Origin of the sequence: Dyella choica, assembly GCF_003977665.1 — a bacterium.
Taxonomy (GTDB): domain Bacteria; phylum Pseudomonadota; class Gammaproteobacteria; order Xanthomonadales; family Rhodanobacteraceae; genus Dyella_B; species Dyella_B choica.
Genome location: NZ_RYYV01000006.1, coordinates 284527 through 329007, shown reverse-complemented (window position 1 = coordinate 329007; position 44481 = coordinate 284527). Strand labels below are relative to the sequence as shown.

47 protein-coding genes (1 of these 47 only partly in view) are annotated in these 44481 nt (G+C 63.9%); 4 read left to right on the top strand and 43 right to left on the bottom strand.

Annotated features, from left to right (window positions below; genetic code table 11):
- Window positions 1-176: 176 nt before the first annotated feature.
- Window positions 177-539 carry a hypothetical protein gene (locus tag EKH80_RS10775; RefSeq protein ID WP_126684743.1) on the top strand — a complete coding sequence of 121 codons (363 nt, stop codon included), beginning with the start codon at window positions 177-179 and terminating at the stop codon, window positions 537-539.
- Window positions 540-638: 99 nt separating this feature from the next.
- On the opposite strand, the gene EKH80_RS10770 is transcribed toward EKH80_RS10775, so the two are convergent.
- The 12 genes from EKH80_RS10770 to EKH80_RS23825 form a co-directional block, all read right to left on the bottom strand.
- Window positions 639-1136 carry a hypothetical protein gene (locus tag EKH80_RS10770; protein WP_126684742.1) on the bottom strand — a complete coding sequence of 166 codons (498 nt, stop codon included), beginning with the start codon at window positions 1134-1136 and terminating at the stop codon, window positions 639-641.
- On the bottom strand, window positions 1124-1651 hold the full coding sequence (locus EKH80_RS10765) for a hypothetical protein (protein WP_126684741.1): 528 nt from the start codon (window positions 1649-1651) through the stop codon (window positions 1124-1126). Before EKH80_RS10765 ends, EKH80_RS10770 begins: the two co-directional genes overlap by 13 nt.
- 257 nt (window positions 1652-1908) lie before the next feature.
- On the bottom strand, window positions 1909-2214 hold the full coding sequence (locus tag EKH80_RS10760) for an STAS domain-containing protein (RefSeq protein ID WP_126684740.1): 306 nt from the start codon (window positions 2212-2214) through the stop codon (window positions 1909-1911).
- A gap of 9 nt (window positions 2215-2223) precedes the next feature.
- Window positions 2224-3408 (bottom strand): methyl-accepting chemotaxis protein, encoded by a 1185-nt coding sequence (locus EKH80_RS10755; RefSeq protein ID WP_126684739.1) that lies wholly within the window; start codon window positions 3406-3408, stop codon window positions 2224-2226.
- 16 nt (window positions 3409-3424) lie between these two features.
- Window positions 3425-4522 (bottom strand): protein-glutamate methylesterase/protein-glutamine glutaminase, encoded by a 1098-nt coding sequence (locus EKH80_RS10750; protein ID WP_126684738.1) that lies wholly within the window; start codon window positions 4520-4522, stop codon window positions 3425-3427.
- Window positions 4523-4561: 39 nt separating this feature from the next.
- Window positions 4562-5218, bottom strand: coding sequence for a chemoreceptor glutamine deamidase CheD (gene cheD, locus EKH80_RS10745; RefSeq protein WP_126684737.1), 657 nt, complete (start codon window positions 5216-5218; stop codon window positions 4562-4564).
- Window positions 5215-6093, bottom strand: a complete 879-nt coding sequence (locus EKH80_RS10740) for a CheR family methyltransferase (protein WP_126684736.1) — start codon at window positions 6091-6093, stop codon at window positions 5215-5217. Before EKH80_RS10740 ends, cheD begins: the two co-directional genes overlap by 4 nt.
- 157 nt (window positions 6094-6250) lie before the next feature.
- Window positions 6251-7975 (bottom strand): methyl-accepting chemotaxis protein, encoded by a 1725-nt coding sequence (locus EKH80_RS10735; protein WP_126684735.1) that lies wholly within the window; start codon window positions 7973-7975, stop codon window positions 6251-6253.
- 12 nt (window positions 7976-7987) lie between these two features.
- Window positions 7988-8473 carry a chemotaxis protein CheW gene (locus tag EKH80_RS10730; protein WP_196240369.1) on the bottom strand — a complete coding sequence of 162 codons (486 nt, stop codon included), beginning with the start codon at window positions 8471-8473 and terminating at the stop codon, window positions 7988-7990.
- Between the two features lie 268 nt (window positions 8474-8741).
- Window positions 8742-10730, bottom strand: a complete 1989-nt coding sequence (locus EKH80_RS10725) for a chemotaxis protein CheA (protein ID WP_126684733.1) — start codon at window positions 10728-10730, stop codon at window positions 8742-8744.
- Window positions 10731-10952: 222 nt separating this feature from the next.
- Window positions 10953-11315 (bottom strand): response regulator, encoded by a 363-nt coding sequence (locus EKH80_RS10720; protein ID WP_126684732.1) that lies wholly within the window; start codon window positions 11313-11315, stop codon window positions 10953-10955.
- 14 nt (window positions 11316-11329) lie between these two features.
- Window positions 11330-11632, bottom strand: a complete 303-nt coding sequence (locus EKH80_RS23825) for an STAS domain-containing protein (RefSeq protein WP_158628811.1) — start codon at window positions 11630-11632, stop codon at window positions 11330-11332.
- Window positions 11633-11886: 254 nt separating this feature from the next.
- Here EKH80_RS23825 and fliK point away from each other — a divergent pair, with 254 nt between their 5' ends.
- Window positions 11887-13017, top strand: coding sequence for a flagellar hook-length control protein FliK (gene fliK, locus EKH80_RS10710; RefSeq protein WP_126684730.1), 1131 nt, complete (start codon window positions 11887-11889; stop codon window positions 13015-13017).
- Window positions 13014-13286, top strand: a complete 273-nt coding sequence (locus EKH80_RS10705) for a flagellar biosynthesis protein (protein ID WP_126684729.1) — start codon at window positions 13014-13016, stop codon at window positions 13284-13286. Before fliK ends, EKH80_RS10705 begins: the two co-directional genes overlap by 4 nt.
- Before the next feature lie 67 nt (window positions 13287-13353).
- Here EKH80_RS10705 and EKH80_RS10700 read toward each other — a convergent pair whose 3' ends face one another.
- From EKH80_RS10700 to EKH80_RS10550, 31 genes are all read right to left on the bottom strand, one after another.
- Window positions 13354-13830, bottom strand: coding sequence for a chemotaxis protein CheW (locus EKH80_RS10700; RefSeq protein WP_126684728.1), 477 nt, complete (start codon window positions 13828-13830; stop codon window positions 13354-13356).
- Window positions 13831-13833: 3 nt separating this feature from the next.
- Complete coding sequence (gene motD / locus EKH80_RS10695; RefSeq protein WP_126684727.1) at window positions 13834-14928, bottom strand: flagellar motor protein MotD; 1095 nt, start codon at window positions 14926-14928, stop codon at window positions 13834-13836.
- Window positions 14925-15665, bottom strand: coding sequence for a flagellar motor protein (locus tag EKH80_RS10690; protein WP_126684726.1), 741 nt, complete (start codon window positions 15663-15665; stop codon window positions 14925-14927). The genes motD and EKH80_RS10690 overlap by 4 nt, the downstream gene beginning before the upstream one ends.
- Before the next feature lies 1 nt (window position 15666).
- On the bottom strand, window positions 15667-17613 hold the full coding sequence (locus EKH80_RS10685; protein WP_126684772.1) for a chemotaxis protein CheA: 1947 nt from the start codon (window positions 17611-17613) through the stop codon (window positions 15667-15669).
- Between the two features lie 5 nt (window positions 17614-17618).
- Complete coding sequence (locus EKH80_RS10680) at window positions 17619-18260, bottom strand: protein phosphatase CheZ (protein WP_126684725.1); 642 nt, start codon at window positions 18258-18260, stop codon at window positions 17619-17621.
- Entirely contained in the window at window positions 18257-18664 is a 408-nt protein-coding gene (gene cheY, locus EKH80_RS10675; protein WP_126684724.1) for a chemotaxis response regulator CheY, read from the bottom strand. The genes EKH80_RS10680 and cheY overlap by 4 nt, the downstream gene beginning before the upstream one ends.
- A 49-nt stretch (window positions 18665-18713) precedes the next feature.
- Window positions 18714-19448: an RNA polymerase sigma factor FliA gene (locus EKH80_RS10670; RefSeq protein ID WP_126684723.1), complete on the bottom strand. Its 735-nt coding sequence runs from the start codon at window positions 19446-19448 to the stop codon at window positions 18714-18716.
- Window position 19449: 1 nt separating this feature from the next.
- Window positions 19450-20391, bottom strand: coding sequence for a MinD/ParA family ATP-binding protein (locus tag EKH80_RS10665; RefSeq protein ID WP_230473611.1), 942 nt, complete (start codon window positions 20389-20391; stop codon window positions 19450-19452).
- On the bottom strand, window positions 20388-21734 hold the full coding sequence (gene flhF, locus EKH80_RS10660) for a flagellar biosynthesis GTPase FlhF (protein ID WP_126684722.1): 1347 nt from the start codon (window positions 21732-21734) through the stop codon (window positions 20388-20390). The genes EKH80_RS10665 and flhF overlap by 4 nt, the downstream gene beginning before the upstream one ends.
- Before the next feature lie 214 nt (window positions 21735-21948).
- Window positions 21949-24039: a flagellar biosynthesis protein FlhA gene (gene flhA / locus EKH80_RS10655; protein WP_126684721.1), complete on the bottom strand. Its 2091-nt coding sequence runs from the start codon at window positions 24037-24039 to the stop codon at window positions 21949-21951.
- A gap of 12 nt (window positions 24040-24051) precedes the next feature.
- Window positions 24052-25191 carry a flagellar biosynthesis protein FlhB gene (flhB, locus tag EKH80_RS10650; protein WP_126684720.1) on the bottom strand — a complete coding sequence of 380 codons (1140 nt, stop codon included), beginning with the start codon at window positions 25189-25191 and terminating at the stop codon, window positions 24052-24054.
- Window positions 25192-25194: 3 nt separating this feature from the next.
- Complete coding sequence (fliR, locus tag EKH80_RS10645) at window positions 25195-25962, bottom strand: flagellar biosynthetic protein FliR (RefSeq protein ID WP_230473607.1); 768 nt, start codon at window positions 25960-25962, stop codon at window positions 25195-25197.
- Entirely contained in the window at window positions 25959-26228 is a 270-nt protein-coding gene (fliQ, locus tag EKH80_RS10640; protein WP_126684719.1) for a flagellar biosynthesis protein FliQ, read from the bottom strand. The genes fliR and fliQ overlap by 4 nt, the downstream gene beginning before the upstream one ends.
- Window positions 26225-26929, bottom strand: coding sequence for a flagellar type III secretion system pore protein FliP (fliP, locus tag EKH80_RS10635; RefSeq protein WP_126684718.1), 705 nt, complete (start codon window positions 26927-26929; stop codon window positions 26225-26227). Before fliP ends, fliQ begins: the two co-directional genes overlap by 4 nt.
- Before the next feature lie 254 nt (window positions 26930-27183).
- Window positions 27184-27570 carry a flagellar biosynthetic protein FliO gene (gene fliO / locus EKH80_RS10630; RefSeq protein WP_126684717.1) on the bottom strand — a complete coding sequence of 129 codons (387 nt, stop codon included), beginning with the start codon at window positions 27568-27570 and terminating at the stop codon, window positions 27184-27186.
- The gene (fliN, locus tag EKH80_RS10625) at window positions 27567-27926 is read right to left on the bottom strand and encodes a flagellar motor switch protein FliN (RefSeq protein WP_230473605.1); all 360 of its coding nucleotides are present in this window, start codon (window positions 27924-27926) and stop codon (window positions 27567-27569) included. The genes fliO and fliN overlap by 4 nt, the downstream gene beginning before the upstream one ends.
- Window positions 27923-28939 (bottom strand): flagellar motor switch protein FliM, encoded by a 1017-nt coding sequence (gene fliM / locus EKH80_RS10620; RefSeq protein WP_126684716.1) that lies wholly within the window; start codon window positions 28937-28939, stop codon window positions 27923-27925. Before fliM ends, fliN begins: the two co-directional genes overlap by 4 nt.
- Window positions 28940-28952: 13 nt before the next feature.
- Window positions 28953-29441: a flagellar basal body-associated FliL family protein gene (locus tag EKH80_RS10615; protein ID WP_230473604.1), complete on the bottom strand. Its 489-nt coding sequence runs from the start codon at window positions 29439-29441 to the stop codon at window positions 28953-28955.
- Between the two features lie 325 nt (window positions 29442-29766).
- On the bottom strand, window positions 29767-31011 hold the full coding sequence (locus EKH80_RS10610) for a flagellar hook-length control protein FliK (RefSeq protein WP_126684715.1): 1245 nt from the start codon (window positions 31009-31011) through the stop codon (window positions 29767-29769).
- Window positions 31012-31072: 61 nt separating this feature from the next.
- Window positions 31073-31510, bottom strand: a complete 438-nt coding sequence (gene fliJ / locus EKH80_RS10605) for a flagellar export protein FliJ (protein ID WP_126684714.1) — start codon at window positions 31508-31510, stop codon at window positions 31073-31075.
- Window positions 31507-32868, bottom strand: coding sequence for a flagellar protein export ATPase FliI (fliI, locus tag EKH80_RS10600; protein ID WP_126684713.1), 1362 nt, complete (start codon window positions 32866-32868; stop codon window positions 31507-31509). The genes fliJ and fliI overlap by 4 nt, the downstream gene beginning before the upstream one ends.
- Complete coding sequence (locus EKH80_RS10595) at window positions 32865-33500, bottom strand: FliH/SctL family protein (RefSeq protein WP_126684712.1); 636 nt, start codon at window positions 33498-33500, stop codon at window positions 32865-32867. Before EKH80_RS10595 ends, fliI begins: the two co-directional genes overlap by 4 nt.
- Window positions 33500-34513 carry a flagellar motor switch protein FliG gene (fliG, locus tag EKH80_RS10590; protein WP_126684711.1) on the bottom strand — a complete coding sequence of 338 codons (1014 nt, stop codon included), beginning with the start codon at window positions 34511-34513 and terminating at the stop codon, window positions 33500-33502. The genes EKH80_RS10595 and fliG overlap by 1 nt, the downstream gene beginning before the upstream one ends.
- Window positions 34503-36176: a flagellar basal-body MS-ring/collar protein FliF gene (gene fliF / locus EKH80_RS10585; RefSeq protein ID WP_126684710.1), complete on the bottom strand. Its 1674-nt coding sequence runs from the start codon at window positions 36174-36176 to the stop codon at window positions 34503-34505. The genes fliG and fliF overlap by 11 nt, the downstream gene beginning before the upstream one ends.
- Window positions 36177-36334: 158 nt before the next feature.
- A complete protein-coding gene (gene fliE, locus EKH80_RS10580) occupies window positions 36335-36667 on the bottom strand; it encodes a flagellar hook-basal body complex protein FliE (RefSeq protein ID WP_126684709.1) in 333 nt (110 codons plus the stop codon).
- 36 nt (window positions 36668-36703) lie between these two features.
- Complete coding sequence (locus EKH80_RS10575) at window positions 36704-38164, bottom strand: sigma-54 dependent transcriptional regulator (RefSeq protein ID WP_126684708.1); 1461 nt, start codon at window positions 38162-38164, stop codon at window positions 36704-36706.
- Window positions 38165-38528: 364 nt separating this feature from the next.
- Window positions 38529-39116, bottom strand: coding sequence for a PilZ domain-containing protein (locus EKH80_RS10570; RefSeq protein ID WP_158628810.1), 588 nt, complete (start codon window positions 39114-39116; stop codon window positions 38529-38531).
- Window positions 39117-39207: 91 nt separating this feature from the next.
- Window positions 39208-39513, bottom strand: a complete 306-nt coding sequence (locus tag EKH80_RS10565; protein WP_126684706.1) for a hypothetical protein — start codon at window positions 39511-39513, stop codon at window positions 39208-39210.
- Window positions 39510-39944 carry a flagellar export chaperone FliS gene (gene fliS, locus EKH80_RS10560; RefSeq protein ID WP_196240368.1) on the bottom strand — a complete coding sequence of 145 codons (435 nt, stop codon included), beginning with the start codon at window positions 39942-39944 and terminating at the stop codon, window positions 39510-39512. Before fliS ends, EKH80_RS10565 begins: the two co-directional genes overlap by 4 nt.
- Before the next feature lie 2 nt (window positions 39945-39946).
- Window positions 39947-41410, bottom strand: a complete 1464-nt coding sequence (fliD, locus tag EKH80_RS10555) for a flagellar filament capping protein FliD (RefSeq protein WP_126684704.1) — start codon at window positions 41408-41410, stop codon at window positions 39947-39949.
- Window positions 41411-41588: 178 nt separating this feature from the next.
- Window positions 41589-42821: a flagellin N-terminal helical domain-containing protein gene (locus tag EKH80_RS10550; protein WP_126684703.1), complete on the bottom strand. Its 1233-nt coding sequence runs from the start codon at window positions 42819-42821 to the stop codon at window positions 41589-41591.
- A 557-nt stretch (window positions 42822-43378) separates the two neighbouring features.
- Here EKH80_RS10550 and EKH80_RS10545 point away from each other — a divergent pair.
- On the top strand, window positions 43379-44481 hold the beginning of the coding sequence (locus tag EKH80_RS10545) for a glycosyltransferase family 92 protein (protein WP_126684702.1). It continues 3886 nt past the right edge of the window; the window shows 1103 of its 4989 coding nt (coding positions 1-1103); the start codon lies at window positions 43379-43381; its stop codon lies beyond the right edge, outside the window.

Sequence of the window (44481 nt, the reverse complement as noted above, 5' to 3'; positions counted from 1 at the left end):
CCATGATCGCGCCGCGCTCTTCGGCGCTCAGGTGGCTGTAGTGCTTGCCCAAGACCGTTCCTTACGGGGGTGTTGCACTTGAGTTTAGAGACCGCCCCTCTAAAGTTTCGTCCCGCTCAGGCCGATAGTTGTCACAAGCCCGTGTTCCTGGCGATCCGACTGCTGAGGACTGACACATGAGAACCGTACTTGCCGCGACCCTGCTGCTGGTCGCTCCCATCGCCGCCCATGCCGCTTGTGCAGCCACTGATTTCACTATCCAGGACGTCAAAGTCGCCGCGGTCGGCAGCGGTATCGCCACTCGTCTGAGCGTGAAGGGCAAGCTGGTCAACAATTGCGCCGCGCCCGCCGCCGCGCAAGTCCGTCTCGACGCGAAGGACGGCTCCGGCAACGTGCTCGCCTCCAAAGTGGGCTGGCCCGCCGGCACCACTAACATCAGCCCCGGCCAGTCGGTGGACTTCGACATGGGCCGCCTGCTGCATTACCAGTCGGACATGCAGAGCTACTCGCTCAGCGTGATTGATGTAAAGGCCTGGTAAGACGCTTCAAGCATTTCCCAATGCGTGTGAGCCTGCCGGCGGTGCTAGCCCACATCGCCGGTTTTTTTGTGCGAAAGAGGCCCATCCGTAGCCTGCGTGCTACTTCGGCGGCTTCGTGGACTTGAGCACCCAGAAGCGCACCTTGCCGAACTTCGGCCCGGCCCACGCATCCCACACCGTCTTGTCGCCATCACTCTTGGCGCCCGGCCAGCTACCCAATGAACGCGACATGGCGCGCGCATACAGGCCGTGTGAGCGCATGACCTGCGTCTTGCCGTCCGATCCCGAATACGCGTACCCACCGGATTCTTTTACATCCCCCGGGTACACCACGAGCACATGCCCGTTGGGCGGATCCTCGCGGCCGCCCACTACCAGCGCTCCCGCCTTGGCCAGGGCGGCCATGCCGCGGCTGTCATTGGCATCGATCATTTCCCAGTCGGAGCTGCGCGCAAGAAACTTCACCAAGTCGTTGGCGACCATATAGGGCTGATCCGGTACGTAGGCCTGGATCACGTGCCAGACGAAATTGCTGCACGACTGCAGCGAATCGGGCATGTTGTAAGCGGCGTCCAGTGCTGTCTTCAAATCGGGCATGTCATGTCGTCCTTGGTGTATTCGTCAGTCGCGTTCTGCGCGATGTAGGCGTGCTGCGACGGCACCCAGCGCAGGAGGGGCAGATCGTAATCACCGCCGGCGGCGGGATTGCTGACATGCACGCGGATTTCGTTCGGCATGCCGTCCAGCAGCGGCCCATAGCTCAATTGAAGGCTGCGTGGCTCATCGAAGGGAAACAATTCCGGCAAGCGCGCCAGGCAATGGCCGTCGGCAGTCACCAGCAACGGGCGAGGAAAATCCGGCCACGCCGTTTCGCCAGGGTGATCATCCAGATAGGGCTGTGCAAATACGGTCAGCAACCAGAGCTTAGCCGGCGCTTTCCCCGAAGCCGCTATCGGACACGCCCTGACGTAGGGTTTGTAGGCGCCCCAGGCTGCAGCCAGCGGCCCGTCGTAACCGGCCTTGGCTGGCGGCGCGCATTGCGCTGGGGACAAGGTATGAAATGACGACGACGCCGGGCTGGGCAAGGCCTGGGCGCAACCCAGCAAAGCCATGCCGCCTAGGGCCAAACATCCTTTTACAAGGCCAGATCTTACAAGCTGCCAGCACATGCCATGGTCCTTCACGCGATGCAGGCCTACAACTTTATCCTATAACCCTCGCCCCGGTGCAAGATCGCGCATGCCTGGACCATCCGCTGATGTGCCCCCGTGTCACTTCGGCCGACACGACCAACGTAGGCTGGGATGACAATCCCAGCATGCCAAGCACGCCGTACAAGCGATGGGTGGGATCCTCTCCCGACCTGCGTTCAATGCAAGGTAAACAGCTTGTCGAATCCAGCTACGCGCAGGGTACCGCGTAGCGCGCAGCTGGCATTGACGATACGGATCTCCGCGCGATCGCCGCCGGCGTGTTCGCGCAGCAACAACAGCATGCCCAGCGCGGAGCTGTCCATGCTTTCCACTTCGCCCAGGTCGATCACATAGCTGCGCGAGGGCTTGCGCTCGCCCAGGCAGGCCTCGTGAAAGCTGCGGTGAACGCTGAAATCGAAGCGGCTGCTGAATTGCAGGGTCAGGCAATCCTGCTCGCTGTCATGTTGAACGTTGAGGTGCATGGCGGCTCCTTAGAATAGTTCGATTTCGCCGGCATCCATGTTGTTCTGCAGGGCCGGGCCACGCGAACGGATGCGAGCTTTTTCGCGCTGCAAGGCCAGACGCTCGCGCACGCGTTCGGAGTGCTGACGCAGCACCTGCGCATCGAACGCCTCGCATGCCAGCGTTTCGATGTCTTGTGTGGTCTCGGCGGCGACGCCCTGCAATTCCACCAGGCGCATGCGCGTCTGGTTGAGCAACTGGCTCAGAATGTCTTCGAACTGCAGCGAGCGGATGGTGGTGGAAACATCGTTGCCGAGTCCGCGGTTGATCTGGACCACCTGGTCGGCCACGGCCGAGGTGCGAGCATCGCTTTCGGTCACGTGAGCCATCATCGCGTCGATGCCGCCCTTGGCCGACAGCGCCACGTTCAAGTCCTGCGAGGCCAGATCGCCGACCAGGCCACGCACTTGCTCCATCGCAATGCGTGCGCGCTCCACATGGCTGCCGATCTGTTCGTTGAATTGGTTGGAATGACTGGCGAGGTTGCGGATTTCCCCGGCCACCACCGCGAAGCCACGGCCCGCTTCGCCCGCGCGCGCCGCCTCGATGGCCGCATTGAGCGCCAGAAGGTTGGTTTCCTCGGCGATGGTATTGACGTTCTTCAACAGGGCGAATACCGCATCCATTTCCTTCGACATGCCGTCGATGCGGTAAACGATGCGCAGGCTTTCGCGCGACAGTTGCACGATCAAGCCGACAAAGTGCTGCAGCAGATCGCCGGTGCGGGCGGCGAAATCCTGCACGGACACACCGCCGTTCTGCACGTCGATGATCTGCTTCAGCAGCGACTGCTGCATGCCGGTCTTCTGCGACAGACCGTCGAAGCCGCCGCCCAGTTCGGACACCGCGTCGCGCAGCAGATCCAGCGCCTGGTGCAATTCACGGGCAGCGTGACCGAGTTCATCGACCAGTGCGCCGCGCACGTCTTCCAGCGCTTCACGCACCGGCGCATGGTCCAGCTCGGGGGCGGCTTCCACCACCACGGCGGCGGCGGACAGGCGGCGGCATTCGAAGATCCACACCGCGCAGACGGCGGTGACCAGCACAGGCGCCATCCATGCCGGATTCCAGATCAGGCACAACAGCAGGGCGGCGAGGCTCGCGCCGATGCCGACGAGGGGGCGTGGAGCAGATGCGGAAAGGATGGCGGACATAAGCGATTCCGATACGTCAGGATGCGGCGCGTCGTGCGCCGGCAATGGGTTGGTGCGCCAGCACCAGCAAGCGTGCGGCGATGTCTTCGAGCGGCAGCTTTTCGTCGGCCGCGCCGAGTTTCCAGGCGGCCCCGGGCATTCCCCACACCACCGAGCTGGCTTCGTCCTGCACCAGCGTGGGCGCGCCGCTTTCACGCATTTCCAGCAGCCCTCGCGCACCGTCGTCGCCCATGCCGGTGAGCAGCACGCCGACGGCGGCCGCGCCTACGCTGGCGGCGGTGGAACGGAACAGCACATCCACGCTGGGCTTGTGTCGATTCACTTGCGGGCCATCATGCAGGCGGCAGACATGCTTGGCCCCGTCCCACATCACCAGCAGGTGTTCGCCGCCGGGCGCGATGTACGCGTGGCCCGGCTGGATCGGCTGGCCATCACGCGCCTCACACACACGCATGGCCGAGCAGTTGTTCATGCGTACAGCGAACGGGCCGCTGAAAGCCGCGGGGATGTGCTGGGTGATCACGATTGGCGGCGCATCCGGCGGCATCGCCTCCAGCAGCACGCGGATCGCTTCAGTACCGCCGGTCGACGCACCCACCGCGATGATGCGCATGCCGCCGCGCGTGCCTGGCGATTGCGAGCGCGGCAGCACTGCATCCGCGGAAAGACGCGGAGGCACGGCGATTTTCTGTACCTGGGTGTAGGCGCGCGGGCGCGTGCGCGCCGCCAGCTTCACCTTGGTGCAGATTTCCTGCGCACTTTCGGCGAAGCAGTTGGCCAGGTCGCTCGACGGCTTGGTGAAGAAATCCACGGCGCCGATTTCCAGCGCACGCAAAGTAACCTCCGCGCCACGCTCGGTCAGCGACGACACCATGACCACCGGCATCGGCCGCAGGCGCATCAGGTTTTCCAGAAAGGTCAACCCGTCCATGCGCGGCATTTCCACATCCAGCGTGAGGACGTCCGGGTTGAGCTGCTTAATCTTGTCGCGCGCGATCAACGGATCGGCGGCCGCGCCGACGACCTCGATGCCGGGATCGGAATCGAGCATCGCCGACAGGAGCTTGCGCACCAGTGCGGAGTCATCGACGACCAGGACACGAACTTTTTCCATTACCGCGTTCCCACTTGAGTGCTTCTACGGAAGGGAGCCTCAGAACAGCTCCACCTCTCCCTTTATCGGATCGTTCGCCAAACGCTTGAGGTAGCGCTGTTCGTTGGCGGCCAGCTCGGCGTCGCGCTGGCTGCGCAGCTGCCTCACGCGAACCCTTCCGCTGGCCGGAAAAAACTGCAGCTGGCGCGGATAGATGTCGCCCACGTCCGCCGCCACGATCGGCAAGCCTTCGGTTTCCAGATAGCGTTTGACGAAGGCGACGTTGCGCTGGCCCACGTCGGTCATCTGCGCCAGCACTCGGCCGCCGCCGAAGATCTTCACCGTGAGCGATTCGCGCCGGCCGCCAGCCTTCAGCAGGGTGTTGATGAGCTGCTCCATGGCGTCGGTGCCATAGCGCGCCGCGCGACCGATCGCGGATGACCAGTCGTTGCGCTCGCCGTTCATCGGCTCGGGCAGCATGAAATGGTTCATGCCGCCGATGCGCCGTTCGGCGTCGCGAATGCAGGCGGATACGCAAGATCCCAGCACAGTGGATATCATTTCCTCCTGCGCGCTCACGTAGTACTCGCCAGGCAGCACCTTCACTGTCATGCAGTTGTGCGAGGGATCCCAGAATCGGCGCATGTGCTCGAAGCCGGGCAGGACCGCCTCGCTGGCGCTAGGCGCAAAAGCGAGGCCTCGGATGGGCGCAGTCATACGGCACGCCTCCGGTAAACGGTACGACCGACCAGATCGAACGCATCGCTGAGGCCATGCATGGATTCGGAATGGCCCAGGAACAGATAGCCACCCGGCTCAAGCAGACCGGCGTAGCGCTCGAACAGGCGCTGCTTGGTCGGCTTGTCGAAATAGATCACCACATTGCGGCAGAAAATCGCATCGAACGGCCCCCGCATCGGCCAGTCGTGCAACAGGTTGAGCGATTGGATCGTCACCAGCTCGCGCAAGCGTGGATGCACACAGGCATAGCCTTCATAGCGGCCCTCGCCGCGCAGGAACCACCGGCGGCGACGCTCGTCGCTGATGCCGCCCATGCGCTCCAGCGCGTAAGTGCCGGCACGCGCGAGCTCCAGCGCTTGCGGCGAAAGATCGGTGGCAAGGATGCGTGCGTCGACCTTGCTACCGGTGCGCTCCAGCGCTTCGGCCAGCACCATCGCCATCGCATAAGGCTCCTCGCCAGTCGCACAGCCGGCCGACCAGATGCGCAACCGGCCGCCGTCCTTCTTCGCTTCCAGCCAGCGAGGCAGCAGCTCGTCGACCAGCAGATCGTAGTGATGCATCTCGCGAAAGAACGAGGTGACATTGGTGCTGATCGCGCTGGCCAGTTCGCCCAGCTCGGCATCCGGGTCCTGGCGCAGCAACTGGCAATAAGCGCCGAAATCCTTCAGGCCCAGTGCGCGCAGGCGACGCAGCAGGCGACCCTGCACGAGCTGGTGCTTTTGTTCGCCAAGTGCGATGCCGCAATGCCGGTACACGAAATCGCGCAGGAACTGGAATTCGGCGTCGCCAAGCGTGGGGCCTCCCGCACTCGACATGGCCGTGGGGAAATCGGGGACTGCTGCCGTTGTCATGATTTAGTGCTCTGCAAATTCATCGCCATCTGCCCTCACGCGTAATGGGAGAGGGTTGGCCGGGCTGGAGCAAATTGGCGGCGAGATACTGCTGTGCGGCAAGCTCGTGCAACCCCACCCCAACCCTCCCCTGCAAGCAGGGGAGGGAGCAAAACCATCAGAATTCCTTCCACACGTCTGCGTCGGCCGTCACCGGCACGCTGCGACGCTGCGGAACTGGCGCTGGAACGGACTGCCTGACGGCCGCGAACACCGCTTCGGTTTCGGCCAGGATTTCCGCCGCCTTCGGCTTGGAGGGAGGCGTTGCAGCCGCTTCCTCGCCGAGGCGGAAGAAGCCCACTTGCCGCGACAACTCGCCGGCCTGCTCGTGCATGGCGCGCGCGGCGGCGGAAGCTTCTTCCACCAACGCGGCGTTTTGCTGCGTCATCTCGTCCATCTGCGACACGGCGTGGTTCACCTGGTCGATGCCGGCCGACTGCTCCTGGCTGGCGGCGGCGATTTCGGCCACGATGTCGGTGACCTTCTTCACGCTATCGACGATGTCCGCCAGCGCCTTGCCGGATTGATCCACTAGCTCGGAACCCGCGCGCACTTTGTCGGCGCTGTCGTTGATCAGCAGCTTGATTTCCTTCGCCGCACCCGCGCTGCGCTGCGCGAGATTGCGTACCTCCGTCGCGACCACCGCGAAGCCGCGCCCCTGTTCACCGGCGCGGGCCGCTTCCACCGCCGCGTTCAAGGCAAGCAGGTTGGTCTGGAAGGCGATTTCGTCGATCAGGCTGACGATGTCGGAAATCTTGCGGCTGGAGGTATTGATCTCGCGCATCGCCGTCACGGCCTGCGCCACCACTTCGCCGCCGCGCTCGGCCTGTTCGCGCGCACCGCGGGCGAGCTGGTTGGCGTGGCTGGCGTTTTCGGCGTTCTGCTTCACGGTGGAGGTCATCTCCTCCATCGACGAAGCGGTTTCTTCCAGGCTCGAAGCCTGTTCCTGCGTGCGCTGGCTGAGATCGTCGTTGCCGCGCGCAATCTGCTGCGCCGCGGTGCTGACCGCGTCGGAGCCATTGCGCACTTCGGCGACGATTTCTACCAGGCGCTGGTCCATCGTACGCAGCGCGCCGAGCAGCTGCGCCAGCTCATCCTTGCCCTTCACCTCGATGGCATGACCCAGGTTGCCGCCGGCGATTTCATGGGCGACTTTCATCGCATGGTTCAACGCCTGCGAGATCGAGCGGATCAGCAGGGTGGAACGCAGCGCCGCGAACAGCAGGCCGGCGAGCAGCGCGACCAGGGTGATCATACGAACGCGCTGATAACTCTTCACCTGATCGGCGAAGATCTGGCCGGCCTCGTCGCTCTGTACCTTTACCAGCTTGGCCAGCGCATCCTGGCGTTGCATCAGCAGCGGACGCACTTCCATTTCCACCAGGTCGGAGGCGCCGTTGTCGCCCTGCTTGATGGCGTCGAGCACGTCCTGCTTGGCCTGGTCGTAGTCCTTGTCGCTGGCATGCCACTCCTTGTTGGCAGCGGCCACCGCCGGGCTCATCTCAAGCTTGGCGAACTTGCCCTTGTACTCGTTCATTTCGGCTTGATAGCGGTCGAACTCCGCGAGCTTCTGCTTCACTTGGTCGGGCTTGCCGACCAGGGCCGCCGCCTCGCTCATGGTGAGGAACGACTTGAGCGAGTCACTGCGAACGAGGTCGAGGTACTGGCTTGGCACCAGCTCGGATTCGTAGATGCGCTGCGTGCCGGCGTTCTGCTGCGACATCGAATACAGCCCGATGGCCGCGCCGGCCAGCAACATGACGCCGAGCAGGCCGACCAGCATGACCAGCCGCGCCCGCACGCTGGAGGATAGGAACTTGAATGTCGGGAAACGCAATTTCATGAGGGTTGTCCTTCAGGCTACGGCTTTGACTTGGCCGGCCGCATCGAGGGCGGCTTCGAGCATCTGTGCATCCTGCGGTTGCAGCAGTTTGTCTGCGTCGAGCAGCAACACCATGCGGTCGCCGACCGAGGTCAGTCCTTTCAGATATTCGGTATCCACGGTGGTGCCCATGTCCGGCACCGGGCGAATCGCGTCGCTTGCCACGTCGAGCACGTCGGATACGGCATCCACCACCACACCGAACTGGCGGCCCGCCACGGTGATGATCACGGTGACCGTGGTGGCGTTGTATTCCTCACGGCTGAGGCCGAAGCGCAGGCGCAGGTCGATCACCGGCACGATCGCGCCGCGCAGGTTCAACACGCCGAGCACGTAGTGCGGCGACTGCGGAATGCGCGTCACGGGAGTCCAGCCGCGGATTTCGCGCACGGCCAGGATGTCGACGCCGTACTCCTCATGCGCGAGGTTCACGGTGAGATATTGCGCTTGGTCGGACATGTTTCGCCTCATGGTGGGAGGCCTCCAGGCAGCGCTCCCGTTCATAGGAGAAATCGGCGGTCTACGGCAAAACTTGAGGGGAACTGGTGGGTTGGGGTGGAACCCCAACGGCCCCCTTGATCGCACGGCTGCTGCATGTCGCGTGATTGCAGCATTGCCTGCGGCGCTTTCGAACGCCGTAGGCGCCCGAAAGCGCCGCAGGCAATGCAGCCATCTACGACATGCAACAACAGTGCGATCAGGGGAATGTTGGGGGCAAGCCCCCAACCTACGCCGCCTTGCGCCGCGACTGCAGGCGAATCAGCCCAGCCACGTCGACGATCAAGGCCACCGAACCGTCGGCCAGAATGGTCGCGCCGGAGATGCCGTCCACGCGCCGGTAATTGGCTTCCAGCGACTTCACCACCGCCTGTTGCTGGCCGACCAGTTCGTCGACGAACAGGCCGATCTGCGTTCCGTCCGCCTCGGCTACGATCACCAGACCCTGATCGATCTGCTGCCTTGCGTCCGCGCAACCGAACTGCTGGTGCAGGCGCACGATCGGCAGGTATTCGCCGCGGAAGCGGAACAATTCGCCACCGCCGGTCACGCTGCGTATCGCATCGGCGCGCAGCTGCACCGATTCCACGATCGACACCAGCGGTACGATGTAGCACTCGCCGCCCACGGCGGCACGCAAGCCATCGATGATCGCCAGCGTCAGCGGCAAGGTGATGGTGAAGCTGGTGCCCTGCCCGGCGCGGCTCTTGATGGCGACGTTGCCGCCCAAGTCCACTACGTTGCGGCGAACCACGTCCATGCCCACGCCGCGCCCGGAAAGATCCGTGGTCACCGCCGCGGTGGAGAAGCCCGGCTGGAAAATCAGCTCGCCGACCGCTTCGTCGCTCAGGCCTTCGCCGCTCTTGATCAAGCCTTTCTGCACCGCCTTGGCGATGATCGCTTCGCGATTAAGGCCAGCGCCGTCATCGGAAATTTCCACCACGATCGAGCCGCCACGATGGAAGGCTTCCAGGCGCAGCGTACCCATTTCCTGCTTGCCGGCGGCGCGGCGTTTCTCCGGCGTCTCCAGGCCGTGGTCGATCGCGTTGCGCACCAGGTGCACCAGCGGATCGCCGATTTTTTCCAGCACCGTCTTGTCCAGTTCGGTGTGCTCGCCGACCAAGTCCAGTTTTACCTGCTTGCCCAGCTTCTGGCTCAGGTCACGCACCAGCCGCGGGAAGCGGTTGAACACCGAGCCGATCGGCAGCATGCGAACGCCCATTACGCTTTCCTGCAGCGCGCGCGTATGGCGGGCCAGTTGCGCCAGGCCATGCTGCAGCATCGCCAGCTGTGAGGGATCGAAGTCCTCGCGGAACTGATCGAGCATCGCCTGCGTGATCACCAGTTCGCCGACCAGGTCGATCAGGCCGTCGATCTTGTCGATCGCCACGCGCACTGAGCCGGCATCGTTGCTGCTGGCCGCCGGACCGCGTGCTGTCCCTGCCGCCCCGCCCGCACCGGCGGCCGGTGCTGCTGCAACAGCCGCGACTGCCGGGGCGGGCGGTGGCACGGCTGCAACGAGCGGCTCGATGCTCAAATCGCATTCGTCTTCAACCCACTCGAACACCGTCTTGATCGCATCCTGGCCGGCCGCGCCGGTCAGTTCGATGCGCCAAGCCAGATGGCATTCGCACGGGTCGAGCGCGTCCAGCGTGGGCACACGATCCAACTGTGCCTCGACGACCAGCTGACCGAGCGCAGCCAGTTCACGCAGCAGACGCAACGGGTCGTTGCCGCCGGCCAGCATGCCGGCGTGGGGACGGAATTGAATGATCCAGCCACGGCCAGCGGCCGGCTTTGCCGCAAGCCTGGTCGCGGCGACCGGCGTCTCATGACCAACCGCCGTGGCAAGCTGCCGCTTCAGATTTTCGCTGTCCGCGTCGGCCAGCGGCTGCCCGCTTTGCGCACGATCGAACATCCCGCGCAAACAGTCCACGGTGCGCAGCATCAGTTCGACGATCGACTTGTCGATCGCACGACGCCCGTCACGCACCTGGTCGAGCAGCGACTCGGCCTCGTGCGTGAGCGCGGCCATGTCCGGAAAGCCGAACGTGGCCGAGCCGCCCTTGATCGAGTGCGCCGCGCGGAAAATGCTGTGCACCAGCTCTGCATCGCCGCCTTCGTCCAGCGCCAGCAGCGCCGCTTCCATCGCATCGAGCCCTTCCAGGCTTTCCTCGAAGAAGACTTGGTGGAATTGGGTGACGCTGATGCTGCTCATAAAGGAATCCCGGAAAAGCCTCGATATGCCGCGCCGTCATTCCGGCGAAGGCCGGAATCCAGTGCAAATATGTCGTGCAAGGCACTCAAATTCGGTTTTGTGTCCTTCGGACGCTCATTGAGACTGGATTGACCAGCTCCGCTGTTGTGAAGCGCCTCGGCCTTCGCCGGAATGACGGTGTGGCAGGTTCTTCCCTGACTAGGGAAGATGCAGCCTCACATCTCAACCAAGCACTCGCTTGACGGTCGCCAGCAACTGCTCCGGATCGAACGGCTTCACCAACCAGCCGGTCGCGCCCGCCGCCTTGCCTTCCATCTTCTTGTCCGTATTGGACTCGGTGGTCAGCATCAGGATGGGTACGCCCTTGTATTCAGCCCGCGTGCGCAGCTGGCGCACCATGCTGATCCCGTCCATCACCGGCATGTTGACGTCGGCCAGCACCAGGTCGAACTTCGAGGATGCCGCTGTATCCAGCGCCATTTGCCCGTTCTCCGCCTCGCTCACGTCATAGCCGGCACTTCGCAGCGTGAATGCCACCATGCCGCGCATCGACGCCGAATCGTCCACCGCAAGAATCTTCGCCATCTTCCACCTCGAGTTCAGGCCGGCCGCCTGGCCGGCAATGCCAATGCTTCTGCCAGACCCAGCTGGCTTGCCGCGTCGTGCAACGGCGCGCTGACCTGCGCCCACTGCACCTGCCGTTCGCGTTTTTTCGCTTCGCGCTGGAACACCACCAGCAGCTGCAGCGCGGCGGTGTCGACGCGGTCCACCGCGCTGCCATCCAACACGATCCGTGACGACTCCAGGGCGCCACGCAACTGTGCATGCATGGCGCCGACCTCCGCGATGCGGCAATCGACGGGCATGCTTACCCGCGCGTCCTGTTTGCTTTTGCCGCCCATGGTGGTCACCTCGCTGGGTTGGTCTGTGCGGGATTTATCGGCGGCAAGCTGGGCAGCTTTAGCGTAGGCTGGGTTGCCAAACCCAGCATGGCCATGCACACAACCTCGCGATGCTGGGATTGTCATCCCAGCCTGCATGCCCCACGAAATAATCCGTGGGAGCCCTAAAGTTCCGCCGGCGCAGGCCGATACCCACTGCAAAGGTTCGCGAACAATGCGCCCGCCCGCGCGCGTCGCTGACCAAGGAGCAGAGCGTGATCATCCAGCCAACCAGCGTTGCCGCACTGACCTGGCTAGGTGCCGCCGCAGGCGCCAGTTCGGAAGGCTGGCGTATTGGCAACGTGTTGTCGGCGCGGCCGCTCGGCATCAACGAGCAGGGCTTGCTGGTGCTGCAGGTCGGCGGACTGGCCGTCGCGGCCGAAGCGCCTGGCACCAGGCTCCCGCCGCAATTCCAGGTGCGCGTGCTCAGCGTGGGCGCGCAGCCTCAGCTGGAAATTCTTGGCGCCGAAACGCACGCCGACACCAGCGTGCATCAGGCGCTGCGCGAGCGGCTGCCGCAGCAGAACGGCTACGCGCCGCTGCTCGCCACCGTGAGCGCGCTGTCGCAATGGTCCATGGCCAAGCAATTGCCGCCTTATTTGCGTTCGGCGCTGGCGCTGCTCGAGCACAGCATGAGCACGCCGCGGGAACTCGCTACGGCGGAAGGACTGCACCAGGCCGTGCAGCGCAGCGGACTGTTTCTCGAAGCCCAGCTCGCGCAAGCGCCCGCCAGCGATGCCACCACGGCGCACGACGACATGAAGGGCGCGCTGTTGCGCCTGGTGGCCATCTTGAAAGGCCAGCCCATGCCGGGCGAAAGCAGCGACGCCGAAGTGGAGCCGCCGCTGCTGTATCGCGGCGTGGTACCACAAGGACGTTTGCCCCTGCCACAGGACCTGGCCGGCACTTCCGATGCCACCGACCTGCTGCCGCGTCTGAACACCGATGTGCAGGCTGCGCTGGCAAGACTGGAGGTGGCGCAGCTGCAAGCCAATCCGAATCACTGGATCGTAGAGATACCGGTACAGGACGCGGATGGTGCCGATGTGCTGCAGCTGTCGCTGAAGCACGAGCCGGAAGCCAACCAGGACTGGACCATGGGCTTTTCGCTGGACCTGCCTACGCTCGGCCCCATCGTCGGCGAATTGCATCTGCGCGGAATGCGGCTGTCGGTGCGATTGTGGGCGCAGCACCGGGCCACGGTGGATCGGCTGGAAGACCAGTTCGAGGACTTGCGCAAGCGTCTGGAAGCCACCGGGATGTTCCTGGATCAATTGAGTTGCCAGTTCGGCCTGCCGCAGGCCGGCAACGGCATGAGCGCGGTGTTCCTGAAGGCAACCGTATGAGCATCCCCACCCTGCCATCGCCACAACGCAAAGTGGTGCTACGCCTGCCGAGTAGCGGCGAAGGGAACCAGGCATCGCCCGCCATTCCGGCGCGTGACGTGGAAAATCTGCTCAGGCATGCGCACGCCCTGGGCCTGCCTTTGCATCATGATCCGCAGATTGCGGCATTGCTGGTCTCTTTACGGATGAGTGCGGATGTACCACCGCTGTTGTATGCGGCAGCAGCGGCGGTACTGGCCAGCCTCTACGAGGCTTCACGCAAATCATAGACTTACGTTGCAAAACCCAGCATTGCCATGCATCCAACCCGCGCGAAGCTGGGATTGTCGTCCCAGCCTACGCCGGGTTCTTCACATCCCGCTCCAGCCGGCACAATTTCGGCACATCCAGCAAGGCCACGAAGCCGCCGTGCCAGCCCATCACCGCCTGCACCGGATCATCCGCCCGACCGGAGCGCAGCGGCGGTGGCTCGATCGCTTCAGGCTTGGGCTGCAACAGATCACCCACCGCATCCACGCGCAATCCCACGCGGTGAGTTTCATGCGTGCACACGACGATACGCGTGGCGGTAGGATCGCTCGGTGCCGTCGTGCTCAAGCCTAACCGCCGGCGCCCGTCCAGCACCGGCACGATATTGCCGCGCAGATGGCAGATGCCGAGCAGATCGCCGGCTGCGCCGGGCACCGGCGTGGGCGTGCTGTCGCGAATGACTTCACTCACCCGGCTCAGCAGCACGGCGTAATGCTGTCCATCCAGTTGAAACGACAGCCAGGGTTCGCGGACGATGGTTTCCAGGCTGGGAACTAGGCTCATGCGTCATCCCTTGGTGTCGGGCGTATTCGCATGCTGCGGCGACGCCTCGGGGGTACTGGTGATCAGCGACGCCACTGGCGTGATGACCGGCGGGGTCGGTAGTGCCGACGGCGGCGTTATGGTAAGCGGCTGGGTGCGCGCGGCTGCCGATGCTTGCGTTGCGATGGCCGGCGCCGGCATAGCTGGGGCGGCCTGCTCCTGCGTCGTATCGCCATCGATATCGGCCGTCTGGCTGACCTGATCGCTGTTGGTATAGAAACGGCGCGGCGCGGCCTTGTCGCTCAAGACCACCACCAGCACGCGGCGGTTCTTGTTGCGGCCGTCCACGCTGTCATTGTCGGCCGAGGGGCGGTACTGCCCCCAACCGACGATGCCCAGCCGTTCCGGGTCTACGCCGTGCTCAGCGAACAGTCGCGCCACGCTCGCCGCGCGCGCGGCCGACAGCTCCCAGTTGGAGGGGTAGACCGCGGTGTTGATCGGCACATCATCGGTATAGCCCTCCACACGCAGCGGATTGGCGAATGGCGCGAGGATGTCGCCGATGCTGGTCAGGACCTGGGTGGCCGAAGACGACAAGGTGGCGACACCGCTCGGAAACAGGATATCGGTGCGAATTTCGATTTCCAGCCAATTCGGCGTGCGGCGCACAGTCACCAGGTTCTTGTCGATCAACGGCTGTAACGCCCGCTCCACTTGGTTGCGGATGCGCTCCAGGTTTTTCTGCTCGTCGCTGAGTTTGGTCTTGTTTTGGTCAGACGGCGTGCCGGGTGTCGTATTCGGCGTGGCGATGTGCTGCGTAAGCACCGGCAGCAGCACCTGCGCCAGCGGTGTGCGGGGAATCGGCGCGGGCTTGGCGGTTGGCACGGGCGTACTCGATGGCGGCTGATTCGGCGTCAGCGGCTGGATCACCGCCCGCGAGCCGTTGAACGCTGCGGAGATCGCTTGCGCCAGCGCTCGGTACTTGGTGGTATTGACGCTGGACATCGCATACAGCACCACGAACAGCGCCAGCAGCAGCGTCAGCAGGTCCGCATACGGGATCACCCAGGCTTCGTGGTTGGGATGGTCTTCATGCTTGTGCTTGCGCCGGCGACTCATACGAGATAGCCCTGCAGCTTGCTTTCGATCTGGCGCGGGTTGTCACCTTCGGCGATCGAGATCAGTCCTTCGATCAGGATTTCGCGTACCTGGGTCTGCTTGGTGATCAGCGCCTTCAGGCGCGCGCCGATCGGCAGCAAGAGCAGGTTGGCCAGGCTGATGCCATAGATGGTGGCGACGAACGCCGCCGCGATGCCGTGACCGAGCTTGGCCGGATCGGTGAGATCGCGCATCACCGCCATCAGGCCCAGCACCGCGCCGATGATGCCCATGGTCGGCGAATAGATCCCGCCCTGCTCAAACACCTTCGCAGCATGCAGGTCCGCCTGTTCGCGTGTTTCCACTTCCAGTTCCAGTACGCTGCGGATTGCCTCGGGTTCGCTGCCGTCGACCAGCAGCTGCAGGCCTTTCTTCACCAGCGGATCGTCTTCCGCATCGATATGCGGCTCCAGGCCCAACAGGCCCTGGCGGCGCGAGATTTCACTCCAGCCGATCACGCGGCTGATCAGGTCGGAGGGATGCAGCACTGGCGGCTTGTACACCATCTTCAGCATGCCGGCCGCGCGCTTGAGCACCTTGCCCTGCGTATGCAGGAGCAAGGCCGAGATGGTGCCGACGAACACGATCACGAACGCCGCCGGATTCCACAGCGCGGAAACGTCGGTGCCCTTGAGGATGGCGCCGACGATCAGCACGACGAAGGCGAGGATGGTGCCGACGATGCTTACGACGTCCATGTCAGGCGGATACCTTCAATGAGGGCAACAGTCGCCCGTCATCCTGCGACAACGCGGCAAGATCCAGCACCAGCGCAAGGCGTCCGTCACCGGTAACCGTGGCACCGGCCACTCCCGGCACACCTTCGAACAGCGGCCCCAGCGGCTTCACCATCACGTCTTCGCGGCCGATCACCTCGTGCACCAGGCAACCCAGGTGCATATGGCCGACATGCAGCACCACCACGTTGCGGCCGCGCGTGCCGGCAACACCGGCCCAGTCGGCAAGATCGCCCAGCACCAAGGCGCGACCGCGATGGGCGGCAACGCGGCGGCCGTCGAGCATGTGATCGTGCTGCGGGTTCAGTTCGAACACTTCGCTGACGTTACCCAGCGGCAGCGCAAACATGCGATCGCCGACCCGCACCATCAGCACGCGCAGAATCGCGAGCGTCAACGGCACCGTGAGCTCCAGCGTACTGCCGGCGCCCAGGCGCGAATGCACCTGCAACGTGCCGCCCAGTTCGGCCACGCGCGTCTTTACCACATCCATCCCGACGCCACGGCCGGAAATGTCGGATAGGGTCGCGGCGGTGCTGAAGCCGGGACGGAAAATCAGCTCGTAGCATTCCGCCTCGGACAGACGCGCAGCCTGGGCCGCGTCGATGATGCCTTTCTCCACGGCCTTGCGGCGCAGCACCTCCGGGTCCATGCCGCGGCCGTCGTCGCTCACCGAAATCACGATGCGTTCGCCGCGCTGGCTGGCCGAGAGTTTTACCTTGCCCTTGCGCGGCTTGCCGGCGAGCTCGCGGCCGGCCGGGTCTTCCAGGCCGTGATCGACCGCGTTGCGCAGCAGGTGGATCAGGGGATCGGCCAGCGCTTCGACCAGGCTGCGATCCAGATCGGTCTCTTCGCCTTCGGTGACCAGCTCGATCTCCTTGCCGAGCTGGCGCGCAAGATCGCGCACGATACGTGGGAATCGCTGGAACAGCCGACCGACCGGCTGCATGCGCATGCCGAGCACCGCGTTCTGCAAGTCGTCGGAAACGCGATCGAGATCGCCGGCCATGGCGGCGAGCATTTCGTTGTCGCTGCGTGAGGCCAGGCTCAGCAGGCGATTGCGCAGCAGCACCAGTTCGCCGGCGCGGTTGACCAGGGTATCCAGGCGCGCGGTGTCAACGCGCACAGTGTTTTCGGCCGCCGACGCCTTCTGAGATGCCGGACGCACGGGCTCCGCGGCAGCAGGGGCCGGAGCCGGCGAAGGAGCGGGCGCCGTGGCAACCGCCGCGGCAACCAGCCCCGGAGCCCCACCTTTGCCGTGTAGATTGTCCAGCAGGGCTTCGAATTCGTCGTCGCTGATGTCCTTCTTTTCCGGCTCGGCGGCTTTCACCGCTCCCGGTGCGCCACCTTGGCCATGCAACGCATCGAGCAGGCTTTCGAATTCGTCGTCGTTGATTTCGCCGGAATCGTGTTTGGTTGCGCCCGGCGCACCGCCCTGCCCGTACAGCGTGTCGAGCAGGGCTTCGAATTCCGCCTCGATGGGATCGGCCGATCGCACCGGCTTGGCCGGCTCAACCATCGGCGCTGCCTTTGCGGGCTGTAGACGCTCGAGCAAGGCCGCAGGCGGCGGCGACATCGTCGCTCCGCTCGCTAGTGCGGCCATCATCACATTGAGCAGGTCCAGCGCTTCGAGCAGCGCATCCATGTGCGCCGAGTTCAGCACCAGGCGGCCGTTGCGTGCGTCGTTGAGCAATTCTTCCGCGCAATGGCACAGCTGCACCATCGGCTCGACGCCAAGGAAGCCGGCGCCGCCCTTTACCGTGTGGAAGACGCGGAACACCGCATTGAGCAGTTCGCGGTCGTGCGGCGCGGCTTCCAGCTCGACCAGCTGTTCACCCAGCCGCTGCACCAATTCCCCGGCTTCGACCAGGAAATCGTCGCGCAGCTCGCTGTCGAGGTTGGCGTCCATCAAGCTCAGAACCCAAATTCGCTAAGCAGACGGTCCACTTCGTCCTGGCTGTGCACCTTCGCCACTTCCACCGGTGCTTCGCGTCCGGCCAGCGCGCCGGTGAGCCGCACCAGTTCCAGCAGCGACGATTCCACGCTCTCGATGAAGCTCACGACCTTCTTCACGCGCTGGCCGGCCAGGTCCTGCCAGGACTGCACCAGCACCATGTCGTTGAGGCCGTCGCAGCAAGCGCTCGCGAACACCTGGGCCTGGCGCGCCAACACCGCGGCCGGGTCGGTCTCGCTGCGGTTGGATTCCAGCACGGCGTTGGCGTTGTTGGACAGCGCCTCGGCCTCCGGACGGATACGGTCGACGAAATCCAGGCTGCGATGCGCGGCCTGCGCGCTCATCTGAAGGACCTCGGCCAGGTAGTTGCGTGCATCGACCATGCTGTCGGGCATGCCGCCGTTGGCCAGGTCGCTGCCGAGGCGGCACACGGCGCCGTGCAGGTCGCGCGCAAGCACGCCGAGCGCACGGAACAGATGCTGCTCGCGCTGGCGCACCATGGCATCCAGCGCCTGCTCGAACGCGGTGCCGTCCTTGCTGTTGAGCAAATCGAGCACTTCCGGCGGAAGGCTGTCGTTTACAGGGGCGGTCACGGCATTCATGCAGAAGCTCCACTGGCGGCCAGGCGCTCGAAGATCTTGTCGAGCTTTTCCTTGAGCGTATTCGCGGTAAAGGGTTTGACGATGTAGCCGTTCACGCCGGCCTGGGCGGCGGCGATGATCTGCTCGCGATTGTTTTCCGCCGTGACCATCAGTACCGGCAGGCTCTTCAGCTTCGGCTCGGCGCGAATGGCCTGCAGCAGCTCGATGCCGGTCATGTTCGGCATGTTCCAGTCAGTGACGACCATGTCGAAGCTGTTGGCCTTGAGCATCGCCATAGCGTTGTGGCCGTCGTCGGCTTCCTGGATGAGCGGGTTGCTGAAACCCAGCTCGACCAGCAGGTTGCGAACGATTCGCCGCATGGTGGAGAAGTCGTCCACCACCAGGATTTTCATGTTCTTGTCCAAGCCAATCTCCTAAAAGCCAAGGAGCGCGCAGTCCACCCGCCCCTGAAAATCATCCGCGCCAATCACCCATCCGCGCCCTGAGCCGCACCAGCGCCTGGCCATGGATCTGGCACACACGCGATTCGGTCACGCCGAGCACCAGGCCGATTTCCTTCAGGTTCATCTCCTGCTCGTAGTACAGGGACATCACCAGTTGTTCGCGCTTGGGCAACGTGCCGATCGCCTCGGCCAGGGCCTCGCTCAAAGTTTCCTGCTCGAAGCTGTCCTGTGGCCCCACACCGTCGTTGTCGATCACGTCCAGTGCGCCGGCCTCGCCGCCTTCGCCGTCATCCGGCGCCGTCAGGCTCAGCAGGCGCGCGCTGGTCGCGTCGGACAGCACCTGGTGATACTCCTCGGCGGTCATGCCGAGCCGTTTCATCACCTCGGCGCTGTCCGCATCGGCGCCGGTTTCGTTTTCGATTTTGCGCACCACTTCCGCCACCTCGCGCACCTTGCGGTGCACCGAACGTGGGGTCCAGTCGGTGCGCCGCAATTCGTCCAGCATCGCGCCACGGATGCGGATGCCCGCATACGTCTCGAAGCTGGCCGCGCGATCGGTCGTGAAATTTCGCGCCGCCTCCAGCAAGCCGATCATGCCCGCCTGCATCAGGTCTCCCACGTCAACGCTCGGAGGCAGCCGGCCCATCAGGTGGTAGGCAATGCGCCGCACGAGCGGCGCATGCTTGCGCACCAGTTGGTCCGCGTCTTCGCGTTGCAGCTGCAGATATTCCGAAGCCACATTCATGTCACCACCCCGCAGCCGGCAGGCTCTGCCCGCTGAAAAAGGCAATTCGGCCAAAGTCCGGGCACAGGGGTTTTCCCCATGTATCGACCGCACCTGCCAATTGCTTGAATCCGATCGCCGCGCGGCTGGAAGGCCACAGGTCGACCACCGCGCCCTGGCGGCGGATCGCCTGCCGCAACCATTCGTCATGCGGCACCATGCCCATGTAGTCCAGCGCCACGTCGAGGAAGCGCCCGCATACACGAGCGAGTTTTTCGAACAGTTTCTTGGCGTCGCCCGCCTGGCGGACCATGTTGGCGACAATGTGGAAACGCCGCACGCCGAAATCGTGGGCAAGAATCTTGATCAAGGCATACGCATCGGTGAGTGAAGCGAGCTCATCGCACACCACGATCAACACGTCATCGGACGCCGCAGCGAACATGGCAACGTTATCGGCCACGCCTGCCGCCGTATCCACCACCAGGAATTCCGGCGGCTGCAGCAGTTCGTCGAACGCGCGGATCACCGCGGCATGTTCGCCATTGCCCATCTTGGCCAGCCGGCGCACGCCCGAACCACCCGGTATCACCTTCAGGCCGTGCTGCGCCGGCATGATCAGGTCCTGCAGCGTGCATCGGCCTTCCAGCAGGTGGCCCACGTGGCGCATTGGATTGAGGCCGAGCTGTACGTCCACATTGGCGACGCCCATGTCGGCATCCAGCAGCATCACGTCGCGCCCCGCCATGGCCATCGCCATCGCGAGATTGACGGCTATCGTGGTCTTGCCGACGCCGCCCTTGCCGCCCGCCACCGCGATGGTGCGCGTGATGCGGGTCCGCGGTACCACCGGACGCAGGCTTGCCGCCTGGTGAAACACGTCCAGGTCCTCACGCGGCGCCTGCGCGGCGGAAAAAAGATTGTGCAAGCCGGCGGCCTGGTTCATGTGCAGTGCCTTGTTCATAGACCCGCCACCGCCATGCCGAAGCGCTCGGCCATATCCAGGTCGTCGCCCACGAAGCCGAGCTTGCGCTGCTGTTGCGCCGCGCGACAGACCAGCACGCGCGCGTCGGCGGCGCTGATGTCCTCGGGAACGCGCTGGCCATCGGTGGTGCAATCCAACGGAATGCGATGACGGATCAACACGGAAAGCAGGCCACCCAGGCTCGGCGCTTCATCCAGCTTGGTGGCGATGCAGGCACTGGGCCTGATCGGCAGGTACGCGCGCACCGAATCATCCAGCGCGGGCGACTGCGCATTCGCCGCCAGCACCAGGCAGGTACGCAATTGCGAAGCGCCGTGCGCGCTGGCTTCGCGCAGTACGTCCATCTGCTGTTGCAGGCGCGGATCGTTGCCGGACACGCCGGCGGTATCGACCAACACGGTGTGGTGATCGCGCAGTAGGTGCAGCGTCTGCGCCAGTCCGATCGCGTCATAGGCGGGATATACGCGCACTCCGAGCAGGCGGCCGTAGTGTTCCAGCTGCGCCGCGGCGCCGATGCGATAGTGGTCGGTGCTGACCAGGGCGACCTTGACCGGACCGTGATGCTTCACCGCACAGGCGGCGAGCTTGGCGATGGTGGTGGTCTTGCCCACGCCGGTCGGACCAACCAGTGCGATCACACCGCAAACGTCGGCCAGCGCACGGCCGCTGACTTTCAGGCTGCGACTGAGCAGGCCCAGAGGCAGATAGCGCGCCTGGTCGGCATTGATGTCTTCGGGCAGTTCGTCGATCAGCTGGCGCGCCACATCGGTATCGATGCCAAGGCGCGACATGTCACGTAGCACGCGAGCGCGCATCGGACTGCGGCGCTCCATGTCGTTCCAGGCAAGGCTGGAAAGCTGCTGTTCGAGCAATTGGCGCAGGCCGCCAAGCTCGGTGCGCATGCGCGCGGCTTCCAGCGCATGCTGTTCGATCACCGGCTGCAACACGGCAAGTTCGTTGGCTGGCAAAGGCAAAGGCAAGGGCGGGGGAGGAGGAGGAGGCGGCGGCGTGGCTGCACGCGTTTCCTTCACTGCTTCCTTCGACGTTTCCTTGGGCGTCTCCTTGGCGCGTTCCTTCAATGGCTCTTTCATCGCTTCGGTGACCGGCGGCCTGGTGGGTGCTGGTGCAGGAGCAGTAGCCTGCGGTGCATTGACGCGCGCAGCTTCGCGCATCAGCGTTTCGTCATAGTCGACGGCGGCGATGATTTCGATGCCTTCTTCAAGGCGGCGCGTGGAAAGAATCACCGCATCGGCGCCCTGCTCCGTGCGTACGTCGCGCATCGCCTGGCGCATGTCGGGGGCGAGGAAGCGTTTGATCTTCATGTGAAGCTCCGGCGCGCAGCGACGGTCGTTGCGCGCAGTGGCCGCTTCGTATTCATGCTGATGCTCACTGTTAGACACTCCCCACTCAAGCAAACGCATTCGTATTGATGTAGAAAAAAGGGCTCCTGCCCTTTTTTCTACTTCGCTGAATCAAGCACGAGCGCTTGATTCACGGCGGGCCATCCGTGGCCCGCGGACGTTGACGGCCTTGCCATCAACGTCCAATCGCCTGCACCAATCGCACGCGACGGTTGTCCGGTACTTCGTTGTAGGCCAGCACATGCAGGTTCTGAGCCACGTGACGCGTGAAGCGCGAAAGCCATGGCCGCAGTTGCGGTTGCACCAGCATCACCGCCGGTTCGCCGCTGGCCTCCTGCCGCCGCGCCGCTTCGGCGACGCTCTGCTGCAGGCGGTCAGCGAGCCCCGGCTCCACCGCCGCACCAGCCGCACCACTGCTCGAGAGCGATCCGAGCAAGATCTGTTCCAACTCCGGAGCAAGCGTCAACACCGGGATTTCCGTGCCCAAACCCGCGATCTCCTGCACTATTTGACGGCCCAGTGCGACCCGGACATAGGCGGTCAAGGCGCCAGGATCCTGACTTTGCCCGGCGTGCTCCGCCAAAGACTCGACGATGCTGCGCATGTTGCGCACCGGCACTCGTTCGGCCAGCAGGTTCTGCAGCACTTTCACCACCACCCCCAGCGAAAGGCGCTTGGGCACCAGGTCTTCCACCAGCTTGGGCGCGACCTGTGCCAGGCGATCCAGCAGTTGCTGGGCGTCCTGGTGGCTGAGCAGCTCGTGCGCGTGGTTCTGCAGGATGTGCGAGAGATGCGTCGCGATCACCGTGGCCGGGTCGACCACTGTGTAGCCCAGCGCCTGGGCGTGATCGCGCTGGTTGTTTTCGATCCATACCGCTTCCAGGCCGAAGGCTGGATCACGCGTGGCCACGCCGTGCAGTGTGCCGTGCACGCGGCCTGGATTGATCGCGAGATGCCTCTCGGTATACACCTCCGCCTCGCCCATCGGTACGCCCATCAGCGAGATACGGTAGCTATTGGGCCCCAGATCGAGGTTGTCGCGGATATGCACCGGCGCGACCAGGAACCCCAATTCCTGCGAAAGCTTGCGGCGTACCGACTTGATGCGTGCCATCAGCTCACCGCCCTGCTGCTTGTCCACCAGCGGGATCAGGCGGTAGCCCACTTCCAGTCCAACCGGATCCACGCTGGAGACGTCTTCCCAGCCCAGCTCCAGACGCTCGCTGGAGGCCGGCGCGGGCAGCGCTTCGGTGGCGGCCTTGGTCTGGCTCTCCTTGGTTTCCCTTTCGCGCTTGATCATCAGCCACGCCGCACCACCGCACACCGCGCCCAGCATCAGGAACGCGATGTTCGGCATGCCGGGAATCAGGCCCATCGTGCCCAGCACCACGCCGGCCACGGCCAGCGCGCGCGGCTGGGCGAACACCTGGCTGACCACCTGTTTGCCCATATCGTGCGACTTGGACACGCGCGTGACGATCACTGCCGTGGCGATCGACAACATCAACCCCGGCACCTGGGCGACCAGACCGTCGCCGATGGTGAGCAAGGTATAGGTGCGCGCCGCCTCGCCGGCGGAGAGGCCGTGCTGCAGCACTCCGACGAAGAAGCCGCCGACGATGTTGATCAGCAGGATCAGGATGCCCGCCGTGGCATCGCCACGCACGAACTTGGAGGCGCCATCCATCGAGCCGTAGAAATCGGCCTCTTCGCGCACTTCCTGGCGGCGCTCGCGCGCCTGCTCCTGGGTCAGCAAGCCCGCATTGAGATCGGCGTCGATCGCCATCTGCTTGCCCGGCATCGAATCCAGGGTGAAGCGTGCGGTCACTTCCGACACGCGGGTGGCGCCTTTGGTAACCACCACGAAGTTGATGATGGTGAGGATCGCGAACACCACCAGGCCCACGGCGAAATTGCCGCCGATCACGAATTCGCCGAAGGCCTCGATCACCTTGCCCGCGGCGCCGGCGCCGTCGTGGCCATGCAGCAGGATCACGCGGCTGGAGGCAATGTTGAGCGCCAGGCGCAGCAGCGTGGCGAGCAGCACTACGGTGGGAAACGCGGCGAATTCCAGCGGACGCATCACGTACACCACCGCCAGCAGGATCACCAGCGACAGCGCGATGTTGAAGCTGAACAGGATATCCAGCACGAACGGCGGCAGCGGCAGCATCAGCATCGCCAGCATGGCAAGCATGACGATCGGCGCACCGGCGCCGCGGCGGCTGACCTGCTTGAAGGTATCCAGAACGCTTGCGCTTGCCATGCGTGACGCCTTTTACGGTTGGCGGTAACGGCCCTGCAGTTCCGGGTCGATATCCGGACGCGGGGCCTCGGGAGGGGGGCCGCCTCGCTCGGCGGCCTGTTTCAACTGATAGACATAAGCCAGGATCTGCGCGACCGCGACGTACAGCGCGGACGGAATCTCGTGGCCGATCTCGGTGGTGGCATACAGCGCACGTGCCAGCGGCGGCGCTTCCACCAGCGGAATGCGGTGCGCATCCGCCACCAGGCGGATCTGCATGGCCATCACGTCCAGGCCCTTGGCGACCACGCGCGGCGCACGCATGCGCGCGTCGTCATAGCGCAACGCCACGGCAAAATGCGTAGGATTGACCACCACTACGTCGGCCTTCGGCACGTCCTGGATCATGCGGCGGCGCGCGATCTGCTGCTGCATCTGGCGGATGCGGCCCTTGAGCTCCGGGCTGCCCTCGGCTTCCTTGTGCTCGTCCTTCAGTTCCTGCTTGGACATGCGGTGCTTGCGTTCGTAGTCGAAGCGCTGCCATAGCGCATCGATGCCGCCGATCACGCCAAGGATCACTGCGAACAGCAGCGCTGCATGCGCCACCAGCGACAACGCATGCCCCACGCCCGCGCCAATGGCTTCGTGGCCGGTCGCCATCACGGCGGCTTCGTCGTGGCGCAGCAACAGCACCAGCGAAAATCCGATGAAAGCGACTTTCAACAGGGACTTCGCCAACTCGATCAGGCCATTGAGCGAAATCAGCCGCCCGAACCCGGCGATCGGATCAAGCCGCTGGAAGTTCGGCGTCAGCGCCTGCGCACTGAAACTCAGGCCGCCGATCAATACAGACGAACCCACGGCGGCCAGCAGCGTTGCCGTGAACACCGGCAGCAGCAGACCGAGCATGTCGCCCAGCGCAGCATGCATCGCGCGCGACATCAGCATGTCGCTGAACAAGGCCTCGCGGGAATAGCCCAAACCAAGCGCATAGATGTGCCGCATATCTGCGTACATGCTGGAGCTGTAGGAGAGCAGGATGCTCGCGCCCGCCAACACCACCATGGCGCCGGAAAGATCGCGCGAGCGTGGAATATCGCCTTTTTCGCGGGCCTCCTGGCGGCGTTTTTCCGACGCCTGTTCGGTGCGGTCTTCGTTTTCGGTTTCGGCCATGGCCTACAACCCCGCCAGATGCCGCATCAAATCCCAAGCCTGTGCCTGCAGCGCCGAATACGCGCCGGTCAGCCCGCGCAGAGCCAGCCACAACGCAATGAAGCCCATTGAGATGCTAATCGGGAAGCCGACCGCAAACAGGTTCATCGACGGCGAAGCACGGCTGGTCGCGGCGAACCCGATATTCACCAGCAACAGCGCCGTCATCGCCGGCAAGGCCACACGCAGCGCGCCGGCGAACAGATCGCCAGCGGCCATCACCAGTGCCCACAACGACTGGCTGTCGATACCCGTGGCGCCGGGCGGCAGGGCACGAAAGCTTTGCGCCAGCAGCTCGATCACTTGCAGGTGACCATCCATTGCCAGGAACAGCAGGCTCACCATGGCCATGTAGAACTGCCCCAGCACCGGCACGCTGGTGTTGCTGGTGGGACTGACCAGTTCGGCGAAACCCAGGCCCATGCTTTGCCCGATCAGGATGCCGCCATAGGAGACAGCCTGGAAAACCAGTTGCAGCACGAAGCCGATGCTGGCGCCGATCAGCAATTGCGTAGCCATGGTTGCCACGCCTTCCGCACTGATCAGGTCCTGCTGCATCGGCGCGAGCGGCGCCAGCACCAGCGTCAGCACGATGACGACCGCGGCGCGAATGCGTGCCGGCAACACCGTGGCGTTGAAGATCGGCGCCGCCATGCAAAAGCCGCCCACGCGACCCAGCGCCCAGAACATCCCGGACAGCCAGTGGATCAACACGGCCAGCTCGATCGTCACTTGATCGCCTCCGGCAGCCGCACAATGATGTCGTGGGTGAATTGCACCAGCGTGCGCAGCATCCACGGCCCGGCTATCAGGCCCACCGCCGCCATGGCGAGCAGCTTCGGGATGAAGCTCAGCGTCATTTCGTGGATTTGCGTGGCGGCCTGGATGACGCCGACCAACAGGCCGACCAGCAACGCGGTGAGCAGCAACGGGGCGGCCACGAGCATGCCGATGTACAAGGCATGCTGGCCGAAGTGAATCACCCATTCCGGCGTCATGGGTAGAAACTCCCGGCCAGGGTGCCGACCAGCAGCGACCAGCCGTCCACCATCACGAACAGCATGATCTTGAACGGCAACGAGATGATTGACGGCGATACCATCGCCATGCCCATCGACATCAGCACGCTCGCCACCACGATGTCGATCACCAGGAACGGAATGAACAGCAGGAAGCCCATCTGGAACGCAGTCTTCAACTCGCTGGTGACGAAAGCAGGCATCGCCACTCGGAACGGTACGTCATCCCGGCTGGCATAGGGCTGTTCCTTGGCCAGGCGCGTGAACAGCTGCAGATCCGCATCGCGCGTCTGGTTGAGCATAAAATGCTTGAACGGCGCGGCGGCGGCGGGAATCGCGGCTTCCGCGCCAATCTGGTGATCCATGTAGGGCTTCACCCCATCCTGGTAGGCATGGTTGAGCACCGGCGACATCACGAAGAATGTGAGAAACAACGCCAGCCCCAGCAGCACCTGGTTCGGTGGCGTGGACTGCGTGGAAAGCGCCTGGCGCAGGAAACTCAGCACGATGATGATGCGTGTGAACGAGGTCATCATCAGCAGTACGGCCGGCAGCAGGGTCAGCACCGTCATCAGTGCCACCACCTGCAGCGACAGGCTCCAGTTCTGGCCGCCGCTTGCGTTCTGCACGGTCAGCACGGGGATGCCGGCGGACTGCGAGATCGGGGCGATGGGGACCATCGGTGCAACCGCCTGGGAGCTGGTTGTCGTTGCCGCATCCGCGCACGAAACAATAAGCAAAAGCAATAACAGTGCGAGGCAGCCTATGAAGTACCGGAAACGGCTCCCTCGCCTGCTTGCAGGGGAGGGTTGGGGCGGGGTAAGGCCAACCTCGCGCTGGGCGTTAACGGTGCGGCAAGCTCGTGCAACCCCTCCCTGCCCCTCCCCTGCACGCAGGGGAGAGAACCGCTCAGCTGTTTCGAGGAAATGCATTTTCATGATTTGCGCCCCAGCCGGCCCAACAACTCTGCAAACGGCGGAACCGGTGCCGGCGCGAGCGCAGGTTCCGCCGGCACCGTGCCTTCGTAGACATGCAGCGCGCGGATGCCGCCGGCACCCACGCCTAGCAACAGGCGCTTGCCGTCGGCCTCGATCAGCAGCACGCGTTCGCGCGTGCTGATCGGCATCGTTTCGATGCAGCGCAGGCGGCGCCCGCCGCCGAACTGCCGCGATTGCAGGCGGCGCGTCAGCCAGCCCACGGCGAAGATCAGCGCCACGATGGCGCCCAGGCTCAACATCAGGCGAAGCAACTCGCCGGTCACGTTGATATCGGGCACGCTCGCCGCCGGCGCGCGCGCCAGCAAGTCCCATGCAGTGCTCATCTGAGTTTGCGCACCCGTTCGGCCGGGCTGATCACGTCGGTCAGGCGGATGCCGAACTTCTCGTTGATCACCACCACTTCGCCATGGGCCACCAGGGTGCCGTTGACGAATACGTCCAGCGGCTCGCCCGCGGCACGGTCCAGTTCCACCACCGAGCCCTGATTGAGCTGCAGCAGGTTGCGAATGCTGATGCGCGTGCGGCCTACTTCCATCGCCAGCGTCACCGGCACGTCCAGGATCATGTCCAGGCTGACGTCTGCCTTGTCCCCGCCGCTCAAGGCATCGAATTCGGTGTGCGGCTCGCCGCTATGGGTGGCCCCGTTCGGGCCGGACAGGGAATCGAAGTTATGGCTCATGCGATTTTTTCCGGGGCAAAGTCAACTGCAGGACGCGGCGAGCGGCGACCGGCCTGGGTTTTGTAGCGAATGGCGTAGCGGCCGTTGGTCTGGCCGTATTCACCGCGAAAGATAGGTACGTCTTCGGCGAACACGGTGGTGACGTCGGGCAAGTTGATCGGGATCACGTCTCCGATGCGCAGCCCCAGGAACTCGCCGATGCTGATCCTGGTTTCCAGCAGCAACGATGTGAGTTCCACCTCCGCATCCATGACTTCTTCGTGCAGGCAGTTGATCCAGCGCTCGTCGCGCTCGCCCATGCGGTCGCTCTGCACGCCGGCGTCGAGCATGGTGCGGATCGGCTCCACCATCGAGTACGGCAAGGTCAGGTGCACTTCGCCGCCACCGCCATCGAGTTCCACATGGAAACGCGAGACCACCACGGTTTCGGTAGGGCTGACGATGTTGGCGAATTGCGGATTGATCTCGGAATTGAGGAATTCAAACTGCACCTGCATGGCCGGCGCCCAGGCTTCGGCCATCGCCACGAATACCTCGGCGAGCAGGATCTGGATCACACGGTTTTCGGTCGGCGTGAAATCGCGGCCTTCGATGCGCGCGTGATAGCGTCCGTCGCCGCCGAAGAAATTGTCGATCACAGTGAACACCAGGCGCGGCTCCATCACCGCCAGCGCGGTGCCGCGCAGCGGCTTCACCTTGATCAGGTTGAGATTGCTCGGCACGTTCAGGCCGTGCACGTATTCGCTGAATTTCTGCATCTTCACGCCGAGCACCGACACCTCGCACGTTTTACGCAGCACACCGAACAGCTGGGTGCGGAAGAAGCGCGCGAAGCGATCGTTGATCATCTCCAGCGTGGGCAGTCGGCCGCGCACGATGCGGTCCTGCTGGGTGAAGTCGAAATCCAGCACCGCGCCGTCCGGCGGCGGCAAGTCGCCTTCGGTTTCGATCTGGCCGCCGTCGACACCGTTGAGCAGTGCGTCGATTTCTTCCTGGGTAAGCAGGTCGCTCATCGCGTCGTTTCCGTCATTGCATTACGAAGCTGGTGAAGTACAGGGCATCGACATCCGGCTTGCCGGTCTTGTCGGCCACGACCTTGCGCACGGCGTCCAGCGCCTGGTTCTGCAGCTTCTGCTTGCCCGTAATGTCGCTGAGTCCCGCGTAGGTCTGGCTGCTGAACAGCATCACCAGCGCATTGCGGATCACCGGATCACTTTCTTTCATCGCCTGCACTGCGGCCGGGTCGTGCGTCATCACCGTCACTCCGACCTGCAGGTAGCGCGTGGCGTCCTGATCCTGGAAATTCACCACGAACGCAGGATCCAGCGGCAAGAACAATTCTGGCGGCTTCGGCGGCGTGGCCGCGGCTTGCGCGCCATGGCCGCGGGTGTACAGGTAGCCGCCTGCGCCAAGCAGTACGAGCATGGCAATCCCAGCAAACATCATCGCCCTGCCGCCCTTCTTCTTGGTCGTTGTGGCAGGAGCTTCGTCTTCCCTATTGTCGGCGTTAGCCATGAACAACCCCATTCCATACAAGACATGACGCCGCGCCTCGAATCGAAGCGGGCTTGGCTACGGGGTTTTTAGCAAGCGGCGTGCCACGCTTTGAAAGCGCGCCATGGTGCGGTTTGCGTGATTCGTGCAGCAATGGAACGGCGTTTTATTGACGCGTGCCGGGATACAGGCGCGTGAACGGGTGAGGGAATTTCGACGTTGCGCCAGCGTTGATTGGGACGCAGCGGCGTAGGCTGGGTTGCCAAACCCAGCATTGCCATGCATGCAGTCGCGCGATGCTGGGTTTGGCAACCCAGCCTACGATTGTTATCCCATTCGTGGAGTGTCAGGCAAACGCGTCAACCAGACCTATCGCAACACGTGCCGCCATAGCGACCGGTGTATCGGCGGGTTCGTCGTTCGAGTTGCCGGAAGCCTGGGCCTGCTGTTCCGACCGCCCGCCGAACTGCTGTTGCGCGTGCTGGCCAACCGTGGCGTGACCAAGCGACAAACCCTGCCCGCCCAGCATCTGATGGAGCTGATCCAGTCCTTGCTGTACGGCGGCGGTAGTGGCGGGATGCTGCGTCATGAAGCTCACATCCACACGGCCGCGATCCACGCTCACCTTCACGTCGAGCGGGCCCAGGCCCTGCGGATTGAGGCGTATTTGTGCCTGCTTCACTTCCTGACCGCTGAGCCAGGTAATCTGCTGGCCGAGTTCCTTGGCGAAGCCGGAGGAACCAACGGGCGCGTCCACCCTCAGGCTATGCGTGGCGTTGCTTGAAGGAACCACCGGTGTAGCGGTGAGATTGCCCAGCGCAGTCATGCCGGAGGTGGTGTCCGGGGTAAACGTCGCGCCTGCCGGTAGCGCAGCATGCGCGCTTGCGGCCGCACTGCCCGCAAGCGATTGCACGCCATCGGCGATGCCCTGGATTGGGCTGCCGGTATCCGTGCCGACGGGCGTCCCGGCCGCAGTAGCATCGCCCGCACTGCTGTCGCCGCCTTTGACGTCCCATTCCAGGGACGATTTGGTTGACAAGGCGCTGCCGATGGCATCGGTCAATGCAGCACCCGTTTGCGGCGCACTTGAACCCGTTGCCGCCAAGGGCAGCGGATTGATTGCGGGCAACGGTACTGGAGCCATGGTTGCCGTCGACGCTGCCGGCAGCGGGGCGGCAGGTTGCTTGTTGCTCGCGCCCTGCTTGGCCGGGCTCGGTGCAGCACCTGGGTGATCACCATTCGCATGGTCGATCAGGCTCAGCACCATACCCGCCAGGCTGCCGGCAGCACCGGTGAGATCGATGCCAGGAGCGCGCTCGTTCTGTGCTGCATCGTCGCCGGGTTTGCTGGTGTTGCTGGAAGTGTCGCCAGCCGGTGTGCTGTCGCTCCGGGCGTTGTTGCCGCTCTGTCGTTGATCGCCGTTCGACGAAGTGCTTTGCGCGTCTTGCGATGACTGCTGGTCCTGCTGCGCCGACTCCAGGTGTGAATGGAAGCTACCGCCGCTGTGCAGGCTGCGGCTGCCCGTCGACGGCGCCAGATGGCTCGGTGTCGCGGGAGTGACCGGTAGTGCAAGTAGCGGAGTGGCGCTCATGCGCGAGTACTCGTCTTGAAGTTAGGGGGGATAGAGGCAAGAACCAGGCCATTGGCAGGCTTCAGGATGGTGAGCCTGCCCGGCGGCCGCGGTACTGCATCCGCTCATCCACTTCCGCCTGCTCGAGGCGCTGCTCGCTCTGGTGTTCCTGCTTGCGCAAACGCTCCACCACGCTGCCCAGCGCGCTCTCGCGCGCATGCGCCTGCAGCCAGCGTTCGCGCGCGCCCTCGAGCAGGCGCTGCAGGCGTTCGATCAGGCGGCTTTGCTGCACGATGGCCTGGTCGATGCGCTCGACGAATTGTTGACGGTTGAGCAGCGCGCTCACTGTCAGCCCGCCGTCGCTGAGGCCGTATTCACGCCGGTAGCGATGCAGCTCCTCAAGTTGCTGTTCGGCCTGCGCAAGCTTCTGTTGATGCTCGGCCAGGCGCTGCAACGCCTCTTTCTGGCGGCGCTGGGCCTGGTCCACGGCAGGCTGCAACCGGTCCGAGCGCGATGTCATGCCTTGATCTCCGCGGTAATGGACTCGAGCCGTTCCTGGGCAGCTTGCAGTTCGACGGGCTCGTCGACCTCCTGTTGCAGGAATCGCTGCAGGCGCGGATACAGTGCGATGGCCAGGTCGACCTGATGGTCGGACCCTTTCTGGTACGCCCCCACCGCGATCAGGTCCTGGCGCTGGCGATAAGCCGAATAGACCTGGCGGAATCGCTGCGCAGCGCGCATCTGATCCTTCGCCACCACGGCGGGCATCACGCGGCTGATCGAGGCTTCAATATCGATCGCCGGGTAATGCCCTGCCTCCGCGAGATCGCGCGACAGCACGATATGGCCGTCCAGGATGGCGCGCGCCGCATCGGCGATGGGATCGTGGCGATGATCGTCGCCCTCGGTCAGCACGGTATAGAACGCGGTGATGGAACCGCGTCCTTGCGCATCATTGCCCGCTCGCTCGACCAAAGCCGGCAGCATGGCGAACACGGACGGCGGATAACCCTTGGTCGCCGGCGGCTCGCCGATCGCCAACGCGATTTCGCGTTGGGCCTGGGCGTAACGCGTCAACGAATCCATCAGCAGCAGCACACGCTGGCCGCGATCGCGGAACCATTCGGCGATCGCGGTGGCATATTGCGCACCGCGCAAGCGCTTCAACGGCGGCGCATCGGCCGGCGCGGCGACGATCACCGCGCGCTCGCGACCCTCGTGGCCCAGCGTCTGCTCGACGAATTCCTTCACCTCGCGGCCGCGCTCGCCGATCAGGCCGACCACGACCACGTCGGCGTCGGTGTAACGCGTCATCATGCCGAGCAAAGTGGATTTACCCACGCCGGAACCGGCAAACAGCCCGATACGCTGGCCGCGCCCCACGGTCAGCAAGGCGTTGATCGCACACACGCCGGTATCGAGCGGCGTATCGATCGGCTTGCGCGCCATCGGATTGATCGGCTCGCGCTTCAGCGCCGCGTGGCTTTCCGCATGCAACGGACCTGCGCCATCCAGCGGCATCCCGTCAGCGCCGATCACGCGTCCCAGCAAAGCCTCGCCCACCGGCAGGCCGCCCGCACGCGAACAAGGCCGCACCCGCGCATTCGGCAGCACTCCATGCATCTCGGTTACCGGCATCAGCAGCAGACGTTCGTCGGCAAAGCCCACCACTTCGGTATCCAGTTCAGTGCCATCAGCTGCGTCGACCAGGCAGCGCGCACCCAGCGGCGCTTCGCAGCCCTCGGCCTCCAGCGTCAAGCCAACCACGCGACGCAAACGACCTTCGGCCGTCAGCATCTGCGCGGAACGCGCATGCTGGGTACGCAAGGCAAGCTGCCGGCGCCAGCGCTGGTGTCTGCTTGGCGCCGAGGCGGTCATGCGGAAACCTCATCCTCGCCGTCGTCAAGATCGTCGCCGATCACCGCATCGACCACAGCCGCCAGCCGCGTGCTGACTCGCGCGTCCAGGCGCGAGCTCGCGCTTTCCAGGACGCAATCGCCGCGCTGCAGGGCCGGGTTCGCGCCAAAGCGCCAATTCGTCTCGGCGGCGCCGAGCTCGCGCAGCAGATCCATGTCGCCGGGATGCACCCACACGCGCAAGTCGCGTGCTGCCGACGGCAAGGCCGCGGCAGCTTCACGCACCGCGCGTTCGATCAATGACGGATCGAGCTGCAATTCGCGCGTTATCACGCGGCGGGCAATCACGGTGGCGAGCAGCGCGAGCTCGCGCTCGACGGCGTCGTCCATCCCGGCCAGCGGGCGCGCTGCGGCGGTGCAGATGGCATCGAGGCGCGCCAGACGTTCGTCGAGTTCTTTCTTGGCCGCGGCACGGCCTTCGCCCAGGCCAGCCGCATAGCCCTCTTCACGCGCCTGGCGTTCGATTTCCTCCAGCTCATAGAGGGTGGGGCCAGGTGGCGCCGCAGGTTCCGGCGTGCCTTGATCGGCGCCGACCGAAGGGGGCTCCCAGCGGTCGAAGCCGGCAATGGTTTCGCGGCTGAGAACGTTAGGCATCACACAAACTCATCGCCACCGGCCGTCAGGCTGATCTGCCCCGCATCCGCCAGCTTGCGTGCGATCTGCAACACCTCTTTTTGCGCGGCATCGACTTCGCTGAGCTTCACCGGGCCCTTCACTTCCAGGTCGTCGCGCAGCATGTCGGCGGCACGCTTGGACATGTTGGCGAAGATTTTTTCCCGCACGGAGGGCTCGCAGCCCTTCAGCGCGATGATCAGGCGCGTGGACGGCACTTCGCGCAACAGGGTCTGCATGCTGCGGTCGTCGATCCCTGCCAGGTCGTCGAACACGAACATCAGGTCTTCGATCTTGGTGCTGAGGCCGGCGTCGTGGCTGCGGATCGCGCTCATCAACTCGGCTTCGCGCGAGGTTTCCATCGCGTTGAGGATGTCCGCGGCCGCCTTCAGGCCGCCGACGGTGGCCGACTTCAATTTGCTCGAGCTGCCGGAAAACTGGCGCTCCATGATCTCGTCCAGTTCGTTGAGCGCCTGCGGCTGCACGCCGTCGAGGTTGGCAATGCGCATGACCGCATCGCTGCGGACACGCTGCGGCAGGTAACCGATCACCTCGGCGGCCTGGTCCGGTTCTAGATGTGCCAGCACCAGCGCAATGATCTGCGGATGTTCCATGCCGATCATCTCGGCGATGGCGCGGCTTTCCATCCACTTCAGCGATTCCAGACCCTTGGTGGAACGCCCCAGCAGGATGCGGTCGATCAGGCTGCCGGCCTTGGTTTCGCCCAGCGCGCTGACCAGCACCTTGCGGATGTAGTCCTCGGTGCCCACGCCGAGCGCGGTCTGGCGGCCGATGTCGTCGCTGAGACGACCGAGCACATGCTCCACCTGGTCGCGTGAAATGTTGCTGAGCGTGGCCATCGCGGTGCCAACCGCCTGCACGTCGCGCGCACTCAGGTGCTTGAGCACCTCGGCGGCATCCTGTTCGCCCAGCGTCAGCAGCAGGATGGCGGCGCGTTGCGCGCCGTTGAGCGCGTGATTCTGCTCAGCTGCCATCTTCGCCCACCCAGTTCATCACGACCTGCGCGACCTGCTTGGAGTTTTCCTGCACCAGCTTGCGTGCGAGGCCGATCTTCTGCTCGTACGCCATGTTCTGGATCTGCGGCGAAGTGATGCGCACCGGCTCATCGCGATCGTCGTCGGCGATGCGTACGGAAACCGTGGGAACCGGTCCGGCCAGCGCGGTCATCGGTTCCGGCCCGCGCAGCAGCCCCTTGAGCAGGGGCCGCAGCAAGCCAAACGCAATCAGCAGGGCGATCAGAATGCCGGCGCCTTGCTTGATCAGATCGAGCATGCCCGGACGCAACCAGAATGGCTGCGCCACCGGCGCAACGTCGCTCGCCGTATCGTCAGAAAACGCCTGGTTGATCACGGTGACGCCGTCGCCGCGCTGTTCGTTGTAGCCCACTGCGTTCTTGGTGAGATCGCTCAGGTGCTGCAATTCCTGCGTGGTGAGCGGAACGCTCTTGCCCTTGCCGTCCGGCGCGGGCTTGTTGTCGACCACCACGGCGACCGTCAAACGCGTCAGCCGGCCGGCCGGATCGGTGACGTGGCTGACGGTGCGGCCGAGTTCGTAGTTGCGCGTGGCACTGGACGAAGTGTCAGTCGGCGTTGCACTGGCAGCACTGCTTGCCGCGGCGTTCGCGGCCGGTGGCGCGCCGGCGTTGGGTTTGGCCGCCGTTGGCTGCGCCACGGAATTGGGCGGCTGGTTGCTCAATGCACCAGCGATCTCGCCATTGCCGCCGTCACGTTTTTGTTCGCTGCTGGTTTGCTCGCTGCGCAACGCCGGCTTGTCGCCGTCATAGCTTTCACTGGCTTTTTCGGTTTCGCTGAAATCGAGCGCCACGTTGACCTGGGCGCGCACGCGTCCGTTGCCGACCAGCGGCGTGAGCAACGTTTCGACGCGCTGCGCGTAGCTGTTTTCCATGCGCGTCACCAGGCGCATGTGCGCATCACCCACCGCGGCAGGGCTGTTGGGATCGGAATTCGTGAGCAGCGAGCCCTGCTGATCCACCACCGACACCTGCGCGGGATCGAGATCCGGCACGCTGGAAGACACCAGATGCACGATGGCCTGGACCTGGCTGCTGTCGAGCTGGCGGCCGGGATACAGCGTGAGCAGCACGGACGCACTGGCCGGATGATTGTCACGGATGAAGGCGGAAGGTTTAGGCAGGGCCAGGTGCACGCGCGCAGCGCGCACGAACTGGAGGCCGGCAATGGTGTTGCCCAGATCCGTTTCCAGCATTTCGCGATAACGCGTGCTTTCGGCCAGGTCGCTCATGCCGAAAGGCGAATCGCTTTGCGGCAAGGTGGCGCCGGCGGTATTGCCTTGCGGCAATCCTTGCGCTGCGAGCTTCAGTCGCGCGTCCGCCAATACGTCGGCCGGCACCGAAATGGAAGCGCCATCCGCGCCGAGCCGAAACGGCGTGTTGCTGCTTTGCAGAGCCTGCGTGACCGCCGCGGCATCTTTCGGATCGAGCCCGGCATACAGCAAGGCAAAGCTGGGGCCGCGAGACCACAGCACAATGCCGACGCCCAGGGCCACTGCCGCGGCAACGCCCACCAGCAGCATCAGCAGGCGAGTCATCGGATTGCGCAGCAGGATTTTCAGCTGGTCCTGGCGCGATGGCGTGGTGGCAGGAATATTGTCGGCCATGAGGGTGAATTAGTAGTTATTTTTGCCGTCATTCCCGCGAACGCAGGAATCCCGTCTTGGTACTTGGTGCGAAGCACGCAGGGCGTTTTATGTTGGCGTCCTTCGAGCGCGTGGTCGATGCAAGGGGCCCCCGCTTTCGCGGGGATGACCCAGTTGGGTCAAACCGGCATGTTCATGATGGTGGTGTACGCATCCACCAGCTTGTTGCGCACTTCCACCAGACCGCGAAAGGCGAGATCCGCCTTCTGCCCCGCGATCGACGTCTTGACGATATCGGCGCCGGGATCGCCACGCTCGAACGCGCCGACCTGCTTTTGCGCTTCATTCTGCTGCGCGGCCACCGATCCGATGGACTGCCTGAACAGCGTGCCGAAATCCACGCCGGTCCCATTCGATGCAGCAGGCAGCGAAGCGGTCGGCATCGTGCCGGTGGCCAGCGAACTGAGTGCGCGCATTTGCGAAAGCACACTGTTGACGTCGATCTGACTCATGTCGGTTTTCCAGCGCTTGAGCGGTTACTAAGAGCTTCAAGCAACGGCTGTGCCATTCTCGGGAGACGCCTCGTTGCCGCGGCAGGCCGCTTGCAGGCCGTACTTGCGAAGCTTCTCCACCAGCGTGGTGCGCTGCATGCGCAGAAGCTTCGCGGCATGCGCCACGACGCCATCGGTAATGTCGAGCGCCTGGCGGATCAGCCCCACTTCGATGTCGGCCAGGTGATCCTTCAGATCCACGCCGCCCTCTGGCAGCAGCACGTCGGTATCCAGCAAGCTGCGATGATGCGCCTGCGCAGGCTTGGCCTGGCCATCGAGCATCGCGCGGATCACGCTGCCGCCGGTTTCGTCGATCGGCTGCGCACCACGGTATTTTTCCGGCAAGTCGCTGGCGCGCACTTCGCCGTTCGGATAGAGGATGGCAAGACGTTCGACCAGGTTGGACAATTCCCGCACATTGCCCGGCCACGGATGCTGGCGTAGCGCCTGCAGCGCACTGCCGCTGAAGCGCACGCTCTGCAAGCCGCGGCGCTGCAGGCGCTGGTTGAATTCGGCGATCAGCTCCGGCATGTCCTCCAGGCGCTCGCGCAGCGGCGGCATCTCCAGCGGAAACACGCTGAGGCGATAATACAGGTCTTCACGGAAGCGCCCTTCGGAAGTGGACGTCTCCAGATTGCGATGGGTGGCAGCGATGATGCGCACATCGCAGCGCTGCGTACGGTTGCTGCCGACCCGTTCGTACACACGCTCCTGCAACACGCGCAGCAGTTTCACCTGCATCGGCAGGCTCATGTCGCCGATTTCATCGAGGAACAGCGTGCCGCCCTCGGCCATCTCGAAGCGTCCCTTGCGGGTGCTGATGGCGCCGGTGAACGCGCCCTTCTCGTGGCCGAACAGTTCGCTTTCGAGCAGTTCCGCCGGAATGGCGCCGCAATTGATGGCCACGAACGGCTTGTCGCGGCGCGGGGAGCAGTCGTGAATCGCGCGTGCCACCATTTCCTTGCCGGTGCCAGACTCCCCCAGCACCAGCACGCTGGAATCGAACGGCGACACCTGGCGGATCAACGCATTGACGCGCCCCATCGCGATGGAACCACCCACCAGGCGCAATGGCGCGGGGCTGCTGCTGGTGCGCAGGGTCGGCGCGCGGCGCACTGCTTCGGCCAGGCGTTCGTAGCGCAGCGGAAAGTCCAAAACCTCGATCTGCGCAGCATGAGGACAGCCGGCTTTGGTCAGCCGCTCCAGCTGCGGCGAGTCGGACCCCACCAGCACCAGCAACTGCTCAGGCGGCACGTCGAGCGATGCCAGCAGTTGTTCGCAAAGCCCTTCGTCCTCGATCCCACCGATGTAAACCGCTCGCCAGTCGTGCGCAATCGAGCCGGTCGGCAAGGATGCATCCCATCGCTGCGGTAAAAACCCCATGAATTGCATGGCCGATATGACGATATCGGCACGGGTCCCGTTGGATTCGATGATGAGTACGTTGCTATTTGGCATGAACACAAGTCCTGCTGCTCTACTGCGACTGCTAATGAACAACGACGATTCCGCCTCAAATGTCGTGTGTCCCCTGTGTGTCAGCGATTCGCCGCGACACGTGTGCCAATCCAGCAAGAAGAACGCCAAAAATTTCGCGTCCATTTGGGTCTGTGCGATACATCCCATTTGCCGCGTGACGGATTTCGCACACCGTACGTCGACGCATTCACATTTGTGTGCCGCAAAAGAAACCGTTTACATCAATGACTTAGATCGATTTTTATACTCAATGACGTGGGCAGTTCAGCTGCCCAAAACGCTGGACCCCGCGTAGGCGGGGCGGAAAACCGGCGTGCCCGGATGTTTCATCGCGTGATAACCATCACATTCTGTGCTTGCTCCCTAACACAGTTTCAGCAGTGCCTGTCAGTCTCGCCGAGGCCACTTTGCGTCGATGGTGACAAAAAACGAAACGTTCCAACCCATCCTCGACCATTTCGCTCAATTCACGAAAGAAAAGGAAAACGTTGTCATCGCCAACGGCCTTTCCGCGCTCCACCAGCAACTCCAATGGCAAAGCGCGACAGGCGTCAAAATGCAGGCGCACGCGCAGGCCGCTGTCAGGCGGAACAAGTTGGTTCGGTACGATCAGGCCTATTACGTTGAAGCTCACTACTTGGCGTGGCGGCAGCAGCGCGACGGGAAGCAACAACCGGTCGACGATGTCGAGCAATACGTTGAGCTTGCTGTCCATCCGCTGCAGCTCCTGCATCAGCGGAGTGTCGCCGTCATTGGCGATGTCGGCCTTGTGCTCATCCAGCGAGGCGAGCGAGCGCAGAACATGCAGGTTGCGCTCGTTAAGACGCGCGACGTCCTCGGGCGTGGGCTCAAAGGGCTCGATGGCCAGATGCACCGGCCCCTCGTAGGTCACCCGTTCGGAAAACGCCTGCCATCTTTCTTCGGTTTGCATGACACCCTCCTGTGCCGGCTTTATGACAGAACGCCGGCTATAAACAAGAGTCATTCATGAGGCGTGCCATAGGCGCCGAGACGGCCGGACGCTAGAAAGATGACGTAACGTAGCTGCGCAACGCTCGATGCTTGTATTGATGCTGGCTGAGCTGCTCTTCCACCACCGCATGCACTTCGCGCGCGCGTTCCAGTAACGCGTTGTTTTGCGTCTGTAGGGCTGCCAAGGCTTCATGCTGCTGCATACCGAGCGACTCACTCTGCATCCGTTGCAAATGCAACTGTCGCTTCTTATCGAGTTCAGCCACCAACGTCCAGTTGCCGTCGCCGGCCGCTGCGCACATTTCGATGGTGAGCGCCAGGGCCTCGTGCAATTCATCTTGTACCGTACCGCTCATGGTACCGCTACTTGCGCCTTCAGCTGGGCAAGTTCAGCCAGGTACGGCTCGCGGATCGCATGCCAGGCTTCGCGGATCGGCGCGATCAGGCGTTCGCATTCATCCAGCGCGCGCAGGTCGTCATTGAGCTGCGCATGCAGCAGGCGACGGGTGATGTAGTCGTATAAGGCATCCAGGCGACCGGTCAGCGTGGGTTCCACGGTATGGTCGAGGCTCTCGCGCAAGGCGACGAGGATGCCGATCGCCTTGCCGAACGCCTGGCCCTTGGCGGGTATGTCCTTGTGCAAAATATGGCCGCGCGCCTGGTTGATGCGATCGACCAGGCCATCGAGCAGCATCGCCAGAAGCTGGTGGCGGTCAGCACCCTCCAGGCTGCCTTGCGCGCGCGTCTGGGCATACAGTGCACTGCCGTTTCGTGACATGTAACTCATGATCAGCCCTTGCTGCTGGTCCCGGTGAGCGCGTTCATAGCCTGGGTGAGATAGGAACTGGTGTTGTTGAGCGACGACACCAGCGAGCTCAGGCTGGTGTATTGCGTGACCAGCTGCTTTTGATAGACCGCCATACGGGCATTCAAGGCCGTCTGTTGCGACGACTGCTTGGTCAGGTCGCTGTTGAGGTTGGTGATGCGCGATTGCAGCGCACCGGATTTACTATTGAACCCGGTGACCAGGGAGCTCAGCTGCGTGGCAATGCCGGTGGTCCCCGTGAAAAGCTGTTGCACCGACAACGGATTGCTGGACAGAGCATTGGCCAGCGTGGTCGAGTTCAGTGCCAAGGTACCGTCTGCGTTGCGGGTAATCCCCAGGCTGGCCAAGCTGCTGGTGCTGCTGGTGGAAACCTTGCTGCTCAACACATGGGAAATCTGTCGTTGCACCGCCGAAAGCGTGGCATCGCCCAGCAGCACGCCAGCTACCTTGGTGGTGCTGTTGTAGCTTTGCAGCTGGTTTGCCGTGCTGGCATAGGTGTTGTACGCGGAGACGAAATCGTTCACCGCCGTGTTGATCGGTGTTGTGCTCTGCGCGACGGTAAGCTGTGAACTGCCGGTAGCGGCGAGATTCAAGGTCACGCCGGTCAGTGCGCCGCTCACGCTGTTGGTGGCGCTGCTGACGGAGATGCCATCGATCGTCAGCTGCGCATTGCTGGCCGTGGTGCTCGGCGTATTGAGCGCATTCGCCAGCGCCGTGACACCGCCGCTGCTGCCACTGCCGGCACTTACGCTGAAGGCGTTGGCGGTGCCCGTGCTGGTGGAGGTCAGTACGAGCTGGTTGCCGTTCACGCCCGCCACGATGGTGGCGGTCACACCGGGATTGCCGTTGGCATTATTGATGTTGCTGGCAATGGAGGACAGCGTGTCGCCGGTGCCGACCGTAATGTTTACGCTCTTGCCGCCCACCGCGATGTTGAGCGTGCCCGTGCCCACCGTAGCGGTGCTGGACTGCGCTGCACTGATGCTTCTCTGGGCGGTGGCGAGCTGGGTCACGTTGAGGCTATGGCTGCCTGGCGAGGCATCCGGCAGCGTCGTCACCGTGCCAAGCGAGGTGCTGGACAGGGTGGCGTTGAAAGTGCTGTAGGTGTTGCTGGAGGTCAGCTCGTTCAGCGCGGACTGCAGACCGGACAACGACGTCTGCAATGCGGTGAGGCCGGCGATCTTGTTGTTGTCTTCGTTGCTCTGGTTAGTGATCTGCGCCTGCGGACCGGCTTCCTGCGCGTTGACCAGCGCCGTGATGATGGAGTTGACGTCCAGTCCCGTACCCAGGCCCAGCGAACTGAGCAAGCCGGTACCGCTGATGTTGCCGCCGCTGCTGGAGCTGCCCGTGCTGGAAGTGGAGCCGGCACCGCTGATCGCGCCGGCAAGCGCGCTCGAAGTACTGCTCACACCGGAAATGCTGCTCATGAAGGCCTCATCGAAGGGTTTCTGGCGCCATCGAACCGCCGCCAAAGCTCACGTTCCTGCTGGGGATCGAAAGAGAGCTTTGCCCGCCGCTCGCGTGGGTTTTCTGACGCCTTGAGGGCCGTCAGACCCCTTGAAGCAAAAACCCGGCCATGGCTTGCGCCATGGCCGGTCGTACCGGTTAACCCAGCAGCTTGAGGATCTGCTGCGGCTGGGCATTGGCGGTGGCCAGCACCGAGATACCCGCCTGTTGCAACACCTGCGACTTGCTCAACTGCGCGGTGGTTGCCGCGAAGTCCGTGTCCTGAATCGAGCTCTGCGAAGCCGTCAGGTTGGTCTGCTGTGCGCTCAAGGTGGCGATCGTCGACTGGAAGCGGTTCTGCACGCCGCCCAGCTGGCTCTGGAAGTTGCTCACCTGGGTCAGCGCCACGTCGACGCGCGAGATCAGGTTGTTGGAATCGTCCACCGTCAAAACATCGCCGCCGGCCAGCGAACCGGAGGACGTGATCACCGAGCCGTCGGTGTAGGCCGCACCGGTAGCCGCAAAACCGGTAGCCGTTGAACCGGCACCGCTGGCGCCGAACGCGACCGCGCCCGTGGTCAGGTTGAACGCTGTGCCCGCAGCACCCGTCACCGATGCACCGGAGACCGCAAGTACGCCAGTGGAGTAGACGTTGATACCGCCGTTCTTGTTCACGGCCGCACTCACACCTGCAATACCGGCTGCGTTGATCGCATCCGCCACGCCCTGTGCGCTGTTGGCGCTGGCGCCACTGAGGCTGTAGCTCTTGCCGTCCGCGCCTTCGATGCTCAGGCCGCTCAAGCTGATCGACTGGCCCGACACGCCGCTGCCGTTGACGAACGCACCACTGATGTTGGCGGTGGAAATCTCCGAGATCTGGCCGACCTGGGAGGTGGTGGCGCCCTGGCCGAGGTTCACGTTGATCTGCTGGCCTACGTTGGAGCCGATCTGGAACGACAGCTGGCCGACCGATCCGTTCAACACGTTGGTGCCGTTGAAGCTGGTCTGGTTGGCGATACGGGTGATTTCCGACAGGTACTGCTGCACCGAGGTGTCGATCGCGGCGCGGTCGGAAGACTGGTACGTGCCGTTGGCGGACTGCACGGCCAGGTCACGGATAGACTGCAGGTTGGAGGTGATCTGGCTCAGCGCGGAACCCGCGGTCTGCGCCAGGTTGATGGCATCGCTGGCGTTGGTGCTGGCCTGGCCCAGGCCGCCGATCTGCGTCTGGAAACGCGAAGCAATCGCGAAGCCGGCGGCATTGTCCGCTGCGCTGTTGATCTTCAGACCCGAGGACAGGTCGCGAGTGGCGGTGCTCAGCGCGCTGCCCGACTTGCTCAAGTTGTTCTGGGCCTGCAGCGAAGCAATGTTGGTATTAAGAACGAGTGACATGGAAGTCTCCTGAAACCGGATAGGTGGTACTCGAACCGGCGGGATCCCGTCACCTTGCCGTGCCGACCGCCTCAGGGACTTTTTCGGCGCTGGTGGGCATTACTTGAGAAATTTTTTGGCGCCGGGCCAAGGGGATGGGCGCGAAAAGTGTGATGGATGACGCTAAAGGTTTGGCCGGTGCTGTCGATGTGCGGGGCTGTTGTGTGGTTGGCGCATCGAACGGGTGATTTCACCATGAAGGCTCTTTGCGCGATTTAGGCGGGGGATGCGAATTGGCGAATCCCAGCATCCAACTTGCGAGTGCGTGCATTGCCTGCGGCGCTTTCGGTCCCTAAAGGGACCGAAAGCGCCGCAGGCAATGTCTCGCCACACAAGATGCAACAACTTCGCCAGGTTGTCCCATCAGCGCAACCCTGTCCTCGAAAGCGAGAGGGCGTAAGCACCCAAGTTGGCACCAACATTGCTCCCACCCTCGCATATCGGCTTGGTCCACGCCGGATGCGTCGGATTTCCGACGCTCGCGTGTCCAGGCTTCATCGATCAGACGAGGAAACCACATGCGTTGCGTACTAGCCATTTGCGCCGTGTTCAAGGACGAGGCCGCATACCTGCGCGAATGGGTCGAGTTCCACCAGCTCATGGGCGTGGAACGCTTCTACCTGTACAACAACAATAGCTCCGATCCCTACCTCGACGCGCTGCAACCGCATATGGCCTCCGGCACAGTGGTGCTGCACGAGTGGCCGCGGCACCCGGCGCAGTTGCAGGCCTACGAGCATTGCCTGAAGACCCACGGCAGCGAAGCCGACTGGATCGCCTTCATCGACCTGGACGAGTTCCTGTTCGCGCCCGACGCCAGGCTTTTGCCCGATGTGCTGGCCGAGTATGCGGACCACCCCGGCGTAGGCGTCAACTGGGTGATGTTCGGTTCCGCCGGTCACACGGCGAAGCCGCCGGGCGGCGTACTGGAGAACTATCTGCGCCGCGGTACGCTCGACGGCGGTATTCCTTACGCCCAGGCGGATGGCAGCTATCGCCCGGAGAACGCGCACATCAAGAGCATCGTGCAGCCGGCCAAGGTCCTCGCATGCACCAATCCGCACTTCATGCTTTATATGGACAACGCGCACGCAGTGGATGAAAACGGTCGTTCTATCGACGGCCCCTTCACCGAGCAGGTGTCGGTGAAAAAACTGCGCATCAACCATTATTGGAGCAAGTCCGAAGCGGAGTGCCGGCTGAAATTCGCCAAGCCCCTGGCCGACAGCAAGGGTTCCAGGGACTGGAACTGGTTTCTGCAGCACGAAAAAGTCCTCAACGAAGTGCACGACGACGTCGTGCTGCGCGTCATCGCACAGCTGGGCGTGCAGCCGCCGATGTGGCCGCTGGAAACCTTCATGCGCAACCAGGAAGGCGTGTGGCATTCACCGCTGCGCGAGCATCCCCCGCACAAGGCCATCCACGCCACCGCTACGCACCTGCACGGCGTTGTGTGTGAAGCGCCGGACACGAGCCTGTATTCGGCAGCCCTGGCGAAAGAGATTCACAGCCGCACCAGCGCCCTGCATCTCTCGCCCAGGCGCGCCAATGCATTGCATATGCTCGATCCTGTTCCCAAAGGTTGCCGCGTGCTGGACATCGGTTGCGGCGGCGGCGTATC

Coding starts and splice junctions, on each gene's coding strand:
- EKH80_RS10775 (WP_126684743.1), top strand. CDS start 177: ATGAGAACCGTACTTGCCGCGACCCTGCTGCTGGTCGCTCCCATCGCC.
- EKH80_RS10770 (WP_126684742.1), bottom strand. CDS start 1,136: ATGCCCGATTTGAAGACAGCACTGGACGCCGCTTACAACATGCCCGAT.
- EKH80_RS10765 (WP_126684741.1), bottom strand. CDS start 1,651: ATGGCTTTGCTGGGTTGCGCCCAGGCCTTGCCCAGCCCGGCGTCGTCG.
- EKH80_RS10760 (WP_126684740.1), bottom strand. CDS start 2,214: ATGCACCTCAACGTTCAACATGACAGCGAGCAGGATTGCCTGACCCTG.
- EKH80_RS10755 (WP_126684739.1), bottom strand. CDS start 3,408: ATGTCCGCCATCCTTTCCGCATCTGCTCCACGCCCCCTCGTCGGCATC.
- EKH80_RS10750 (WP_126684738.1), bottom strand. CDS start 4,522: ATGGAAAAAGTTCGTGTCCTGGTCGTCGATGACTCCGCACTGGTGCGC.
- cheD (WP_126684737.1), bottom strand. CDS start 5,218: ATGACTGCGCCCATCCGAGGCCTCGCTTTTGCGCCTAGCGCCAGCGAG.
- EKH80_RS10740 (WP_126684736.1), bottom strand. CDS start 6,093: ATGACAACGGCAGCAGTCCCCGATTTCCCCACGGCCATGTCGAGTGCG.
- EKH80_RS10735 (WP_126684735.1), bottom strand. CDS start 7,975: ATGAAATTGCGTTTCCCGACATTCAAGTTCCTATCCTCCAGCGTGCGG.
- EKH80_RS10730 (WP_196240369.1), bottom strand. CDS start 8,473: ATGTCCGACCAAGCGCAATATCTCACCGTGAACCTCGCGCATGAGGAG.
- EKH80_RS10725 (WP_126684733.1), bottom strand. CDS start 10,730: ATGAGCAGCATCAGCGTCACCCAATTCCACCAAGTCTTCTTCGAGGAA.
- EKH80_RS10720 (WP_126684732.1), bottom strand. CDS start 11,315: ATGGCGAAGATTCTTGCGGTGGACGATTCGGCGTCGATGCGCGGCATG.
- EKH80_RS23825 (WP_158628811.1), bottom strand. CDS start 11,632: ATGGGCGGCAAAAGCAAACAGGACGCGCGGGTAAGCATGCCCGTCGAT.
- EKH80_RS10705 (WP_126684729.1), top strand. CDS start 13,014: ATGAGCATCCCCACCCTGCCATCGCCACAACGCAAAGTGGTGCTACGC.
- EKH80_RS10700 (WP_126684728.1), bottom strand. CDS start 13,830: ATGAGCCTAGTTCCCAGCCTGGAAACCATCGTCCGCGAACCCTGGCTG.
- motD (WP_126684727.1), bottom strand. CDS start 14,928: ATGAGTCGCCGGCGCAAGCACAAGCATGAAGACCATCCCAACCACGAA.
- EKH80_RS10690 (WP_126684726.1), bottom strand. CDS start 15,665: ATGGACGTCGTAAGCATCGTCGGCACCATCCTCGCCTTCGTCGTGCTG.
- EKH80_RS10685 (WP_126684772.1), bottom strand. CDS start 17,613: ATGGACGCCAACCTCGACAGCGAGCTGCGCGACGATTTCCTGGTCGAA.
- EKH80_RS10680 (WP_126684725.1), bottom strand. CDS start 18,260: ATGAATGCCGTGACCGCCCCTGTAAACGACAGCCTTCCGCCGGAAGTG.
- EKH80_RS10670 (WP_126684723.1), bottom strand. CDS start 19,448: ATGAATGTGGCTTCGGAATATCTGCAGCTGCAACGCGAAGACGCGGAC.
- EKH80_RS10665 (WP_230473611.1), bottom strand. CDS start 20,391: ATGAACAAGGCACTGCACATGAACCAGGCCGCCGGCTTGCACAATCTT.
- flhF (WP_126684722.1), bottom strand. CDS start 21,734: ATGAAGATCAAACGCTTCCTCGCCCCCGACATGCGCCAGGCGATGCGC.
- flhA (WP_126684721.1), bottom strand. CDS start 24,039: ATGGCAAGCGCAAGCGTTCTGGATACCTTCAAGCAGGTCAGCCGCCGC.
- flhB (WP_126684720.1), bottom strand. CDS start 25,191: ATGGCCGAAACCGAAAACGAAGACCGCACCGAACAGGCGTCGGAAAAA.
- fliQ (WP_126684719.1), bottom strand. CDS start 26,228: ATGACGCCGGAATGGGTGATTCACTTCGGCCAGCATGCCTTGTACATC.
- fliP (WP_126684718.1), bottom strand. CDS start 26,929: ATGGTCCCCATCGCCCCGATCTCGCAGTCCGCCGGCATCCCCGTGCTG.
- fliO (WP_126684717.1), bottom strand. CDS start 27,570: ATGAGCACTGCATGGGACTTGCTGGCGCGCGCGCCGGCGGCGAGCGTG.
- fliN (WP_230473605.1), bottom strand. CDS start 27,926: ATGAGCCATAACTTCGATTCCCTGTCCGGCCCGAACGGGGCCACCCAT.
- fliM (WP_126684716.1), bottom strand. CDS start 28,939: ATGAGCGACCTGCTTACCCAGGAAGAAATCGACGCACTGCTCAACGGT.
- EKH80_RS10615 (WP_230473604.1), bottom strand. CDS start 29,441: ATGGCTAACGCCGACAATAGGGAAGACGAAGCTCCTGCCACAACGACC.
- EKH80_RS10610 (WP_126684715.1), bottom strand. CDS start 31,011: ATGAGCGCCACTCCGCTACTTGCACTACCGGTCACTCCCGCGACACCG.
- fliJ (WP_126684714.1), bottom strand. CDS start 31,510: ATGACATCGCGCTCGGACCGGTTGCAGCCTGCCGTGGACCAGGCCCAG.
- fliI (WP_126684713.1), bottom strand. CDS start 32,868: ATGACCGCCTCGGCGCCAAGCAGACACCAGCGCTGGCGCCGGCAGCTT.
- EKH80_RS10595 (WP_126684712.1), bottom strand. CDS start 33,500: ATGCCTAACGTTCTCAGCCGCGAAACCATTGCCGGCTTCGACCGCTGG.
- fliG (WP_126684711.1), bottom strand. CDS start 34,513: ATGGCAGCTGAGCAGAATCACGCGCTCAACGGCGCGCAACGCGCCGCC.
- fliF (WP_126684710.1), bottom strand. CDS start 36,176: ATGGCCGACAATATTCCTGCCACCACGCCATCGCGCCAGGACCAGCTG.
- fliE (WP_126684709.1), bottom strand. CDS start 36,667: ATGAGTCAGATCGACGTCAACAGTGTGCTTTCGCAAATGCGCGCACTC.
- EKH80_RS10575 (WP_126684708.1), bottom strand. CDS start 38,164: ATGCCAAATAGCAACGTACTCATCATCGAATCCAACGGGACCCGTGCC.
- EKH80_RS10570 (WP_158628810.1), bottom strand. CDS start 39,116: ATGCAAACCGAAGAAAGATGGCAGGCGTTTTCCGAACGGGTGACCTAC.
- EKH80_RS10565 (WP_126684706.1), bottom strand. CDS start 39,513: ATGAGCGGTACGGTACAAGATGAATTGCACGAGGCCCTGGCGCTCACC.
- fliS (WP_196240368.1), bottom strand. CDS start 39,944: ATGAGTTACATGTCACGAAACGGCAGTGCACTGTATGCCCAGACGCGC.
- fliD (WP_126684704.1), bottom strand. CDS start 41,410: ATGAGCAGCATTTCCGGTGTGAGCAGTACTTCGAGCGCGCTTGCCGGC.
- EKH80_RS10550 (WP_126684703.1), bottom strand. CDS start 42,821: ATGTCACTCGTTCTTAATACCAACATTGCTTCGCTGCAGGCCCAGAAC.